The 57,671-nt window shown below is 37.4% G+C and carries 51 protein-coding genes and 7 pseudogenes (1 of these 58 running past the window's edge); 35 read left to right on the top strand and 23 right to left on the bottom strand.

Annotation, left to right across the window (positions count from 1 at the left end; all coding sequences use genetic code 11):
- From AAHB15_RS16450 to AAHB15_RS16470, 5 genes and pseudogenes are all read right to left on the bottom strand, one after another.
- Positions 1–201 (bottom strand): annotated as a pseudogene (locus AAHB15_RS16450) (MFS transporter); the annotation flags it as partial.
- 76 nt (positions 202–277) lie between these two features.
- Positions 278–724, bottom strand: coding sequence for a PaaI family thioesterase (locus AAHB15_RS16455; protein ID WP_342042802.1), 447 nt, complete (start codon positions 722–724; stop codon positions 278–280).
- 76 nt (positions 725–800) lie between these two features.
- Positions 801–1,376 (bottom strand): TetR/AcrR family transcriptional regulator, encoded by a 576-nt coding sequence (locus tag AAHB15_RS16460; RefSeq protein ID WP_342042803.1) that lies wholly within the window; start codon positions 1,374–1,376, stop codon positions 801–803.
- Positions 1,377–2,644: 1,268 nt separating this feature from the next.
- Positions 2,645–2,935: a GNAT family N-acetyltransferase gene (locus tag AAHB15_RS16465; protein WP_166262147.1), complete on the bottom strand. Its 291-nt coding sequence runs from the start codon at positions 2,933–2,935 to the stop codon at positions 2,645–2,647.
- Positions 2,936–2,966: 31 nt separating this feature from the next.
- Positions 2,967–3,182 (bottom strand): (4Fe-4S)-binding protein, encoded by a 216-nt coding sequence (locus AAHB15_RS16470; RefSeq protein ID WP_144561785.1) that lies wholly within the window; start codon positions 3,180–3,182, stop codon positions 2,967–2,969.
- A gap of 1,745 nt (positions 3,183–4,927) precedes the next feature.
- On the opposite strand from AAHB15_RS16470, the gene ltrA reads away from it, so the two are divergent.
- Together ltrA and AAHB15_RS16480 are read left to right on the top strand one after the other, a co-directional pair.
- Entirely contained in the window at positions 4,928–6,301 is a 1,374-nt protein-coding gene (ltrA, locus tag AAHB15_RS16475; RefSeq protein WP_342042804.1) for a group II intron reverse transcriptase/maturase, read from the top strand.
- A gap of 27 nt (positions 6,302–6,328) precedes the next feature.
- Positions 6,329–6,679: an HNH endonuclease gene (locus AAHB15_RS16480; protein ID WP_342042805.1), complete on the top strand. Its 351-nt coding sequence runs from the start codon at positions 6,329–6,331 to the stop codon at positions 6,677–6,679.
- Between the two features lie 523 nt (positions 6,680–7,202).
- On the opposite strand, the gene AAHB15_RS16485 is transcribed toward AAHB15_RS16480, so the two are convergent.
- Positions 7,203–8,873, bottom strand: coding sequence for a GMC family oxidoreductase (locus AAHB15_RS16485; protein WP_342042806.1), 1,671 nt, complete (start codon positions 8,871–8,873; stop codon positions 7,203–7,205).
- A gap of 335 nt (positions 8,874–9,208) precedes the next feature.
- Between AAHB15_RS16485 and AAHB15_RS16490 the strand changes: the two genes are divergently transcribed.
- Entirely contained in the window at positions 9,209–9,388 is a 180-nt protein-coding gene (locus AAHB15_RS16490; protein WP_335575120.1) for a hypothetical protein, read from the top strand.
- A 196-nt stretch (positions 9,389–9,584) separates the two neighbouring features.
- Positions 9,585–10,097, top strand: a complete 513-nt coding sequence (locus AAHB15_RS16495) for a CBO0543 family protein (protein WP_335575119.1) — start codon at positions 9,585–9,587, stop codon at positions 10,095–10,097.
- Positions 10,098–10,632: 535 nt separating this feature from the next.
- Here AAHB15_RS16495 and AAHB15_RS16500 read toward each other — a convergent pair.
- Positions 10,633–11,703 carry an LLM class flavin-dependent oxidoreductase gene (locus AAHB15_RS16500; protein ID WP_342042807.1) on the bottom strand — a complete coding sequence of 357 codons (1,071 nt, stop codon included), beginning with the start codon at positions 11,701–11,703 and terminating at the stop codon, positions 10,633–10,635.
- Between the two features lie 302 nt (positions 11,704–12,005).
- Here AAHB15_RS16500 and AAHB15_RS16505 point away from each other — a divergent pair.
- Positions 12,006–13,289, top strand: a pseudogene (locus tag AAHB15_RS16505) (IS110 family transposase).
- Between the two features lie 539 nt (positions 13,290–13,828).
- Here the strand turns inward: AAHB15_RS16505 and AAHB15_RS16510 are convergent.
- The 4 genes from AAHB15_RS16510 to AAHB15_RS16525 form a co-directional block, all read right to left on the bottom strand.
- Positions 13,829–13,933 carry a YjcZ family sporulation protein gene (locus AAHB15_RS16510; RefSeq protein ID WP_251573320.1) on the bottom strand — a complete coding sequence of 35 codons (105 nt, stop codon included), beginning with the start codon at positions 13,931–13,933 and terminating at the stop codon, positions 13,829–13,831.
- Positions 13,934–14,291: 358 nt separating this feature from the next.
- A complete protein-coding gene (locus tag AAHB15_RS16515; RefSeq protein ID WP_342042808.1) occupies positions 14,292–15,092 on the bottom strand; it encodes a COG4705 family protein in 801 nt (266 codons plus the stop codon).
- A gap of 156 nt (positions 15,093–15,248) precedes the next feature.
- Positions 15,249–16,481: a COG4705 family protein gene (locus AAHB15_RS30210; RefSeq protein ID WP_446715873.1), complete on the bottom strand. Its 1,233-nt coding sequence runs from the start codon at positions 16,479–16,481 to the stop codon at positions 15,249–15,251.
- A 704-nt stretch (positions 16,482–17,185) separates the two neighbouring features.
- Positions 17,186–17,716: a transposase gene (locus AAHB15_RS16525; protein WP_342042809.1), complete on the bottom strand. Its 531-nt coding sequence runs from the start codon at positions 17,714–17,716 to the stop codon at positions 17,186–17,188.
- A gap of 67 nt (positions 17,717–17,783) precedes the next feature.
- Between AAHB15_RS16525 and AAHB15_RS30215 the strand changes: the two are divergent.
- Positions 17,784–18,068: pseudogene (locus tag AAHB15_RS30215) on the top strand (DUF3916 domain-containing protein); the annotation flags it as partial.
- A gap of 270 nt (positions 18,069–18,338) precedes the next feature.
- On the opposite strand, the gene AAHB15_RS16530 reads toward AAHB15_RS30215, so the two are convergent.
- Both AAHB15_RS16530 and AAHB15_RS16535 read right to left on the bottom strand, forming a co-directional pair.
- The gene (locus tag AAHB15_RS16530; protein WP_342042810.1) at positions 18,339–18,533 is read right to left on the bottom strand and encodes a hypothetical protein; all 195 of its coding nucleotides are present in this window, start codon (positions 18,531–18,533) and stop codon (positions 18,339–18,341) included.
- Between the two features lie 384 nt (positions 18,534–18,917).
- Positions 18,918–20,139: pseudogene (locus AAHB15_RS16535) on the bottom strand (IS110 family transposase).
- A gap of 427 nt (positions 20,140–20,566) precedes the next feature.
- Between AAHB15_RS16535 and lepB the strand changes: the two are divergent.
- From lepB to AAHB15_RS16580, 9 genes are all read left to right on the top strand, one after another.
- On the top strand, positions 20,567–21,112 hold the full coding sequence (gene lepB / locus AAHB15_RS16540; protein ID WP_342042811.1) for a signal peptidase I: 546 nt from the start codon (positions 20,567–20,569) through the stop codon (positions 21,110–21,112).
- 135 nt (positions 21,113–21,247) lie between these two features.
- Positions 21,248–21,901, top strand: coding sequence for an SMI1/KNR4 family protein (locus AAHB15_RS16545; RefSeq protein WP_342042812.1), 654 nt, complete (start codon positions 21,248–21,250; stop codon positions 21,899–21,901).
- Between the two features lie 154 nt (positions 21,902–22,055).
- On the top strand, positions 22,056–22,892 hold the full coding sequence (locus AAHB15_RS16550) for a hypothetical protein (RefSeq protein ID WP_342042813.1): 837 nt from the start codon (positions 22,056–22,058) through the stop codon (positions 22,890–22,892).
- 254 nt (positions 22,893–23,146) lie between these two features.
- Entirely contained in the window at positions 23,147–23,323 is a 177-nt protein-coding gene (locus AAHB15_RS16555; protein ID WP_335571783.1) for a hypothetical protein, read from the top strand.
- 79 nt (positions 23,324–23,402) lie between these two features.
- Complete coding sequence (locus AAHB15_RS16560) at positions 23,403–23,960, top strand: GNAT family N-acetyltransferase (RefSeq protein WP_342042814.1); 558 nt, start codon at positions 23,403–23,405, stop codon at positions 23,958–23,960.
- Between the two features lie 424 nt (positions 23,961–24,384).
- The gene (locus AAHB15_RS16565; protein ID WP_144568121.1) at positions 24,385–24,720 is read left to right on the top strand and encodes an ArsR/SmtB family transcription factor; all 336 of its coding nucleotides are present in this window, start codon (positions 24,385–24,387) and stop codon (positions 24,718–24,720) included.
- A gap of 12 nt (positions 24,721–24,732) precedes the next feature.
- On the top strand, positions 24,733–25,224 hold the full coding sequence (locus AAHB15_RS16570) for an SRPBCC family protein (protein WP_335571785.1): 492 nt from the start codon (positions 24,733–24,735) through the stop codon (positions 25,222–25,224).
- 147 nt (positions 25,225–25,371) lie between these two features.
- Positions 25,372–25,881: an SRPBCC domain-containing protein gene (locus AAHB15_RS16575; RefSeq protein WP_335571786.1), complete on the top strand. Its 510-nt coding sequence runs from the start codon at positions 25,372–25,374 to the stop codon at positions 25,879–25,881.
- 436 nt (positions 25,882–26,317) lie between these two features.
- Complete coding sequence (locus AAHB15_RS16580; RefSeq protein ID WP_342042815.1) at positions 26,318–27,334, top strand: SDR family oxidoreductase; 1,017 nt, start codon at positions 26,318–26,320, stop codon at positions 27,332–27,334.
- Between the two features lie 288 nt (positions 27,335–27,622).
- On the opposite strand, the gene AAHB15_RS16585 is transcribed toward AAHB15_RS16580, so the two are convergent.
- Together AAHB15_RS16585 and AAHB15_RS16590 are read right to left on the bottom strand one after the other, a co-directional pair.
- A complete protein-coding gene (locus AAHB15_RS16585; RefSeq protein WP_144568114.1) occupies positions 27,623–27,892 on the bottom strand; it encodes a hypothetical protein in 270 nt (89 codons plus the stop codon).
- Positions 27,893–28,205: 313 nt separating this feature from the next.
- On the bottom strand, positions 28,206–29,705 hold the full coding sequence (locus AAHB15_RS16590) for an MFS transporter (RefSeq protein WP_446715874.1): 1,500 nt from the start codon (positions 29,703–29,705) through the stop codon (positions 28,206–28,208).
- A 616-nt stretch (positions 29,706–30,321) separates the two neighbouring features.
- Between AAHB15_RS16590 and AAHB15_RS16595 the strand changes: the two genes are divergently transcribed.
- Positions 30,322–31,491: an ROK family protein gene (locus tag AAHB15_RS16595; RefSeq protein ID WP_342042816.1), complete on the top strand. Its 1,170-nt coding sequence runs from the start codon at positions 30,322–30,324 to the stop codon at positions 31,489–31,491.
- Between the two features lie 205 nt (positions 31,492–31,696).
- Here AAHB15_RS16595 and AAHB15_RS16600 read toward each other — a convergent pair whose 3' ends face one another.
- Positions 31,697–32,680, bottom strand: a complete 984-nt coding sequence (locus AAHB15_RS16600; RefSeq protein ID WP_342042817.1) for a glycoside hydrolase family 43 protein — start codon at positions 32,678–32,680, stop codon at positions 31,697–31,699.
- Positions 32,681–32,828: 148 nt separating this feature from the next.
- Between AAHB15_RS16600 and AAHB15_RS16605 the strand changes: the two are divergent.
- Positions 32,829–33,017: pseudogene (locus AAHB15_RS16605) on the top strand (xylulokinase); the annotation flags it as partial.
- A 137-nt stretch (positions 33,018–33,154) separates the two neighbouring features.
- The gene (locus AAHB15_RS16610) at positions 33,155–34,540 is read left to right on the top strand and encodes an MFS transporter (protein WP_342042818.1); all 1,386 of its coding nucleotides are present in this window, start codon (positions 33,155–33,157) and stop codon (positions 34,538–34,540) included.
- Positions 34,541–34,642: 102 nt separating this feature from the next.
- Here the strand turns inward: AAHB15_RS16610 and AAHB15_RS16615 are convergent, their stop codons facing one another.
- Positions 34,643–35,020 carry an endo-1,4-beta-xylanase gene (locus AAHB15_RS16615; protein WP_342042924.1) on the bottom strand — a complete coding sequence of 126 codons (378 nt, stop codon included), beginning with the start codon at positions 35,018–35,020 and terminating at the stop codon, positions 34,643–34,645.
- Positions 35,006–35,172 (bottom strand): annotated as a pseudogene (locus tag AAHB15_RS16620) (AAA family ATPase); the annotation flags it as partial. The gene AAHB15_RS16615 and the pseudogene AAHB15_RS16620, both read right to left, overlap by 15 nt.
- A 485-nt stretch (positions 35,173–35,657) precedes the next feature.
- Here AAHB15_RS16620 and AAHB15_RS16625 point away from each other — a divergent pair.
- Positions 35,658–36,506, top strand: coding sequence for a glycoside hydrolase family 43 protein (locus AAHB15_RS16625; protein ID WP_342042819.1), 849 nt, complete (start codon positions 35,658–35,660; stop codon positions 36,504–36,506).
- 119 nt (positions 36,507–36,625) lie between these two features.
- Here the strand turns inward: AAHB15_RS16625 and AAHB15_RS16630 are convergent, their stop codons facing one another.
- The gene (locus tag AAHB15_RS16630) at positions 36,626–37,900 is read right to left on the bottom strand and encodes an FAD-binding protein (protein ID WP_342042820.1); all 1,275 of its coding nucleotides are present in this window, start codon (positions 37,898–37,900) and stop codon (positions 36,626–36,628) included.
- 364 nt (positions 37,901–38,264) lie between these two features.
- Here AAHB15_RS16630 and AAHB15_RS16635 point away from each other — a divergent pair, with 364 nt between their 5' ends.
- The 3 genes from AAHB15_RS16635 (at position 38,265) to poxB (ending at position 41,583) form a co-directional block, all read left to right on the top strand.
- Positions 38,265–39,251, top strand: a complete 987-nt coding sequence (locus tag AAHB15_RS16635; protein WP_342042925.1) for a tRNA dihydrouridine synthase — start codon at positions 38,265–38,267, stop codon at positions 39,249–39,251.
- A gap of 186 nt (positions 39,252–39,437) precedes the next feature.
- The gene (locus tag AAHB15_RS16640; RefSeq protein WP_342042821.1) at positions 39,438–39,689 is read left to right on the top strand and encodes a hypothetical protein; all 252 of its coding nucleotides are present in this window, start codon (positions 39,438–39,440) and stop codon (positions 39,687–39,689) included.
- A 166-nt stretch (positions 39,690–39,855) separates the two neighbouring features.
- On the top strand, positions 39,856–41,583 hold the full coding sequence (gene poxB, locus AAHB15_RS16645; protein ID WP_342042822.1) for a ubiquinone-dependent pyruvate dehydrogenase: 1,728 nt from the start codon (positions 39,856–39,858) through the stop codon (positions 41,581–41,583).
- Positions 41,584–41,880: 297 nt separating this feature from the next.
- Here poxB and AAHB15_RS16650 read toward each other — a convergent pair whose 3' ends face one another.
- On the bottom strand, positions 41,881–42,732 hold the full coding sequence (locus tag AAHB15_RS16650) for a hypothetical protein (RefSeq protein ID WP_335571794.1): 852 nt from the start codon (positions 42,730–42,732) through the stop codon (positions 41,881–41,883).
- A gap of 467 nt (positions 42,733–43,199) precedes the next feature.
- Between AAHB15_RS16650 and AAHB15_RS16655 the strand changes: the two genes are divergently transcribed.
- Entirely contained in the window at positions 43,200–44,774 is a 1,575-nt protein-coding gene (locus AAHB15_RS16655) for an FMN-binding glutamate synthase family protein (protein ID WP_342042823.1), read from the top strand.
- Between the two features lie 329 nt (positions 44,775–45,103).
- The gene (locus AAHB15_RS16660) at positions 45,104–46,372 is read left to right on the top strand and encodes an efflux RND transporter periplasmic adaptor subunit (protein ID WP_342042824.1); all 1,269 of its coding nucleotides are present in this window, start codon (positions 45,104–45,106) and stop codon (positions 46,370–46,372) included.
- Between the two features lie 170 nt (positions 46,373–46,542).
- Here AAHB15_RS16660 and AAHB15_RS16665 read toward each other — a convergent pair whose 3' ends face one another.
- Positions 46,543–46,929 (bottom strand): tyrosine-type recombinase/integrase, encoded by a 387-nt coding sequence (locus tag AAHB15_RS16665; RefSeq protein ID WP_342042825.1) that lies wholly within the window; start codon positions 46,927–46,929, stop codon positions 46,543–46,545.
- Between AAHB15_RS16665 and AAHB15_RS16670 the strand changes: the two genes are divergently transcribed.
- Positions 46,879–47,070, top strand: a complete 192-nt coding sequence (locus AAHB15_RS16670) for a hypothetical protein (protein WP_342042928.1) — start codon at positions 46,879–46,881, stop codon at positions 47,068–47,070. The two genes, AAHB15_RS16665 and AAHB15_RS16670, sit on opposite strands and share 51 nt — an antisense overlap.
- Before the next feature lie 22 nt (positions 47,071–47,092).
- Here AAHB15_RS16670 and AAHB15_RS16675 read toward each other — a convergent pair whose 3' ends face one another.
- Together AAHB15_RS16675 and AAHB15_RS16680 are read right to left on the bottom strand one after the other, a co-directional pair.
- Positions 47,093–47,275 (bottom strand): hypothetical protein, encoded by a 183-nt coding sequence (locus tag AAHB15_RS16675; protein WP_144568094.1) that lies wholly within the window; start codon positions 47,273–47,275, stop codon positions 47,093–47,095.
- Between the two features lie 114 nt (positions 47,276–47,389).
- A pseudogene (locus tag AAHB15_RS16680) lies at positions 47,390–47,545 on the bottom strand (helix-turn-helix domain-containing protein); the annotation flags it as partial.
- Positions 47,546–48,549: 1,004 nt separating this feature from the next.
- Between AAHB15_RS16680 and AAHB15_RS16685 the strand changes: the two are divergent.
- The 10 genes from AAHB15_RS16685 to AAHB15_RS16730 all read left to right on the top strand — a co-directional run.
- Entirely contained in the window at positions 48,550–49,380 is an 831-nt protein-coding gene (locus tag AAHB15_RS16685; protein ID WP_335571799.1) for an ABC transporter substrate-binding protein, read from the top strand.
- 77 nt (positions 49,381–49,457) lie between these two features.
- On the top strand, positions 49,458–50,120 hold the full coding sequence (locus AAHB15_RS16690) for an amino acid ABC transporter permease (RefSeq protein ID WP_335571800.1): 663 nt from the start codon (positions 49,458–49,460) through the stop codon (positions 50,118–50,120).
- Positions 50,117–50,839: an amino acid ABC transporter ATP-binding protein gene (locus AAHB15_RS16695; protein WP_342042826.1), complete on the top strand. Its 723-nt coding sequence runs from the start codon at positions 50,117–50,119 to the stop codon at positions 50,837–50,839. The genes AAHB15_RS16690 and AAHB15_RS16695 overlap by 4 nt, the downstream gene beginning before the upstream one ends.
- An 11-nt stretch (positions 50,840–50,850) precedes the next feature.
- Positions 50,851–52,047, top strand: a complete 1,197-nt coding sequence (locus tag AAHB15_RS16700; RefSeq protein WP_335571802.1) for a M20 metallopeptidase family protein — start codon at positions 50,851–50,853, stop codon at positions 52,045–52,047.
- A 136-nt stretch (positions 52,048–52,183) separates the two neighbouring features.
- The gene (locus tag AAHB15_RS16705; protein ID WP_342042827.1) at positions 52,184–53,473 is read left to right on the top strand and encodes a M20 family metallo-hydrolase; all 1,290 of its coding nucleotides are present in this window, start codon (positions 52,184–52,186) and stop codon (positions 53,471–53,473) included.
- Between the two features lie 257 nt (positions 53,474–53,730).
- Positions 53,731–54,735: an aldo/keto reductase gene (locus AAHB15_RS16710; protein WP_342042828.1), complete on the top strand. Its 1,005-nt coding sequence runs from the start codon at positions 53,731–53,733 to the stop codon at positions 54,733–54,735.
- Positions 54,736–55,155: 420 nt separating this feature from the next.
- Positions 55,156–55,503: a VOC family protein gene (locus tag AAHB15_RS16715; protein WP_144568057.1), complete on the top strand. Its 348-nt coding sequence runs from the start codon at positions 55,156–55,158 to the stop codon at positions 55,501–55,503.
- Positions 55,504–55,847: 344 nt separating this feature from the next.
- Positions 55,848–56,651 carry a glutamate racemase gene (gene murI / locus AAHB15_RS16720; RefSeq protein ID WP_335571805.1) on the top strand — a complete coding sequence of 268 codons (804 nt, stop codon included), beginning with the start codon at positions 55,848–55,850 and terminating at the stop codon, positions 56,649–56,651.
- A gap of 209 nt (positions 56,652–56,860) precedes the next feature.
- Positions 56,861–57,238, top strand: coding sequence for a RidA family protein (locus AAHB15_RS16725; RefSeq protein WP_144568053.1), 378 nt, complete (start codon positions 56,861–56,863; stop codon positions 57,236–57,238).
- Between the two features lie 197 nt (positions 57,239–57,435).
- On the top strand, positions 57,436–57,671 hold the 5' portion of the coding sequence (locus AAHB15_RS16730) for a CoxG family protein (protein ID WP_144568051.1). Its footprint extends 205 nt past the window's final position; only the first 236 of its 441 coding nucleotides appear in the window; the start codon lies at positions 57,436–57,438; its stop codon lies beyond the right edge, outside the window.

Here is a 57,671-nt window from a genome sequence, read left to right on the forward strand (position 1 = left end):
AATGGAATAACCTGATACCAGCCATGAGCCCATGGATGAGTTTAAGGACAAGTCTTTAAGTATAAAGGGTAATGCAACATTAAACATGGTTGTATTCATTACCACCAGCAATGTGGTAACACTCCATATTAAAATGAGTTTATTCTCTTGTAAATGCACCGCGCTTTTCGTTTTGGAAGGAACCGTTAGAATAGAGGGCATTAGATCCCACCTTACCTTTTTAATATTGATAAACCTCACTTTGAATGGATTTTCTTTTAACAAGAGATTAGTTATATTATTCTATTTTATATCTTTTTCCAGCGGAATTTCCCTTCAAAATCATACATGTACTTGTAGAATGTGCCACGAGTCTTTGTTTTTCATCATATACATGACACTCAAGCAATCCGACTGATGAACCTTTTTTTATTAATTTTCCCTCAGCTCGAAGTCTAGAATTAAAAATAGGTTTTAGGAAATTTAATTTAATTTCGATTGTCGTAAAAATTTCGTCCTCAGCTAATGTAGTTACAAATGCATAACCCATAGCAGCATCTGATATGTCACATAAAATCCCACCATGAAGTGTCCCCATCGGATTGTGTAATCTTTCCGTAGCATCCATTTCGACCACAACCTTCCCTTCCTCAACATCTGTTATGTGAAAACCGATTACTTCTGCAGCGGGCGAACCTGGTATTTTACCCTTTGCCATTTTCTTTAAGAACTCTAAATGGTTCATTCTTTTCACCCTCCATATTAAAAATAAAAAAGATTAGCAAAATCATAGCCTTTTTAGAACGTTCATTCTAAAAAAGTTAATCTAACACTGCTAAAGTGGAATCAATGATGTTTTGAAGTTTCTCTTTATCTTTCGTTGTTTTGGCTAATAGTCTTACCCCAATAAGTGAATTATGAATAAATTGAGCTGATTTTTCTATATCAAGTTGATCGGATATTTCCTTACTTATTTGCCCCTGCAATAGTAGTTCGTATATAAATGATTCGGTCTTTCCAAAGCTTTTACTAATCCTGTCAGCAACTTCTTGGTCATGTAAGGTTAATTCTACAGCTGTATTTACAATTAAACATCCTGGGGGTTTTTCTTCATCTGAAAAAACCACCATTTCAAATAATCTTCTTGTCGCTAACTTGACTGAATTAATAGGTTTAATTTGTTGTTCCATTCTTTTTTCGATTATTTCTTCGAAGAGTTGTAGTGCTCGTAGAAACAACGTCTGTTTATCACCAAATGTGTCATAAATACTTCGACGGTGTATGTGCATATAGTCTACTAAATCTTGCATAGACGTTTTTTCATATCCATTTCGCCAAAAAAGTACCATTGCTTTTCGTAAAACCTCGGCTTCATCAAATTCTTTGTGTCTAGCCATTTTCCCCCCTTTTTTAAAATTTTATCATTTTTAGAATGATCAGTAAAGAATATTCTAACTATTCAAACAGTAAGGGGTAATGAGCGACGCTAACATCGATATTTTCTTGTTCCTTTCAAAGAGATTGTGAAGAAATGTACTTAAAGTAACTGGGTGCATTAGTGAAATAAGAATTAAGTGATTATAGGATTGAGGCCATATTTTAGTTATTCCATTAAAGGGCGTTTATATGTAGTATGATTTTTGACCGTATTCTTCGTAAATAACGAAACCCAAACAGCCACTTTTCTAACTTTGTTTACTTATTATCTTTAGTAAGTAATTATAGTTTCTAACGTAAACAACGATAGGACTTTACTTGGAGAGGTGGGTATGATAGGCTCGTTTGCCTGATGAAACCTTAGCTTCAGCCTTTCAAGACAAATCGTACCAACAGAGGCTCCAAGCCAAGTCCTTAAACGCATATTCTGTGGTTACATATAAACAATGATAAAGGGTGCACCATATCAATGTTTTGTTGATGATACTATATATAATAGCCCGATTGTGAAATAAAACTTAGATTTTTAAACGACTTTATTGTTAAAGCATCCTTTATAAAAAAATTAACCACTTCAAACACGTATACCCCTATCTAAAACAGGATGGGGGTATACGTGTTTGAAGTATTAAAATTAATAACTTATTGTTGACATTTTCTTATTGCGGGTGGTGACAGCTTCCCTGGTACTACCCCATTTTACTTTGATATACATCTTTATGACCCATCATATGAATTCCCCCAATAAAAAACCTGTATAGAATAAATTCTACACAGGTTTTTGAAATTCCTATTAGTTTGTCAACAGCCCCAGTAATGTACTCCCTTTTTTAATTACATATCAAAAAAATTTTCCAGTAAAGTGGAGGGGTCTACTTATAGTTTGACCATTTGAGCTTTAAATTTAGGGGTAAATGTTCTTCTAGTCCTTGTCATATTGGCGTTCCTCCATAACCGAATAAGATATAATAGACTTCCGAATTTAGTAGGTAACAACCGCAACTTGACAAGGAGCCTCCAGGGTCATGCTTTGCCAGCCAGGAAACCAGATGGCAAAGACATCTGGCTTGCTAGCTAGGCTAGCATACCCGCCTCTCCTAGTGATGTTGCTAGTATGGATTTCTTATACTAATTAGCAGTATTCCTTGATTTAGTGATTAGTCTACTTGACCTTATTTTTTTGTCCAGTTAAGTGTAGCGGATTCAACGCATATATAATAAAATGGCATCAATTTGCTAGTACACCTTGATACTCTTCCTTACTTTCAAGAACACTTTTTGCATAAGGACATACAGGAATAATATATAAGTTTTCATCTCTTGCATATTCAGCTATCTTGTTTACTAATTCTTTGCCTAATCCACGACCATTATGACCCTCGTATACAACTGTATGGTTTACAATAATTAAATTTCTTCCATTTACATCTTTTCCGCTTGGGATAAATTGAATTCTTGCAATAATTTCATTAGATTCCTCAATATAGAATTCATTCTTGCCCATTTTAATTTCAGTCATTTCCTCATTCTCCTAACTTTTTTAGTTCTGTTTATTTTTGCCCATAAGTAAGTGCTCTGCTTGGACAACGATCAATCACTTCCATGATTTTTTCAGCTGTTGCATTCTGTGGTGATACCCAAGGACTTTTCTGGGTATTGAATACACTAGGCAATCCCTTTACACATTCTGCTGCGTGTTTGCAAATATTGGGTTTCCAATATATTTTGATACCTTCAGCTTCATAAGTTTTAATATTCTCGCTCATAATATCCTCCTTCTAATAGCTCTGTGGGAATAATAATTTTAAATTACTCTTAATTCTTCCTCTAATCTAAATTTCACAAAACTGTATGATGGGTTTTTACCAACAATCGAGCCACTTGGTAGCAGCATGATAAATTTTTGAAAAACAATATTAATTTAATAGTACTTTATGTTATGAGGAATCTCCAATTTGAGACTTGTTATTTAAAAATAAAATAATGTAGTCGTAGTGAAGTGCTAACTGGCAGGTGTGCGGCCGAGCCTAGGTCGTATCATATAGCGGGTGGGATTCATGTCGAGTAAGAACTAGCCATTCGCTCGTAGCGAGTCTTGGAGGGCTAAAGGTAACTTTAGTCTTTAAGCGTAGACAGCTAGGTGGCGGGCCGAAAGCCAAATGGTTGAAGGGATTGAGCTCCATAATGTTAGTAAATCGAGAGGGCTGATGCTTTACCTGCAGCAGAAAGCAACATTTTATCCTACGTTAGGGGCAAGATGGATAAAACCTCTCTGGAGTCAGAGACCTTGGCACGTTACACATCGATATGATACGGCAACTCGGGAGACCCTACCGGTCTTTTCTTGTTAGAAGAGTATGGTGTACAAGCAATAAAAAGCAAGGAGACCAAATGCTGTGTAGGGAGTCGGATAGCAGCGTAGTACCAATGAAGTTGGGTAATGCCGATGGAGGAAAGGCTAGCTACCAGTTATCGCCCTTACTAGGGAAACATTTACTACACTCAGAGGTAGGGATAAATGGAAACAAAACTACTAAGGATAGCAGAAGTACCAAAATCTCAATCTAAGAGATTAGCTACATTTTGTGAATGGTAACTAGGAGGAGCCGTGTGCATTAATAGTGCAAGCACGGTTCTGTGAGGGGCGCGACTTGTTGTTGCGCATAATCTGGCGCGAAAGCGTCAATAAAAGCAACGAATGTACTATACATATAACTACTCTTTCGATTATTAATGGGGGATGTTCCCATTACTCATGGTGGTGCATGAGAAAAAGTCTAATACTCCGACGTGCATGGAATGGCACTACATGAAATGTACGAAGCTCGGTGAAGTCGGCGAAAAGCAGACCTGAAAAGTGGTTAGCAAAGTAGTCGGGGTGCTATAAATTAGCTATGTCTAGAATGTACAAATGTACTGACGAAAATCCGAATGTACGGGTCGTTACGAACGATTCATCGAATAACAAGATGTCTACCTCCCAAGAGAGGTCCTTTTATGGAAACCATATTCCCTCATATGGAATCTATTTTATACCTTAAGAAATGGTCTAAAGACGAATCCGTTAGACACTAAAGAGAACAAGCGGTAAGTTGGAAGGCGGTTCACAGGATTAGGCTAAGGCTAAATATGAAAAGCTAGGATGAGTGGAACAAGTGAAGTGAAGAAGGTTAGAAGTCTCTTAGTGTAGGAGAAACCTAAGTAATAGGAAATGATTACTGAACCTTCATGGCAGCAGGGCTATAGTAGCAATGAATCCATGATAATAAATGGTGGAGCCAAGAGCCTAAGTCTATCAAAAAAGTAATTCGATTATTTATCAGCGAAATTAGGAAGCAGGTAAGCAGAAATGACGCAGATGCCGAGATGGGACTCCTATTAGGAGAGGAAATCATTGGCTATTCAGCAACTAAATTCACTCGGAATCGTTGAAATAGAAAGACAATTAAATTCCATACAAGATTACCTTTATGAACAAGCAAAGAACACGAGCATCGGTTTTAAAGGATTAATGGAAATCATTTCATCCAAACCGACTATTATTTCGGCTATTCATAAAATCAAAAGTAATGAAGGTGCAATGACAGCAGGTATTGATGAAATAACTATTAGAATATACCTTGAGCAAAGTTATGACAAAACGATAACCGATATTCAAAACTCTTTATCACAGTATAAAGCTAACAAAGTCTGTAGGGTATGGATTCCAAAGCCAGGGAAGCAGGAATTGAGACCCTTAGGTATCCCCACCATCATAGACCGGATTATTCAAGAATGTATAAGGATAGTAATTGAGCCAATTTGTGAAGGTCGATTTTTCCAACATTCATATGGCTTTCGGCCAATGAGAAGTACTCATCATGCACTCGAGCGCCTTACAAATATCGTACACTCAACGGGGTACATTTGGGTAGTAGAAGGAGATATAAAAAAGTTTTTTGACGAGGTTAACCACCGAATTATGTTAAAAAGTCTGTGGGGAATCGGGATCCGTGATAAAAGACTTTTAATGGTCATAAAGCAAATGCTTAAAGCAGGAATTATGAATGAGATACACATAAATGAAATAGGAACACCGCAAGGTGGAATACTTTCCCCCATTCTTGCGAATGTGTACTTAAATAGATTTGACCAATGGATATATCAACAATGGCACGGATTTGAAACCGAATATAATTATAAAGCCTTAGACTTTAAAATAGCGAAACTAAGAAAAACTAGTTTAAATCCAGCTTACCTAGTAAGATACGCAGATGATTGGTGTTTAGTTACAAAAACTAAGGATAATGCTGAAAAATGGAAACATGCAATCTCAAAATATCTAGATACGGAACTAAAGCTTGAACTGTCAAAAGAGAAAACATTAATTACAAATGTTAAACGACAAAAGGTAAAATTTTTAGGATTTGAATATAAGGTTATTAAAAGGAAGAATGCAAGAAAAGGGCATGTCACCAAAACGGAACCAAATAGGAAAAGACTAATAGATAAGCGAAAAGTATTAAAAGAAAAGGCAAGAAACTTAAGGCGAGCAAAAGATAAAAATGACCTTTTGCGACTAATTAGTCTATATAATAGTTCCATTCGAGGTATTGTTAATTATTACGCTCCTGCAACTCATGTCTCTGTCAGCTTGGGAAAAATTGATGAAAGTCTAACATACACCATGTATAAATCCTTAAAAAGATTTGGTGCGAAATGGTATCCGGCTAACCAAACCTCTAACTTACCTTCGGTACATTCAAATTATAAAACTCAAGTACCAGCGGTACATTTAGGAGATATGAAAGTTGGGGCAACCCGATTATCTTTCGTGAAATGGACAAAAACAAATCAAAAGAACCAAAGCGAAACTCACTACAGTCCGAAGGGAAGAGCAATCTAAAAAAGAAATACAGGCAAGAAAACTATCATGGCAAGAGCTGATGAATTGTTAAGCGACAGTTTAATTAATCTAATTGGAAAAGGAACTACTGACAAAAAGTATAACTTTGAATACGCCATGAATAGAGCCTATGTTTTTAACATAGATAAGGGCAATTGCAGAATATGTAAAGCAAAGGTGGATAAAGGAACTGTACATATCCATCATGTCCGTCCATATCTGCCAATTAGTGAAACAAATAATACAAATAATTTAGCTACGGTTTGTATTGAATGTCATAAAAAGATACATAATCAAAAGGATTATAGCGGTGTTTTAAAAAAATCAATTAATAAAAAGCTAAACGAATACCGAGACAAACTAATAAATAATGTTTGAACATGATAGATGGAGCGCCGTGTGAAGGGAAACTTTCACGCACGGTGCGAAGGAGGGGAAAAGAGGGGCTGACTGCTTTTAAAAGTAAATGACCCCTCTTACCTATTCCTATGGGTGGAGTACAATCTACCGCAAGGTAGAAAGGCTCCCTTCTATTCGACTTGTTGAAGAACATAATTTAACTTAATTTACTATAATACCAAATAAAAACACCAACTACCTTCACCAGGTTGTAATTTCGATTGTTATTGAATTATGTCGCCAAGATAAAAGCTGAGCTTCCTCCTTTGTGTAAAAATCACCTGTTTATGATATTGCTGCGAATTAAGGCGGCATTTTGGAGGTGATTAGAAGAAATTGAACCCAAAGATTGTTGAACACAGGATATTACGAATTTTTTATAAAATAAAAAACGTTGATCAATTTCTAACCAACGTTCTTTTTCATTTTTAATAACAGATGGACTACTTGTTATATAGCTTTGTCTTAAATTAAACCCAATTTTTTCTATTTATTTTTGGTCCTAAATAAAATTAACGGCATTTAAACCAATCATTTGGGAAGGCATAGAAGTGTTGCCATCTGGTAAAATGGGGGAGATGGAAAGATCGGCGACTTTCAGGTTCCAAGTGCCAAAGACATTCAGATATCCATCTACAACTCCGTCATGAATACTCCTGGCCATCTTGCATTGACCTCCAAAGTGGAAGATATTGCGATAAGAAGCCCTTACGTAACTTTCTAATTTTTTACGCTGTACATCCTTATTGCTTATCTCAAAGATTTTTTCAGGTGGATATACCACCTTATAAATGCCTTCAGGGTCAAGTTCACGTGCCTTCGTCATAATGTGGAAGGTCTCAATATACTGATCAACCATGAAATCGAGGTCATCAGGATTTCCAAGCGGATTTAGGTCGATGGAAGGATAGGCCTCAGGATCGCTGTGTGCGGCCAATATAGTACCCCTGCTTTTTGGGTTTAGGTCAAAAAGGCCAATGCTCATAATATTGCTCTGCTTTTTAGGATCAAACCCCCAATTATTAACCAGTACATCTTGAGTGGGGAGAAACGTTGGTGTTGGGGATCCATATATTTGAAGGCGTCGGCCTCCACTTCTGCCGTCTCCTTTAAAAGCTCCCAGTGGAAATGGATTGTCTGGGTCTGCAGACATGAGATCTAAAATCCGCTTGGTTTTAACTTCTACTCCCATTCCCGTCGTAAAATGGGCTTGAAAGTTATGCCCCACATTGGGGCTGTTTATAAGTGTTTCAATTCCTGCTCTAGCCAGATCATCCGGGTTCCCTATTCCAGAACGTTGTAATATAACAGAGGAAAAATTGCCTGCACTAACAATAATCCCCTTTTTAGCGTATACTCTATTTGATTTACCGTTTCGGACAAATTCAACGCCCACGGCAATTTGAACTTCTCCATTATCTTCAAATAGAATTTTATTCACGGTTGTTTTAGCCAATATAACTAAATTTCTGCGGCCAACTCCATCTTCATCAGGATGGAACTCATTTCCTTGTGTTACAATTTTTCTATTTAAATATCCAGTGGCAGTAGATGAACGAACGAAGTGTCCATTCACTTCCTTATTTAAAAATTGCGATTTAAAAAATGTACAATCCCTTATACCAGTATTGTAATCCTCGACAATGGGAATATTTAATACATCTGATGCTGCTTTTGCTAACGTATAGGTAAGCCCATCCTTTGGAATAGTTTGCTGTCTGACAAAAATGGGGCCGTTTCTTCCGCGTTCTTCGGGTTCTTGCGTCTTTCCTGTATAAGTTTCATTTTTTATGAATAAAGAACTGACATTGTTATAACTCCATTGAGATCCAACTATTTGTGCCCACTCATCATAAAGTTCACTGCTTCCCCGTACAGCATACATGGCATTATGCTCGGAGCTTCCCCCGATTGTTCTGCCGCTTGATATTCTAAGCTGCTGATTCCCAATACTTGGCTCTGCATTTGTAAGCATATTAAAGGAATGCCTATTATCAGAAGCCAAAATCCCTGATACTGCCCCAGAAGGACTGCTTAGTTCTTTAACCATATTTGTTCCTGGTTCCAGGACAATTACAGAGTTTGTTATGTCATCCGATAATTTCTTTGCAATTACCCCACCAGCAGTTCCCGCACCTATTACAATATAATCGAAGGTATTATTTGCGGACATTTTATCATTCCTCTCCAAAGGGTATTAAGTCTGACTAAGAGCCTTATTTTATTTATATGACGAATATCCACCAATGTGTGAGTGTCCATATTACCTTCGTACCGCTGAGTCTTTGGTAGCCGATTTACTTTTTAAGGGGCAAATGTAATTAATAGTGGTTTGCTTCTCTTAAAGGAAATAGTATGTATTTGTATATGTGCGGCATGTTATTTTTTATTTATTAACGGGACATTTTTATGCAATTTCACCTCAAATGTTTAACAGTCATAAAGCCCAATAGGAAATATTGATATGTTAAAATTCTGAAAATCATTTTATAAACAGGAGAAATTAAAATGAGAGTCAGAGAAAAAATTGACACTTATATGTTAGTAACGGGTATGATTCTTGCAATTTTAGTGATTTACCTGACTCAACACGGAAAAGATGGATATTGCTTAATTCCTATGGTGATTTATTGGGTGGTAGGTATTTTTAGAGAAACAGTAAAAAGGAGAAAAAACAAATCAGAGTAAGATTGTGAAAGTTTGTACTTAAGCTATCTGGCAGTTTAGTAGAACAATCGTCATTAGCTTTTTTAACAATCGGGACAGTTTGTTGAAGAGTTAACGTATCTGTTGGCGGATAATTAGCAATAGGAAGCAACGCATATTTTAAATAAAATTAGTCATAATATAATAGCTGAAAATTTATTGTAATAGGATGTTGTAAATGTACATTATTGTACGCATGTTGTTATGGATTCTTGCGGCATGGCGTTGGGGAGATTGGCGGAACTGGAAGAATTATCAGTCCACCTTTCTCTTTGTCATTCTGCTGGACCTTTTATATAACTTTCTTACATATAATTATCCGTTGTGGGTATATGACCCAACCGATATTATTCCAAATCATACTTTGAACAATCTGCTTGTATCGTTTATCTCTTATCCATCCGTTGTGTTTATATATTTAGGACGGTATCCAACTGGATGGGTAAAACAGGTTGCCTGGATCATCTTCTGGGTGACTCTTTTTTCTATCGTCGAGTTAGTAAACAACATAAATGGTTTAATGAGTTACCATAATGGTTGGAATTTCGGGTGGTCTGTGATTTTTTATCTTGTTCAATTGCCTTTTATACGGCTCCATTACAAAAAGCCATTATTAGCCTATGGGCTGTCTGTACTGATCATTGTAGGACTGTTATTGCTCTTTAAAGTCCCTGTTAGCAAAATGAAATAAAACTACCTAAATTGGTACCAACACTAGAATTAATCTAAAAAACTAAAGAGTTTCTGTGATAAAGACATTGGGGAGCAGCTTTAAACTCTATTCTTGAATACCACAAGGTATTCCCAGCTATGGGAGAAACTCCAAATGACATTCAACTTAGAAGCGTCAAGAGATATATCAAGGGCAAGAAACTATCAGGACTAATCTAACCAAAGCTTGGACAAAGGCATGCTTGAGCCGTATGTTGGGAAACTAACACGTACGGTTCTTAGGGGGGACGGTGACTGAGAGGTTGCCCTTCTACCCGACAAAAGGTGGCGATAACTTCAAAGCCTTACCTATCTGTATTAACAAAAAATGGGCTGCTTTAGCAGTCCATTTTCGATTTTCCGTTATTTAATTAAAAGGTAGGATAGTTTAATATCTGTGTTAAATAGGTTGGATTAGGCGATATGCGGATTATATCCTGCCTTTACTTTTTGTGTTTACGATAAATCTTTAAAAGCTTCACCATTTACTTTTTCTTTAAAATTAGAAGGAAATTCTAGGATGAGTTTTTTTTGGTTTCTTTACGTAAAACTGGTGCTACTTCTGTTGCCAATCGTTCTATGTTTTCGGCAACTTTTTTAAATGGCATACCACCTATATCTATTTGCGCAATAAATCGCTGGTGACCAAACAGCTCGTATTGGCGCATAATTTTTTCGATGATCTGCTGAGAGCTTCCAACAAAAAGGGCGGTTTCTTTACTAGACGCCCTTTCAAAATCTGCTCTTGTTAAAGGCACAGGATTCCCACGGTGACGATTGATGTGATACCAATAATTTGAATGATACGGATAAAATTCTTCTATTGCCTGCTGATTAGTTTTTGAAATATATGCGTGTCCGGTAACCGCAACCTTCAAATTTTCCAGAGAATGACCGGTTTGAGAAGCCGATTCTCGGTATCGGTCAACAAGCGGCTTATAAAAGTTAGGATCACCGCCAAGTATGGCTAATACTAAGCCAGTCCCTAAGTTGCCGGCTCGTTCTGCACTTTTCGCAGTCCCTGAAACACCTAACCATACTGGAATTTTTTGTTGAACAGGACGGGGAGAAATTTCTGCATCCTTCAATGATGGGCGATAACGTCCATTCCAGGTAAGCAATTCCTTGGTATTTAGCTTTAGAAAGAGCTCGATGTGTTCTTCAAACAATTCTTCGTAATCATTCACATTATATCCAAATAGTGGGAATGAGTCTAAAAAAGCCCCACGTCCCGCAATGATTTCAGCCCGCCCATTTGATATAAGATCAAGTGTTGCAAAATCCTCGAATAAGCGAACAGGGTCTACGGTGGATAATACTGTCGTAGCACTTGTCAGCTTAATTTTTTTTGTGATTTGTGAAATAGCCGATAAGATAACCGGCGGTGAGGACACAGCGTAATCTAAACGGTGATGCTCACCTACACCAAATACATTGAGACCTCCTTCATCAGCCATTTTTGCAACCTTGATAATTTCTTCTATCCGCTGCTTTGCACTGATTGTTTTCCCTGTTAGTGGATCTGGGTATAAATCCGCTAATGAATAAATTCCAATTTCCATACTATTATGATTTTCAGCCCTCAAGTTTTTCTCCCCCGGCAATAATGTAAAAAAGCTTTTGTTTAATACTATTCAACCCTTCGAAAAAAGGAATTTATCCTTCAATTATTCATAACTTTCCGAGAACAAGTAAATAAGGCTATTAGGTGGGCAAAAATCTCTTTTATTACAAGATGACAATAGATTGTGAAGATTTCCACTGAAATTAACGGGCAGCATTCGTAGAAATATGAGGTTTGAACATAAAAAAGCCCCTTGGTAAAATGCGAGTGTCCAAAGCTTGGCGGCAAAAAGGACACAAACATAAATACCAGGAGGCTATTTAAATGAATTCTAACCAAAATGAAAAGATTGCTCAAATTACTTCTCAAACATTAATTATATGCGTTGATATTACTAAATACAAGCATGTGGCAAGAGCACAAGACTTTAGAGGTTTAGAATTTTCGGCACCCTTTTATTTTGAAAATACAAATTCTAGCTTTAACAATTTCATAGAGTGGCTTAAAAAGTTGATGGATCAAAACAAAATGGAAAAAGAGATCGTAGGAATGAAGCCGACAGGTCATTATTGGCTTAATTTAGCCCACTTCCTTAAGGAACAAAAGATTAAGTTTGTAGTCGTAAATCCTATGCTTGTAAAGAAAAGTAAAGAGTTAGATGATAATTCTCCTACTGAAAATGACGTAAAGGATGTTAGAGTTATTGCACAGTTGGTCAAAGACGGGAGATTTGCCGAACCTAATATTCCACAAGGAGTCTATGCAGAACTTCGAGTGGCTCGAAAAATACGTGATCTCTTATCTGTTGACCTTCAAGCAGTTCAAGGACAAGTCCATAATTGGATAGATCGCTACTTTCCAGAATTCCTTACCGTCTTTAAAGATTGGGAAGGTAAGGCTGCAATACAATTATTAAAACTTAATTTATTGCCAAATGAATTAATCAATCTTACAGAACAAGAGATACTTGAACACCTTCGAAAAGCTGTTAAACGTGTGGTGGGACTCAGTAAAATAAAAGAACTAAAGCAGGTTGCAATGGTTTCAATTGGCATTCGTGCAGGTTCGGATATGGCTAAATTAGAGCTTCGCACATTAATAGAGTAGTATGAACTCATTATTGAAAAGTTCGAAGAACTGGAATCTAACAAACTTCTTGAACAAATTCCTGGTGTTGAACAAATGTTGGCAATTAAGGGAATAGGGAAAGACACAATTGCTGGCTTTTTTTCAGAGGTAGGAGACCTAAGTTACTACACTCACCCAAGGCAGATTATCATATTAGCTGGGCTTAGTCTAAAGGAAAATACATCTGGAAAGCATAAAGGGCAAACCAAAATTACTAAGAGAGGAAGGAAGACCTTAAGAGCTCTCCTCTTTCGAGTAGCAATGCCTTTGGTGGCTAAAAATACTAAGTATAAAGCTTTACATGAGTATTTTACAAAACGCCCAAATTATCCTTTGAAGAAGATGCAATCTCTAATCGCAATATGTAATAAGCTCATACGTATACTGTTTACCTTCGGTAAAAAGAAGTGTGAATTTAGTGAAGAACGTATGTTAAGGGATATTCCTCATATGACAGCATTACAGATTACAGCAGCTTAATTCTCTTTTCATTGATATTAATTAGTAGGTTAATTGTTATAAACATTTGAAGCAAGGATTAGTCAGTAAAACAACTAAAGTACGGGCAATGACCCTGTCGGGCAGCATGACTGACATCCACCTCATGGAAAGGTTGGACGAAGGAATTTTGGAGCAAAGACTCTGTGAGAAATGGGAGGATTGACCTCCATGAGAAATGTGGAGATCCACCAGTGCGACCATACTTCACCTAAATATCCATATTTTGGATAAAGTTGGTTTGGTAGCTATTAATTGTTTTTTCACTTTGCTCCCAAAATTATCCTTTAGTACACAACTCTTCCAATATTCAAATGAATTTAAAAACAGACTACTGCGTAATTCAGAGAAAACAAGAGAAATCGAGAGATTTTCCTTTCTATATAGAGGGAGGATAGTTGAACAAGGGATTTATTTTTTTAGAACGTAATTGACCCAAATTGCAAAGTTTGCATTACAAAGAGGGTTCTAATTAAATTCCTAGACACCCTCTTAATGACATTATTTTACCTAGACAATCATTAGTATCCTACACGCATGAAGGATGTCCCAACAATGATTAAAAGGATGAATAGAACAACAATCAAAGCAAAACTTGTGCCCATTCCACCGCCGTCATAGCTCATTGAAACTCACCTCCTTATCTAAGAGGTAATACATTTTATGCTGTAGGAGATAACTTGAAATGGACAAGTATGGAATTATTCTTAAAAAGTTGTTTAATCGCACGTCGAGGAAGGGAATCATAGCCACCTTCCACTCCTTACTTTCCGCCAATAAAAAATCCTTTTATCAATTATCATATTTCTTCACAAAGTTAAAGAAAAGTCGATCTTCCAACTGTGAAAATCGACTTTTCTTCCGTACTAGACAAACTATTTCATAAAAGCAAAAGGTTCCCGACGTACCAAATAGCATTTAAGGCACAATCAGTATTTTATCTTTTACAAATTGGCAGTCTTCGTATCATATGGGATCAATTTACTAAGATGCTATTTCCTTTTTGTCCTTAAATTCCAAGCTTTTTGCGGGTGAGCCTCCTCTAAAGACGACAAGGAGAATAATAAAAATTAGTAAAACAAGGCTAACCATACCTTTGTCTATTCCCAGTCCACCGTGGCTATGAGACGCTGCTAACCAATCCGAGAACGATGCACCTACTGGACGTGTCATGATATAGGCAAACCAGAAAGCAAAAATTTCATTAAGACCAAATAATCGGTAACCCAAAGCTGGAATAACGAGCAAGACAGTAAATAATAAACCTGAAGATAAGTAGCCCAAGTGCATGCTTGATGCGGTCATATCCCCTGCGGCGGTACCGAGTGCGAATGTTACCAGTACGGTGAGCCAGTAAAAGATCTCGCGGCGACGGGTGAAGATGCTGTGTACGGACAGAGTTTTTTCTTTGGAATACCAAGTTATGAGAACGACAGCGAGTGCCACCATAAAGAAGATGGTTGAAACGATGTAGGGAATGCCTAGTCCGACACGAACTACATCTGCAGCCATTGTGCCAAATATACTAACCATGACGACAACTAACCAGTAGACATTTGGTATATATCGGCGTACTTTGAACTGTAATATCATTGCGGCTACAAAAATGAGAACACTTAGGGGTGCTGAAATGAGTGGATTTAGATTCTCGAATAAATAATCGGATGCCACCTCACCCATTCCAGTTGTCAGCAGCTTAGTAATCCAAAAGTAGAGTGTAATTTCTGGAACTTTAGCAAGCATTTCTTTTGACTGATTCATGGTGACCGATAAAGACTTGTTCATATTACGACCTTCTTCCAATAATCTTTAATGAAAATTGATCAATTTTTTAGTAGCTTTTTCCTCTTTGATTAGCACTTTTCTTTCCTCTTAAAATAAAATTAAATAGTTTGCATGTAAATTTTAAAAGGGAACCGCTATTTGCGATTCCTAAGATTTTTATTTATTTGCTCCGTTTAGTACGCTAATTGAATTTTTAAGTGCAGATTTGGACTTGCTCACATCAGGGCTTGATGAACGTACTGCCGCTAACACAACGTCAATAGTGCCATCAATTTTTGTCCATGTTGTACCATCTATTTTCCTAAGTTTAGGCTCTGATGTATCCCATTGATGTTCCAAATCGTCCGCACTTTTCTTCGCTAAGGTAAAATTATTGGAGGTTACATCCTTTAGCATATTATTTTCAATTGTAGCGAAATTTGTTAATTGTCCACCTAATGTAGCTTGTGAAGAAGTGGTTTGCGATCCTATATTATTACTTCTCCATATATAACCGCCTATACCACCAAGTAAGAAAATACATAGTACCACAATGGTTTGTGTCAAAACATTTTTCTTGCTTCCGTTCGGTTGGTTCGTTTCTGCTACTTCACTTTTTGAGTTTATATCAATTCTTGTAACAGCAAGGAGAATTATGATTGCTAGAATAGCTACAAGAAAAATTACACTAGTAACGGTTGTCCCCAAACCTAACCCGCCATTAACTTTTGGCTGAGATAAGTAATCACCTAGCGATGCTCCGAGTGGACGAGTAAGAATATAGGCAACCCAAAATGCTAATATCCCATCAAGTTTTGATTTATATGCCAAAAATACACAAGCTATGATAATAATAACGGTTATTCCTGTTTTAAGATAACCAAAACCGAGTTGCTCGGAATATAAATCTCCGACTGCTGTTCCAAGTGCAAAAGTGAAAAGAATGGTAAGCCAATAAAAAACTTCTCTTTTTCTTGTGAAAATCGAGTGTATCGAGAGAGTTTTTTCACTTAAATACCAAAAGAGAAAAGTTAAAACTAGAAGCAGGGAGAAAACGGCTGTACTAAGTTCAAGCGGTACACCCATACCATCTGTTAAATTATCAGTTACCAACGTTCCAAAAACGCTTATAAGAACAACCGTTGTCCAATAAATGCCTGGAACGTATTTAGTTGCTCTGAATTGAAGAAACAGTACAATGAAAAACGCTATTCCCATAATTATAGTAGTCAGAGTTAAACCGAATCCAAGGTTAAAATTTATGAAATCAGCAAACGTTTCACCCACAGTTGTACATAATACTTTTATTATCCAGAAGAAAATAGTAACTTTCGGTACCTTGCTTAACAATTGGTTAACGACTGGTTCTACCAGCACCGTTTTTTCAGCGGCTGATAATTTTTTTGACAAAAAACTCATCTCCTTTTTGTAAGCATCATTTTTTTACAGGTTTAATCAACAAATTCAACTATAATATATTGGTTTGGTGTTTTTATTAAAAATCAATTAAACATATGTTAAGTGTCAATTAAGTTCCATAATTTTTTTATTAGTGGCAACTGTGTTATATACTGCTAATAAAATTTTAGTCATTGAGCAAAATAAAAATATGGGTATTTCCCCTTAACCGAACTACAATGTTGCCCCTTATGCGAAACCTCAATTTTTTCTATTTAAAGGTAATAAATGAAAAAAAATTAATAAATACAAGTGTTAATTTTGGAACATCATTTGCAGACTCTTGGTTAATTAGTCGTGGTGGGGCAGATACAGGTATTTACCAGATTTTCTTAAAGGCTATATAAATAACTTTTTAGTAGCTGGAGGTATTTTATTTGGGTTTGACTGATGTTAGTTATCTTAATCTTTTATAAGTTTCAAAATATGAAGAAAAAATATACATAAAATGTAAAGGGTTATTCATTTTTTTTGAGCTAATTGGTACTAGGGTTTAGATCAAGTGCTGCCATTGTTGGTGGCTTTTTTCTTATTGAGCTACCATGGAAATAAACTTCTGTAGTTCAGAAAAATAGACAATACTAAAGAAGACGCAGCTCATTCGTTTTTAAAAAAGGGGAGAGCGCCTAATTCATTGATCTTAGAAATTGCATAGATTAAGATGCTTCTGATTCTTGTAAAGTAACTGTGTATCCTAAACTTTCAAGTCTTCTTAGTGAATGCCGAACAATGGATTGCTGTCTCTGTTTATCAAAGTAGTCTTCGCCTAAGTCTACATACATTTCTTTCCGTGTTAAGAGATAATAAGAGATACGTAACATGGCATGTGCGACCACTATTCCGGCTCTCGTTTTGCCTTTTCGTGATGCTGTACGTCGATACAGTGCTCCGAGATAGTTCTTCGAACCTTTAACTAAATGAGCTGCTTCAGTTAATGCTGATCTCAAATACTTATTTCCTTTTTTGGTTTTAGCTGATTTCCTTTTCCCGGCACTTTCGTTTTGTCCAGGAACCAAACCTGCCCAGGAACACCTATGGGCTGCACTTGGGAATTGTTTGTTGATATCACTTCCAATTTCAGCTAAAATTTGCTCAGCCATCCTGGTGGCTATACCAGGAATAGAATCTAATCGTTCCACATCTTCTTGGTTGGTACGTACTCTATTCGCTACTTCTTGATCGAGCATCTCAATCTCTTCAGTCAAAAAGTCGATTGCAAATCTTAATTAATCGAGTAAACTACTTAAAAAATATAAGAAGCAAGTACAAGAAGAAAATAGATTTTACGCATTAATTAGTCTCCCAGATTTATTTGACTCCCAAATTGTAGTATTACCCAATAAAAGTTGGTTTGGTGGATTTTTTTAAAGAGACAGTAAAGAACAAAAGTGGAAACCTTTAGATGCATCTAGAAATCTTATTCAAGAGTGGGAACTTAATTGCCCCTCTGACTTACAAATAAAAGGTTTTAAAGAAATAATCTCTGAAGAGGATCACTATTCAGAAGGAGAAAAGTGGTTTATAGGTGAATTAAATTAATCTTAATACTAATAAGTTTGTGAAAAATTCCACTTAAACAAACGCGGTGCGATAGATTAATTTATTAATAAGATTTTGGGAAATAGTATTATTATGCTACAATGCATTCTAAGAATGCTTTCGTAGCACCACTTGGTTAGGGGGCGTTCCTCAATAGGAACGCCTTTTTCAAAAGTATAACAAACAGTAAATTCCTTCAAAATAACTACCCTTTCAATTTCTTATTGCCGTAATGCGTTAGATAATAATTTCCTTTGTAACAGTACAATCCTACGAATCCGACTTTGACTTATTTATCCCTTTTAATGACTTTGCACATGAAATACAGATCCATAATGATAAAATATATGATAATATTCCAGCAAATTCATTACTAACCCGATGATTATCATCTATAAAGATTCGATATGTACCAAAGCTCAGACCTAAACAAATTAATATAAAATCATAGATAGGAATCTTCATTTTCTTAACTCCTTTATCTCTACCTGGAAAATAATTCGAATATCATTGTATTTTTTTTAGGGTAATTCATGACATTTTCTTTAAAGGTATCTAACCATAAGGTATTAAGTGTTCGCCCATTAACTCGTAGTCACAACTAATTATGCGGGGTAAGTCGAAAGTGCACTTAAAGCGACGGATGCAAGAGTACCAGCTTCCATTTTGGAGCCATTTTCCTTAAATTTAATCTTTACAGCAGTTTGTAAAGAAATGTACTTAAACTACCATGAAAATAAACTTCTGTAATTCAGGAAAAAAGGCAATACTAAAGAAAACGCAGCTCATTCATTTTTAAAAAAGGGGAGAGCGCCTAATTCATTGATCTTTCCAATCGAGTTGAATAGATTAAGATGATTCTGGTTCTTGTAAAGTAACTGTGTATCCTAAACTTTCAAGTCTTCGTAGTGAATGCCGAACAATGGATTGCTGTCTCTGTTTATCAAAGTAGTCTTCGCCTAAGTCTACATACATTTCGTTCCGTGTTAAGAGATAATAAGAGATACGTAACATAGCATGAGCGACCACTATTCCGGCTCGCTTTTTGCTTTTTCGTGATGCTGTTCGTCGATACAGTGCTCCTAGATAGTTCTTCGAACCTTTTACTGAATGAGCTGCTTCAGTTTATGCTGATCTCAAATACTTATTTCCTTTTTTGGTTTTAGCTGATTTCCTTTTGCCTGCACTTTCGTTTTGTCCAGGAACCAAACCTGCCCAGGAACACATATGGGCTGTACTTGGGAATTGTTTCTTAATATCAGTTCCGATTTCAGCTAAAAGTTGCTCAGCCATCCTGGTGGCTATACCAGGAATAGAATCTAATCGTTCCACATCTTCTTGGTTGGGACGTACTCTTTTCGCTACTTCTTGATCGAACATCTCAATCTCTTTAGTCAAAAAGTCAATATGTCTTAAAATCGTTTTAACATTAGACGTTGATGGATTGAATATAACCTTTAAGTGCGAGTTCCAGTTCGTCTTTCTTCTTTTTCATTGAGCGACATGCAAAGTTTGCTAGTTTTTCAGGATCCTCTTCCCCTTTGGCAATAGCGTCAAGCATATCTCGAGCTGAAACACCCAAAACGTCTGAAACAACTGAACCCAATTTAATGTTCGCTCCTTCTAATACCTTTTGGACTCGATTGATTTGTCTTGCACGTTCCTCAATGATACTCCGACGATATCGAACGAGTTCACGTAGTTCCCGTTGATTGCGATCTGGAATGTAACTAGCTTTCAACAGTCCATGACGAAGAAGTTTAGCAATCCATTCTGCATCCTTAACATCTGTTTTACGTCCGGGGACAGCCTTCATGTGTTGTGCATTCACCACTAAAAACTCAATATCCTCAGTTTCTAGTAAATTCACAATAGGCTTCCAATAAACACTCGTGCTCTCCATGGCGACATTGGTACAATTATGTTGTTTAATCCAGTCAACCAACTGTAATGAAAATACAGTTTTAGTAGAGAACGTTTGAATCTCCTTTCCTTCAGGTGTCAAAATACAGGCAGTAATATTGTCCTTATGGACATCCATACTGCATGCTCTTTCAATGACTACTTCCATTGAAAACATCCTTTCTACGACTCACAATAATATTGTAGGCTGGTGCAGCAACCAGAATAGGATTAATCTACCATGTGTGCTTGCCGTAAGGGAGCGACAGTCAGTGGTGCACCGTGGTCGTTGGAGTCAGACTAACGGATGGGCTTTAACGCACCATAGTTCATCGACCTTCCTCTCCAGTTGTAGAATCAGTATTGACGGTTTAAAAACATTTTCATTCTCTGTGGTGAAGAGCTGGTTTTTAGCGATTCATGGATGGCTAATGGGGCAGTTTAGTAAAAAAAGGAATTTACACCAACTTTGTGGTAATATATTCCTCGAAGCAGCTTTCCTTAGTATTCTAATTACAAGAGGAAAAAAGTTATAGGACCACAATATGAGGTTGAAGATGCTGAAGTAAATTACCTTTTTGAGAGGATGAAAGTAAATGGCAAAAGATAGAAATGAAATTTGGGAATGGATTAAGGCACTTCTTATTGCACTATTATTTGCTTTTATTATCCGAACCTTCCTCCTTACACCAATTGTAGTAGAGGGTGCATCTATGATGCCTACAATACAAGACCAAGACCGAATAGTTGTATCAAAAATAGGAGAACCCAAAAGATTTGATATTGTTGTTTTTCACGCTTCAGAAAATACAGATTATATCAAACGTGTAATCGGTTTGCCTGGAGACCGTATTGAGTATAAAGATGATACTTTATTTGTAAATGGTAAGGCTTATAAAGAGCCTTATCTGGACGAATACAAACGAGAAATAGAGAATGGTCCACTTACAGAGTCTTTTAAACTGGAGGAAACGGCAGTCGGTAGTGCAACTGTTCCTAAAGGGCATTTGTTTGTGATGGGTGATAATAGAAGAAAAAGCAAGGACAGCCGCCATATAGGGGCTATTCCATTGGATAAGGTAATAGGAACAACGAAAATTGTTTTTTATCCTATTAAAGAGATAAAAATTATTGGTAAATAAATATTCTCGATGACAGATTAGCATACTCATTGTTCAACTGACTGGGTGCGTTTCTCCAAGAAGGAGAAATGCTTTTTTTTGTTGAAGTAAAGGACAAACTATTATATTAAAAACAAAGTCAGGAGGCTTACCTGAGTGGAATTAATAAAAGTGATTAATTCGGTGTACCAAAAATTATCCTCTCTTCAATCCGTAAAAATTTCGGAAATTAAATACGAGGACCCTATTAGCGAAGAATCTTTGTTTAATATTGAAACAAAATTATCTTTTAGATTTCCTGAAACTCTCCGCCAATTTTATTTAAATCAATCATCTTCCCTTTTGTTCTACTGGGAAAAACATAATGATACAAAGTTTCCTCTTGGCGAAGAATGCAAATACGGTGGTATAAATTTAATTTCTCCTTTTCAAATATTGGAGTTATATATTGATATGAAAGAAATGGTTGATGATGGCAGAACACGATTAAACGATGATTTTGACGAGGGTTGGGAAGCTTTAGTGGATGATTGGAGTTTTTGGATACCTATTATAATCTTTCGTAATGGAGATGCTTTTTGTATCGATAAGAGAAATGAAACCATCGTTTGTCTTGAACACGATGTAATGGATGGGGGTCCAAATGTTCACGGTATATTACTGGCTTTAAATTTTGATGATTTAATAAAAAAGTGGTCAAATATTGGCTTTGTAGAGATTTTTGATTGGACAAATGGTGTTAATGAAGAAGGGATTGATGTTAAAAGTATTATTTATAATCGATTATTCCATTTAATTATTAACTCTTAACCCTGTTTTAATTATTTTTGTGAAGTAATGTACTTACACTAACGGGTTGCTGAGTTAAGGATCAGCTGCCAATCTTGGCAGCTTTTCCTATTGAAGTAACGGAGCTGGATAGATCAAGAAGGATAACGGTGAAACTAAATTGGAGGCGGATTGTGTGTTTCAAATGAACCTAATAAAGAATTTAAAAACTTCTTATGAAATAGTGCTATCAAATGACAAAAGGTTATTGTGTCATACAATGGGTGGAAAAACTGTCATTTTTGAAACAGAGACTTGGGAAAAAGTTATAGAACTTACAAAGCCAAATAATCCAGACACTCTACACTTTTCAAAAAATGACGAACTTCTTTACATAAAAAACACAGTTGGCACAATTTGTGTTTACGAGACTAAAAAATTCCAACTTATTAAGACCATTAAATCTAGAAAGTCATTTCAGATAGAAGAAGGGAATTTTGCACTGTTAAATAAACCATTTACTATTCTAGATGTCCTTAAAATTAACGATCGAAAACAGGTTTGTGCTCTTAACATAGAAACAGGGATTTATGAGATTTTAACAGAACTTGAGGGAACACATATTGAATTTAATCAGTTTATACCATATGATAATTCCTATTTATTTACCTTAAGTTATTTGGAAGGGGTAAAAGGTTATTTAAAATATAAGTTAGTTAAGGTTGTAGACCCTTCGGTAGAACGATCTTATTCTATTGTGGAAAATTTAGGATTAACAAATTGGGATTTGGTTTATTATGAGCCAATTCATCAAGTTTATATTTTTGTTCATAAGGACTATGAATTAACAATTATGGACGCTGAATTAAAAACCGTCTTAAAAAAAGTAAATTTAACCGAAAATGGAGTTCAAAGTACCGATGAGTATTTTGTCCATATAGCTGCTTCTTACGATGGCAGTTACATTGTTCTCACTTCAAGTGATAGGGTCTTTATATTAGGATTTGAAGACTTAATCCCTATCCAAATTTAAGAATTGGAATACGCCTGTTTTGCAGAATTTAGCAAAGATGATACTTATTTTCTTGTTGGTACTTGGTCAAAAGGCTTTGTATTTGAGAATAATCTTAAGGGATTAAAACTTTAAAACATCCTTATTAACTAAAGAGGCTATAGTTGAACAAAGGGTTCGCTGCGGCAGCCTTTTTTTGTTGAACTTTTTGGGTAGTTTAGTTGAGGCAGTGCTAAAATAGGATTAAATATCCCTTGTAGGAGGTCCTAAAAATAGTGAAACCAGTTGGAGTTGGAATAGAGGGTTCTATATATACGTACGATGGTAAAGATTTAGGCAATAATCAGTTTTTGGATGCGTTTATTGAGTTCATTGAAAGTAAGGGTTGGAGTTTCGGCGGAGATAGTTGCCAGATAGACCAAGATGGCAAAGAGACAGATGATATTGATTAGGTACTTCTGCAAGTAACGGGGCAGGATTCTTGAAGAAGGATAACCTAAGTATGGTGTTGAAGTCAATAGAAGTTTTGGGGTGCTTAAAGTGGAGATAAGAAGGCCAAAAATCGAGGACATAAAAGAGTTAAAATCATTTTTTAGAATAGTGATTACAGATACTTTCATTAAAGAAGGTTTAGGGAAGAAGTTGAATGATATTAATGATGAAGTCGAACTCAAGGAAAAATACTTACAAAGTGATTTTGAAAGCAATGGTGAGAATCGATATTTTTTGATTGCTTTAGATGGTAATAAAATTATTGGTTCAATTGAACATGGACCAGCAAGTGATCTCATATGTATTTGTACAAAAAACGCTTTCAAAGAGCTAATTGAGGTAGGTACAGTATTTGTTCATCCAGACTATCAGAGAATGGGGGTAGGGAATTTGCTATTGAAAACAATGTATTTTACTTTACAGAATAAAGGCATAGAAGAATTTTGTTTAGATAGTGGATATATTAATGCACAAAAAATCTGGAAAAAGAAATTTGGAGACCCTAGTTATTTGTTAAAGGATTATTGGGACAAAGGATATCATCATATGATCTGGAGGATCAAGGTCAGCGATTGGGGGTATTCGGTTGAGAAGTAAGACAAGGCAGTTTTTCTTCAACGAAAAGGTACGTTACGTTCAAGAATGGGGTAATGCCATTTTCTTATTCAATCGATTTGTGAGTTTGTGAAGCATTGTACTGTGCGAAACGTTTCCTTATAAGTGCCAAAGCACGAAGTAGGAGAATTATTACACATTTCCTTATAAAAGGAATAAAAAAGCCTTAATGATTTTAAACTAACAGGAAAATAATCCAAATATTCCTTTACATGAATATTGCTTATGTGGTATATTCCTATTAGAGGATATTAAACGAATGTTAGAATTCCAAAGTATAAGTTCATTTCCCGAGGAGTGTGAAGTTGGGAGGGGGTATTGAGACTGAATACATGTTGCAGTTGATTACAAAGAGCATAGTTATTATTATATTTAGCTGTTTTATGGATAGGGGTAGGTTTTATATATGGATACGACAACATTGAGCGCACTTGCCGAACCCAATCGTTTACAGATTGTTGAACTTTTACGAGATGGACCCCTTACTGTGGGGGAAATTGCAGATCGTTTACAAATTCGTCAACCACAAGCATCTAAACACCTACGTGTTCTTAGTGAAGCCGGAATTGTTACAGCAAAAGCGGATGCGAATCGTCGCATTTACCAATTACGATCTGAGCCATTTATCCAATTAAATACATGGCTAGCATCTTATCGTCGCATTTGGGAAGAAAGATTTGATAACTTGGACGATTATTTAAAGGTAATGCAAAAAAAGATGGAAAATAAAAATAGTGAATGATGGAGGTTTCATATGGTAGAAATGAATACGAGTAAACAGACAACTGTTAAAGTTGAGGGTCCAGAACTCATTGTCAATCGAGTTTTTAATGCACCGAGAGAACTTGTCTGGAAAGCGTGGACGGAACCAGATCACGTAGTAAACTGGTGGGGGCCAAAAGGTTTTTCAATTAGGACTTCTGAAATTGATTTAAGGCCTGGTGGTATCTGGAGATTTATAATGAAAGGACCGGATGGTGTTGAATATCCAAACAAGATCTCCTTTCATGAAATGGTAAAACCAGAGCGCCTCGTTTACACATCTAGCGATGATATAGAGGGTGATCCAGAACAATTCCAGACAATAGTCACTTTTGTAGAGCAGGACAATAAAACAATTCTTACCATGCGATTGATCTTCCCGTCTGAAGAAATTCGAGAAAAAGTGGTTAAAGAGTATGGAGCCATTGAGGGAGCAAACCAGACCCTTGATCGCCTTGAAGAACAGTTGAGAATTATGGGTTAAATAATTTAAAAGTTTGGCAGGTAAATGTCAGGGTAAAAAGGATATTATCGTACTTTTAAATTTGCTTTAATCCAGACACTTCAACAAATAAAGGAAATGGGCATACCGAAAAAGGTATTATTGAAAATAATCTATGGAGGAATTTATATGTCAACCAAAATGATCTCAAAAGTAGAGAATAACGTACTTGTTCTTGAACGTGTGTTTAATGCACCTAAGGAGTTATTATTCAAAGCATTTTCGGAGCCGGAACATCTTAAGCAATGGTGGGGACCGCGTGGTTGGGTTCTTACCGTATGTAACGTTGATTTTAGAGTAGGCGGAATCTGGCATTATTGTATGAAGTGTATGGATGAGAATCAAGGAGATTTTTTTGGATTCGAATCTTGGGGAAAAGGGGTTTATCAAGAGATCATTCAGGATGAAAAGATAGTTTATATTGACTATTTTTCAGATGCTGAAGGTAATGAAAACGAAGAGATGCCTTCAACTCACATCACCTTATCATTTGAAGAATATGAAGGAAAGACAAGGCTTATTAATCGTGCAGTATATTCTTCTGCAGAAGCACTAAAAACCGTCTTGGATATGGGAATGGAACAAGGAATTACTGAAACTTGGGATCGTCTAGAAGAGCATATTACCTCTATTAAATAATGGTTCATTCAACTAAACCTACTCGGAAAAAGGCGATCTACTAATGGATTGCTTTTTTTCTGTTTAATTCCTCTAAATTAAACAAAATATTTAAAAGTTAGCTTTAGAGATTTTTTTTTGTTCAAGTTTGTGAAGAATTGCACTTAATCAAACGGGTGCTATAACACAATAAGGAATAAAATTAAAGAGCCTAAAATATGCAAGTTTTTATGCACTACTATAATAACATTCATGTGCGATACTAATACTTTTGAAGAGTTCCTCACAAAGAGGGATAGCATAAATAAATCGAGATATTTATGAATTAACTACGGATCGAATCAGTTGATTGGAAGCTTTATAGATTTGAAAAAAGGAATTGTAAATCAATATAGAATATTTTAGTTGCTAACGTAGTAATAGAATGGATTGCTTTAAAATTAGCGGAGGTGGAAAAATGAAGGCGTTATTTATCGGCGGGACGGGAACGATTAGTTCTGCCATTACGAAGCAATTGGTAACAATGGGATGTGAGCTTTACCTTCTTAATCGGGGGACTCGCAAGGATCGCTTGCCAGATGGGGTAAACCTACTTCAAGCTGATATTAATGATGAAGACCAGGTTTCCAGACTGATTGAAGATTTAGAGTTTGATGTTGTTGCTGATTTCATTGCGTTTGAACCTGCACAACTGGAAAGAGATTATCGCTTATTTAAGGGGAAAACGAAACAATTTATCTTTATTAGCTCTGCTTCTGCCTACCAAACTCCTTTGTCCGACTATCGAATTACAGAAGGAACACCATTATCAAATCCATATTGGCAATATTCGAGAAATAAGATTGCCTGTGAAGAGTATTTGCTGAAACTTTATCGAGAGGAAGGCTTTCCGATTACGATTGTAAGACCAAGTCACACCTATGATGAACGTTCGATTCCACTTGGAGTACATGGTAGCAAAGGTTCCTGGCAGGTAGCCAAACGAATGCTGGAGAATAAACCCGTGATTATTCATGGTGATGGAACATCCTTGTGGACGATGACACACAATCGTGATTTTGCTAAAGGCTTTATTGGCTTAATGGGCAATATCCATGCAATCGGTGAGTCTGTTCATATCACTTCAGATGAAAGTCTTACCTGGAATCAAATTTACCAGACCATCGCGGACGTACTCGGAGTTAAACTCAATGCGATCCATGTGTCATCTGAATTTTTGGACGCATGTAGTAAAGAGGATTACAGGGGTGGATTATTGGGGGATAAGGCCAATTCCGTCGTTTTTGATAATTCTAAACTAAAAAGACTTGTTCCCGATTTTGTGGCTTCGACCCGATTTGACCAAGGGATTAAGCAAACGGTTGAATACATAGTAGCTCATCCTGAACTGCAAACACCGGATGAGGAATTTGACGATTGGTGTGACAGGGTGGTTGATGCATTAAATATGGCCTTAAAGATGTTGAACGAATAGATCCAAGGTCGGCCAGTAATGGCCGATTTCTCTTTTATAATCTGTGCCATGATGGTATCTAAAACAAGGGAGTGACGAACATGCAAGTTTCTCAAAGAATTAAATTTAAAGCCGCCATATGGCAGCTTTAAGATTAGTATTATACTTGCTTTGGTGATTTCAAAGAGGGGAAATCTGGAAAAAATACAAAACCAGTTTTTACCCTAACCTTTTTGTCGTTGAAATTTTTTCCCTTTTTATAAATCCTTCTTCTGAAATCAATAACCCCTTTCAATCCAGCAGCAGGTGTTAAAACTCCCCTTCAAACGGGGTAAATGGTATGTGTAATCTGTTTTCCACTGCACGAAGCCTCTGATTTACTCTTCGTAAACGACGGTTAAGTTGGTCAAATTCACTTTCTAGCATATTAACTCTGCGTTCAAGCCGCTGCCATTGTGGCTGTTGAAATAATTGCGAGATTTGCGATAGTTGTCTGTCAGGTCCATATAGATCCTGCTGTACATATGGATAATACTCAACTTGAGTTTGTGGAACTTGATAATTTCCATACGGATACATTTGGGCTTCTCTCCTTTTGGTTAGATCACTATAAATTATGTAGGTATTTTCAGTATGAAACGGCGAATACCCATAGATTCTCTTTTTAAAAGCGCCTGAGGCTATTGGCTTATCTTTTACACCAACGGCTTGTTGAGTTTTTATAATTAAACTCTTTAATCTAACTTGTTAAAGGAACAATAAAACCTACTGCTGTACCAATTATAGTTGTTTTTCATCAATCAAAAGGCCAGGTATCTTTACCTGGCCTTTTTTTGATACATAAATTTCTTTCGTAGAAAGTTGTTGTGTAGGAATATTGTTAATAACTTACTCATCTGACTTTTGCTTTGGCACGAGAAGCATCGAGTTGCTTATTGATGTCTACAACGTCTTTATCTGAAAGTGGGTAAAGTGCCATGACAATCATTGAAACGATAGCAAGCGCTGCTGGAATCCAAATAGCTGTTATATTGATACCGGAAAGAGCACTTGCTGTTTGTTTCGCCGCATTTCCATCGAAGCCGAAAGCCGCAAGGAACCAAAGCGGAATGGCACCACCAAGAGTGAAACCAATCTTGAAGAAGAGACCCATGATAGCGTTGATGATAGCAGCATTACGTTTGCCAGACTTCATTTCACCATAAGAGACAACCTCAGGAACGAGTGCCCACATGAAACCAGTTGCAGAAGTGAGACCCCATTGTTTGATGAAGGTTGAAACATAAGCAAGGAAGAGTGAATCGTGCATGCCATCTAACGACCATACCCAAGTAAGGATTTCACCAACAACAAACATACCAAGGAAGAAATGGAAGAATCCCTTTTTACCAAAGATTTTCTTCAATTTTGGCCAGAAGACTGGGAAAGCGATACCAGGGATGGAGGCGATGAGACCTACTGCACCCATCCAGTCTGAGTGGTTGACCGTGTACTGATTAAAGAATCCATTCACTGTGTTCATGAAGAACATGAAGGTGAAAGCAAGCATAAAGAAGAAACCAAGAATAACGAGTGGTTTGTTGTTCTTCAATTCAACGAACAGGTCTAAAGCTTTCACTTCTGCAGATTGTTCAGCAGTTGCGACAACGCGTTCTTTTGTGAGACGGTAGCAGAAGAACAAAGCCAAAGCGCCAAGTATCATGTAAACCATATAAACCCCAAACCAAGCGTGACTTGCAGATGCATCTGTATAAGTACCCATGTTGATCTTGAGACCAAAGAAACCTGTGTCTTTCATTGAGCGGTCTTTTGGTGCTGCCATTTGGACAAACATTGGAAACAGTGTGTAAACCAAGAGATTAGCAATGTTAGCCAGCATCATACGAGTGGTTGTGATTTTATCTACGGATTCAGGGTCACGTGTGAGTGAAGCATTCAATGAACCGTAGGGAATGTTAACGACAGAATAAACCAAGTCGAGCAAAAAGTACGTGATAAAGGCGATTGGCACTGAACCACGAATGGCTGGAATTGGAACAAAGAGCATCGCTGCTAAGATAACAAGTGGAACACCTGCAATCAGAAGCCAAGGACGATATTTACCGTTCTTGAATGTATGTTTATCGACGTAAGTACCAACCATCGGATCCCAGAATACGTTGACAATTCGGACAAACAAGAAGATGAACCCAGCTGCTGCTGTACCAATAGCATTTACGGTAGTCAGATAGAGAGCCAGGAATCCTCCGACTGTACCAAATACTAGGTTTTGGGCAAAGTCCCCAAGACCGTAACCGATCCGTTCAGAAAGGCTGAGCTTATGGTACTCGTTTTGTTGAATGTTTTGTGTGTTTTTGTTCATTTGTTTAACGGTTGATTCCATTAAAGCCATGTCATAAATCTCCTTTACAGTTAAATTTTCAATCGATTTATCCGCTTACATAATAGACATTTAAAAAAATCTATTTAAAAAAATGAGCTAATCGATTTTTTATAGACCCATAATGAGGGTTAACCGCTTTCAGCAATGGTGAAAAATTTTAAGCAACTCCCATAAGAATAGGTGAATACTTTATTAAGTGAACCATTACATTCAGTAACTAACTAGAAGTCTTTCAATATAAGGAATGAAAAAACAATCATTTACCTGCTTAGTTTGTTTGTCTGAATAAACAAAGAAGATATTTTATTCAATCATCCTAAACAAAACTTAAAATCATCTAAAAGGTAAATATGTTGCATTTCCCCTTCCTTTAAAGCCGTATTTCACCTCTTTAACTAGTAATTTAACTCTGAAACCGTCTACACTTTAGTAAAAAAAAACAAAATCACTTTCAACTTAGTTTGTCTATTGGATAAACTAATATGTGTGTTTATACTAACACATCTTTTTTAATTGAACAATATACAAATTTATAAATTTTTACGATATAATAAAATAATAATTAAAATAAAGGAATCGGCAGTTAGTTTGATAGGATAAACAAATAAAGAGATGAGGAGAATAAGTGAAACTAGCAGATCAAAATGAAAGTAAAATACATAGTCAAAAAGTTATTTTGAGTAATATTATGAAACATTACCCAATCTCCAGGGCAAAACTCTCGGAATTAACGAATCTGAACAAAGCAACCGTTTCTTTGCAAACGAATACATTAATTGAAAAACATCTCGTTTCCGAAATTGGGGTGGGAGTGTCGAACGGAGGCCGAAAACCTATATTGCTAGTTTTTAATAAAAATGCCGGCTATTCGATCGGAGTTGAACTTGCTGCCAATTATATTCAAACGATTTTAATTGATTTAGAGGGGAATATGCTTTTCTCTGATTACTTTGAATTTGTAAACGAGTCAATGGAAGCGCTTCAATTGATTTTAATTGATAGAATTAGGCTAGTGACTAATCGATCACCGGAATCTCCATATGGCATTATTGGTATCGGGGTAGGGGTTCATGGATTTGTTAATGAGAATCAAACGGTAGTATATACGCCCCATTCAAATTGGGACAAAGTTAACATAAAGAGTTTGCTAGAAGATCATTTTAACTTTCCTGTTTTTATGGATAATGAAGCAAATGCCGGAGCATTTGGGGAGAAATTGTATGGTGTCATTAAGAATTCCGATAACAGCATTTATATAAGCGTAGGAACTGGTATTGGACTCGCGATCATGGTAAATAACCAGCTTTACCGCGGATCGGATGGAGTTTCTGGAGAAATGGGGCATATGACCATTGAATTCAATGGAAAAAAATGCGGCTGCGGAAACCAAGGATGTTGGGAGCTGTATGCATCTGAATGTGCATTTTTCACTAATCTTTCCAGAATAAAAAATGGAAGGGAACTGACACTTGAAAAGGCCAATAAGATGATTCAGGAAAATGATGGGGATATATTGATGGAAATAGAAAAATTTGGGTATTATTTTGGAATTGGTTTAACGAACTTGATTAATACTTTTAACCCTGACTCGATTATCTTGAGAAGTAACTTGATTGAGGCTAATCCAATCATATTAAAGTCGATAAAAAAGGCGGTTTCAAATAGGATATCAAGGTATATACCGCTAAAAAGTGAGATTTTCATCTCCCAGCTCAACAGAAATGCCGCCGTCCTCGGAGCTGCTTCGTTTATGATAAAAAAATTCCTTGAGGAATCCAAGATTGTGAATGAATAAAGGATAAAGATTTGAGACCTGTTGCAAAACCAACTATAAAATGTATTCGGAATGAAAACATAGTTTGGGAGCGAAATAGTGGGGAACGGTTGGAAAAAATGAAGTTTGTTTTATGAAAGGGGCTACCCACTTTCAGGCAGCAGTCTTAGTAAAAAAGACCTTGGAAGCTAATAAGCCTTTTCAAGGTCTTTTTTAGCATCTATGCTCAGTTTGGGTAAGGATCGATCGTTTGAATCGTTCCGTCTTCATTGTATTTTAGTTCGGTATATTTTACACAGCGTTTGTGGTCAACCCCATCGGACAGGGAACAGTCATGATAAAATAAATACCATTTATTCTCGAATTGCACAATCGAATGATGGGTGGTCCAGCCGATAACAGGGGTCAGGATTTTCCCTCTGAAAACGTATGGACCTTGAGGATTTTCGCTGATTCCATAAACAATACTATGGGTTGTACCAGTTGAATAAGAAAGATAATATTCTCCACTGTATTTATGTACCCATGGGCCCTCAAAATATCTTCTTTCCTCATCTCCAGCAAGAATGGGCTTGCCATTCTCGTCTACAATTAATATTTCTTGAGGTTTGTCCTTAAAACTAAGCATGTCCTCAGTTAATTCTGCTGCCATTGGTCCTAACGCCGGTTGTGACGGATCAGGACCCTCTTCATCAGGAAAAAATGTACCTGTCTGCCATTTTTCTAATTGTCCGCCCCAAAGTCCGCCAAAATACATATATGCTCGGTTGTCGTCATTCACAAAAACAGCGGGATCAATGCTAAAGCTACCTGGAATGTAATTTTCTTCAGCTTTGAATGGTCCGGCAGGATTCGAGCTAGTCGCAACTCCGATTCGAAAGATACCATCCTTATCTCTTGCTGGGAAATATAAATAATACTGGTTATTTTTAAAAGCAACATCGGGTGCCCACATCTGCTTACTAGCCCAAGGTACATCTCGAACGTGAAGTGCTTCGCCATGGTCTACGCATGGAGAATTGAAATTATCTATCGACAAAATATGATAATCTTCCATTGCATATTGATCACCATTATCATTTGTAGGTCCATCATGATCAATATCATGGGAAGGATAAATATAAAGCTTCCCTTCAAATACATGTGCAGAAGGATCTGCAGTATAAATATGTTCAACCAAAGGTTCATTTGGTTTTACGATTTTTGCCATTTTCTATTCTCCTTTGAATTATGTATTTTGAATCGACTCATAAAGACCAATATTATCATGTCCTGGGATTAACATATGCATGTATACCACATGCACTAGGGGTAACTGAAATTAAAGACTAACCTGGTAAAACAGAGCGACTAAGAGTGGTGCGGATAATGCCAGCGGTGCAATTTGTGCTGAAATATTACAAGTCGGAAAAACATAATGCAGTATCGGTACTTCCGGAGTCATTCTTTCTTATGAAGAGAGAAATGAACTTGATAATGAAGGAAAAGTACATTATTTCAGCCATAGCGAGGAAAACTCCTACTATACCATGGGTGGGACATTAGCGGGGGATATAGTCTTAGCTGATTTAAAGAAAAAACTATTTGCTATTTATCAATATATTTATACGGAAACTAAAGCGTTGGATATCAGTTAAAAGACTTTAGAATGTAAAATTTGATTCTACCACAAGGATTGGTGAAGATGGCTCTGAAGGAAAAGGAAGTCTATAACAGCAATAATTCAAGCGAGAAAATTTACTTTAAAGAGAAAATTGGATATGCTTCCGGTGACCTTGCATGTAATTTAATTTACCAAACTGTTTCGACCTATCTTCTGTTCTTTTATACAGATGTGTTCGGCATTTCCGCAGCTGCAGCAGGGACAATGTTTTTAATTGTTCGGGGAATCGATGCGATTAGTGATCCATTTATCGGTACGCTTGTTGATAAAACCATTTCAAGGTTCGGTAAATTTAGACCCTACCTATTATATGGTGCATTTCCATTTGCGTTATTAGCCATACTTTGTTTTACGACTCCTCAATTTTCAGGTGGAGGTAAACTCATTTATGCCTATATTACCTATATTGGCTTATCGATCACCTATACTTTTATTAACGTTCCGTATGGTGCACTTACATCCGCTATTACACGGGATAGTAAAGAAGTTGTTGATTTAACTTCCGTACGGATGTTTTTTGCGAATCTTGGCGGTGTAATCGTTTCGTTCGGTGTTCCACTATTAGCGGGTGCCATTGGCAGGACAGTCGATTCAACAAAAATAGGCTGGCAAATCACAATGACCATTATGGGTGTAGCAGGTGCCCTGCTATTAATTTTCTGCTTTAAGAATACAAAGGAACGTGTAAAAGTAAAAGAAGTCCACGGCAATATTAAGTTTGCAGACATCTTTGAACAATTTAGAGTAAATCGTCCATTTGTTGTTCTATGTGTCTTTTTTATTCTCATCTTTGGGATTAACTCCATTAGTAATTCAGTTGGGATATATTATGTTACCTATAATGTAGGACGTCCTGATTTGGTGAAATGGTACGGATTGTTAGGCAGTCTGCCTGCATTAATCCTCATGCCGTTTCTTCCTGTTCTGAATAAAAAACTGGGGAAAAAGAATTTAATGAGAGTATCATTAACGATAACGATCGCTGCAACTCTGGCATTACTAGTCATTCCGGCTACAGCGATTTCCCTCATTTTAATTGCGCGATTATTAGCTGCAGTAGGCAGCCTCGTTGCCGGTGGTTTTATGTGGGCGCTTATTCCTGAAACAATTGAGTATGGTGATTACAAAACAGGTAAGCGTTTGGGGGGATTAATATACGCCATGATTGGTTTCTTCTTTAAATTCGGAATGGCGTTGGGTGGAATTGTACCGGGATTGGTTCTTCAACAATTTGGATATGTGGCCGGTCATTCTCAAACACCGCATGCTTTAACAGGGATATTAATTACAACAGCAGTCATCCCTGCTATATTATTAGCCGTATCCTTATTAGTAATTAATCTCTATGAACTGGATGAAAAGAGATATGCTGAAGTGATTAAAGCTTTAGAAATGAGAGACAGGTAGCTACCGGACTTATTAATATGAAAGAGAGTTGACCATGGATAAAGAGCTTAAGAAACTGACGATTGATGCTGAAAAATTTGCCCACACAGTTGTATCTTCTCATCATGTTGAAAATGTACAGATTCTAGTAATGCCGTTGTCATACTTATCATAGATGGGCATGATCACCACTTCATTGATGACATCCCGCATATCGATTAATCCTTTGAAGTCTGATACTTCACGTTCAATTCTTGCCAACTGTGCTTTCAGGATTTGCTCATTGCTCATATCCAGAAGCCATGGAGCCGTTGCTGTGTGCCAGACAAGAGGATGCCCTTTAACAGTTACGCTTCTATCTTTTAACCATTGTGCAGCAGCCTTTAATTCTTTTGTCCGTGGTTTTCCTTTTTCAGGCTCAAATCCACCCCAATAGTCAGGAAATACTCCCCAATAGAAAGGCAGTGTGGCAAAGTTAAAAACATCAGTAGATTTTCCCATCCCGTTCTCACCAATAAGGTAAAAGTAACCTTGGGATGAAATGTAAGCTGATTAAGAGTCCTTATACTTGGGAGATGAAATGGATATTCTGAAAATGCAGGTACATCTTCTCGGTTTAAAATGACACATCTAACAAATGGGGAATCTATCACATTTGTATTAGCTGCCTTATTTTTTTAATTTTATTTTATCACACGTTTTAAACCAGAGGAGAATGATCTAAGCTTTAATATTGAAAGAAGGACTTCACCGTTTTACGTGGAACTTTTTTAGAAGAGGGGAATGTAATCTAGAAAGATTTTTGTAGTGTGTTATTTTAAAATGATAAGAGAATTGTAAGAATCTGAACCTTTAAGTTGTTACTTGGTGGGTAAAAGTCGTCTCATTTACATAGAAAGGTTCACGCATTTAACATTTTGAAGCTCTCAGTTCTTTTAAAAGATCTTCTTGAAACCCTCTGTCATTGATTCTTTTTTTATCTGTAAATTTTAAGTAAAAAGGGAACTTATAAAAGTTATCTTTGAAGGGATGAGAAATCATGCAGGCTTACCTATTTGTACACTTTAAGGAAAAGTGAACACCGGATGGAGAACAGGTTTATTTTGGAGTTAGTAAGGATGGCTTCCTATGGGAAGAAGTGAATGACGGAAATCCTGTTTTATGGAGTTACTATGGTGATAAGGGCGTTAGAGATTTTACGATTACTAGGACAATAGAAGGCAGATTTATTATTCTAGCAACAGACCTAAGTTTGGCTTACGGTATGTTGAATCAATATCAACATTCATGGGATGAAATCAGCAGAAACGGAAGCAAATGTCTGGTTCTTTGGGAGTCTGATGATTTGATTCATTGGTCAGAGCAGAGAATGATCCAATTGGGCGATGAGGATTTCGGCTGTTTGTGGGCACCGGATATTATTTATGATCGGAAAAATGATGATTACGTCATTCACTGGTCATCCTCCCATAGCTCCAATAACTATGGAGAAAAAGGAATTTATTATTCAAGAACTAAAGATTTTGTCCGTTTTACAAAGGCGGAAGTTTTGTATCAAAAAGAAGACAGTGGAGTTATTGATTCTGCCATGTATGAAGAAGATGGAAAGTATTATTTATTCTTAAAGAGTGAAAAGAATCCAGCTAGAATCATTCTTATGGAGTCAGAGAGTATCACTGGACCGTTTAAGAAGATAGAAGACTTTGATCAAAGCATGGAATCACTGCAAGAAGGACAATATGAAGCTCCAACAGCCTTTAAATTGGAAGATGGCAGATGGTGCTTATTCCTGGATTTTTATGGAGTTTCCGCAGAAGAACAAGGTTATGTTCCATTCATCGCGGAACAATTATCAAAAGGAACATTCATTCGTTCGGATCAATCCTTTAAGTTCCCATATGGCTATAAACATGGTACCATTTTGCCGATTACCATGGAAGAATATGAAAGATTAAAATCTTATAAAAAGAAACCATCGGAGTATTAGGTAGATAGATAATTATTGAATGATAAAAAATACGTTAATAATTTCTCTAATATGAGATAGTAACAGGCCTCTTGCATCCATTCGCAAGAAGCCCTTATATTCAAACTGTTATTTCGCTTTCACTCAACCTCATTAAAAAATATATATTGATTCAAAAAGGTATTGTGAAACTTACCATTCGGATCATACTTCAAAAGCAGCTGCTGAAAGGCAGGCATCTTTTCATAAAGTGACTGTATTTTTGCAGGTGAAGTAGTAAACAATTTTCCCCAATGTGGCTTGGCTTGAAAAGGTTCAAGCTGGGCTTCGATAAGTGGCAGCACCTTCTGAACATCGTCCCATTTATCCTGCCACGTGAAGTGAATGGCAACCGAATCCTGCTTATAGGATGGGCTTAACCAAAGCTCGTCCTGCGCAATGGTCCGCACTTCGGATATAAATAGATGCGGCGCGATGTGTTCACGGATTTCACTAATCGCACAAAGAGCGTCATAGGCATACTCGCGTGCCATAATATATTCACTTTGCAGCTCTTGCCCTTTACTTGGGGTAAAATCCATTCGGAAGTGTGGCATGCGATCAAGCCAATCCCCTGGCACCCCTAACTGGGCTGTACAATTCTCACATCCAACCCCCGGTACCGGATGGAGATTCTCTTTGGCCGCTTTTGCTCCATAAAAATCCTCTCCCAACGAAAAGGCCTGATCATCCGTTACTTTGCTCTTCAGCCAAGCCTGGTTAAACGTTTCATCCTGCCAATCCGTAAACAAACTTACGCTATAGGCTCTAGAAAAAACGGTTTCAAAATTGTGTTCTAGTTGTGCTAACGGAAGGTTCTCGTAAACATTCTGCCTCATTTGATGACTTGGATGGACATCTAGTGTAAGCTTTGTGACGACACCTAATCCACCTAGTCCAACAACTGCGCCATGTAATTCTTCTTCCGATTTTTCTTTTGAAAAAGTGACAATACTACCATCAGCAATGACAACTTCCATCGCACGTATCGCTCCAGCTAAATTTTGATTGCCATTCCCTGAACCATGTGTGGCTGTGGCAATAGCCCCAGCCACCGATATGTGCGGAAGGGATGCAAGGTTATGTAAGGCAAAGCTATTTTGCTGAAGTACAGGACAAAGATCCCCATACTTGATCCCTGCTTCCACGGTTACCGTTTGCTTTTCATGATCAATAGATAATACCTTGTTGAGCTTCTTTAATGAAACCATATTTTCAGTAGAATCTGCGATACTATTAAACGAGTGCCGCGATCCGACCACACGAAGTTTTTTTAAACTGGAAACCAATTGTTGAACTTCTTCAACCGATTCAGGTTCATGCCAGTTATTCGTACTATATTGATAATTACCTGCCCAATTTCTTTTCTTCTCCATGAGTCCCACTCCATTTTTACTTTTTACTTATCTTCACTATATTCATAAAAGAAAGAATTTTCAATCATTATATCTTTCTGCACAGCAGCATGAGACATAGATGGGTGTAGAAGTTTGCTTGCCTACTTTTATCCGTCTGCAACAAAGATACCCATATTCATGGTTGAATGCGGTTTGATGGGGTGGATATTAAGAGGGGATATTTTGGTTGTACAGAGATTGTGAAGTTAAAATAAACATTTCCGATTTGATAAAAAGTGATGAAGCATGGTATAAGTGTAAAAGAAGCAGGGACAGTTTGCTTTTTAAGTTTGGGATAAGGGGTTGGCTTGATATCCCATAATGAGAGGATTGGAATTTGAATATGAAAGATAATTTTTGGCGTGATTTACCACGACCTTTTTTTATACTGGCACCAATGGAAGAAGTGACGGATGTTGTTTTTCGCCATGTAGTAAGCGCGGCAGCCAGACCCGATGTGTTTTTTACAGAGTTTACAAACACGGAGAGTTATTGTCACCCAGAGGGGCACAAAAGTGTGCGAGGGCGTTTGACTTTTACAGAGGATGAACAACCAATTGTAGCCCATATTTGGGGAGATAAACCTGAATACTTTCGGCAAATGAGTATCGGTATGGCGAAACTTGGGTTTAGGGGTGTGGATATCAATATGGGCTGTCCTGTACCTAATGTGACACAGCATGGGAAGGGAAGCGGCCTGATCCGTCGTCCAGAAGTGGCGGCAGATTTAATACAAGCAGCAAAAGCAGGAGGATTGCCTGTAAGTGTAAAGACAAGGCTTGGTTTCACAGATATAGACGAATGGCACGACTGGCTGACACACATATTGAAACAAGACATAGTTAATCTTTCCATCCATCTGCGTACAAGAAATGAAATGAGCAAAGTAGATGCTCATTGGGAACTAATCCCGGAGATTAAGAAACTTCGTGACAAGACGGCACCAGATACACTCTTGACGATCAATGGGGATATTCCTGATCGTCAAACTGGCTTAAAGCTCGCTCATCAATACGGTGTTGATGGGGTTATGATTGGGCGTGGTATTTTCAGCAATCCATTTGCCTTTGAAAAAGAACCGAAAGATCATAGTAGTAAGGAATTGCTTGATCTCTTAAGGTTGCATCTGGATCTCCATGATAAATATTCAAATTTAGAGCTACGTCCGTTCAAAGCTCTTCATCGCTTTTTTAAGATCTATGTCCGTGGGTTTCGAGGGGCAAGTGAATTAAGAAATCAATTAATGGGCACAGAGTCAACAGATGAAGTGCGTGCATTGCTTGATCAATTTGGGTCAAAGAATCTTGATGGGGTGACGGTGGAACAGTAACAGTGTCCCCATTTTAAATGAAATATTGCGAACGGAATCAGGTGATACTGGTTCCGTTCGTTTTTTTTAGATTCTTAACCATAATAGTAGTGTCAGGATTGGAGTATACTTCAGTCCTTTTTTTATACATATATAGGAACGAATGTTCTATAATAAAAATAGAAATGAAAAGGAGGGTGATCAATCATGCAGTTTAACCTTGAAGTGCACCTCAGGATTGAAGATGTAGGATTATCCGCTAGAGGAAGATTTTCAGCGAGGAATAAAAAAGAAGTTCCAAACGTTGCCCATCGTTACATACAAAGCATTAAACGCGAAACAGGATATCGTAAAACGGTAATTGAAGAGGTAATGGTGAATGGAACAGTAGACATAACGGAGGCAGTAAAAGAAATCGAAAATCAACCGATTCCACCTATGGACGATATCTTTTGGTAAGGGTGTTTGTTGTCAAGTAGAATAGCCTAATTTTTTCAGTCTACAGATTCAACTTTGTAGAGGTAACAATAGAACAATCACGACATTCCTTTGATTCAGAATAAAACCCAATAACAAAGGGGAAAATACAAAAAATACCAAGGGGAAATAACGAAGGAGAAATAGAATGAAGAGAACCATTGCGGATTCACTCGTTGAAGCCTTGTTAAATGCAGGTGTGAAAAGGGTTTATGGTATCATAGGAGACTCACTGAATGCCGTCATTGATTCCATCCGACGTTCAGAGAAAATTGAATGGATTCATGTCCGCCATGAAGAGGTGGCAGCATTTGCAGCCGGTGCCGATGCGGATATGACCGGAAGTATCGCTGTGTGCGCCGGAAGCAGTGGTCCCGGTAATATGCACCTCATCAATGGCTTGTACGACTGTCATCGCAACCGGGTCCCTGTGCTTGCCATTGCAGCCCACATTCCAAGCTACGAAATCGGCACCAACTTTTTTCAAGAAACACGCCCCGATCATCTATTTAAGGACTGCAGCTACTACTGCGAGGTAGTGACGACCGCTCACCAAATGCCTCGCTCTGTACTGGTTGCCATGCAGAATGCAGTTTCGCGTAAAGGTGTGTCCGTTCTTGTTCTGCCTGGGGACGTGGCTGGCTATGAAGCAGACGAGACCCCTGTACCTGAACATGTCCTTCATGTGACACAGCCTGTAATCCGTCCTTCGGAAACTGAGTTAAAGCAGCTGGCGGACTACTTGAACCGCGGCAAGCGCATCACCTTGCTATGCGGAGCCGGCTGTGCGGGGGCTCATACGCAGCTCATGCAGCTTTGCGAAAAACTGCAATCACCTATGGTCATTGCGTTGCGAGGTAAAGAACACCTGGAGTATGATAATCCGTACTATGTCGGACTAACAGGCCTTATCGGGTATTCATCAGGCTATCATGCGGTTAAGGAATGCGATGTACTGCTGATGCTTGGTACCGATTTTCCATATAGGCAATTCTATCCAAAAGATGCCACCATTTTGCAGGTCGATATTGACCCAGGACATCTCGGACGCCGAACCAACCTCTCCTACGGGCTCTGCGGTGATGTGAAGGCAACGATTGAGGCACTGCTGCCTTTTCTGACAGAGCCTCATGATGGAAGCCACCTGAAGACATTTACCGACCACTATCGCAAAATCCGCGATGATCTGGACGATCTTGCAACCGGAAAACCAGGCCACAAACCCATTCATCCTCAATATCTCACAAAAGCCGTCAGTGATCTGGCAAGTGAGAACGCCGTTTTTACATGCGATGTAGGAACCCCAACACTTTGGGCCGCTCGTTATCTGCAAATGAATGGACAAAGGCGGTTGTTAGGTTCTTTTAATCACGGAACGATGGCAAACGCCCTGCCACAGGCCATTGGAGCACAGCTTGCCCAGCCAGGCCGCCAGGTCATCTCCCTTTCTGGCGACGGAGGGCTTGCCATGCTGATGGGCGATCTTCTAACACTAAGGCAGCATAAGTTACCCGTAAAGGTAGTCGTATTCAACAACGGTGCGCTTAGTTTCGTCGAGCTTGAAATGAAAGCACAGGGCTTCCTGGAAACAGGTACCGCTCTTGATAACCCTAACTTTGCCGATGTCGCCAAAGCGGTAGGCATGGAAGGAATTCGGGTGGAGGACCCAGCTGAACTGGAGGAAGCGATTCAGCGTGCTCTTCAACATGACGGACCCGTGTTGCTTGATGTTGTTGTGAACCGCCAGGAATTGGCCTTTCCACCAAAAATCACATTTGAACAGGCTCATGGTTTTAGCCTTTGGATGATGAAAGCCGTTTTGAACGGTCACGGCAACGAGCTCATTGACCTTGCCAAAACGAACTTTTTCCGCTAATAAACCAAAATTACTGAAAGTATTGAAGAGAAAAATACTGTTATGACAAACATGCTCCAAACAGATGCTTTAAATAAGCAGTGGATGAAATGTGTGCATCTTTTCATAAAGTTACTGTATTTTTGCAGGGGGAGATCGTAATTAAATTTCCCCAAATGTGGCTTTGCTTGAGAAGGTGCACTATAATCCCTGCATAGTTTGCCTCAGACGCCTGCTGCTTTGATCAATTATAATCATTTGAACCTGTTATTAGTTGTCAGTGTGGATTTATTTGCCACCTTTTCCCCCATATGAAGTTTAAGGATTCAACCAATCCCATTCCATTTTTTCACCATTAAACTCAAAACAAATTGGTTTAGGTTGAATAAGTCCTGTTTCGTGCATTTCATTTAGCCCCTCCTCGTAATACTGAAAAAATTTCTCTTTTAAGATTCCATAGAAGTAAGCAATCGGGTTTTTTATAGCATTTGTAAACTTTAGCTTTCTAATTAACTGCCTAAAGGATTGGATGGCAAGGTTTACAATTAGTTCAATTTCATGCCCTAGTTCATAGCCATAGGCAATGATTTGGGCCATATGCCAATATTCTTCAATCACCTTTGCATCTGGAAAGAAGCATTTAACGATTTCCACGAAAGGCTGTGGAACACGGTTGCTCACATACGTGTAATCCAATTTGGACGGTTCCTCTTTACGTTTATTTATCTTTTGATCTTTTTCAGTTTTTAAAAGATTAATAGTTTCTTTAGGGCGGCTCATGCTTTCTTGTTTGGGTGGTTCACAAGCAGGGAAACGATTAAATACATAGAGATTGCTGGACTGAGAACCATTGCTTCTTTCGGTTTCAAAGACAGTGAAAATTCCAATTTTCTTCCCTTTAAGAATCATCCGTTTAAAAGTCGACCGTGAAAGGATGTTATCTTTATGTGGTTGATTAATCGCTTTTAATATGGTTCCAATTTTAGCATTACAAACACCAGGGATCTTTGCAGAGAACCGCACTAATCTTTTTAATCCAATTAATTCACCCTTTGTAAAATCCTTCTTATAATCGAGCAGCCACATTTCCATATGGTGGTTAAACTCCACTAAATTTTTAAATTGAGAATACTGCTCAAATCCCTCGATATTGCCAGATTTTAAATTCATATTACCTGAGCCACCTTATCCCATTGATCTTGGCCAGATAACGGGGTAATCCACATTTCTGACATTTCTAAGATATCTTTTATGGCTAAGGAATTCGAATCACAAAAAATCGAATTTGAGGCCATTTTTTAGGCTTAAAGTCCATTTTTAGCTATCAAATTAATAATTTGAAGCCGTTTTTTGCAATTTGGCTTATTTTTTTATCTATTTTATTTTGCTAGGTTCGACTCCTAGGAGGTCCCGCCAACTGAATACATGCTGAAGTCCTTATATACAAAAATCAAGCAATGCCTGGTCTTTTTTTCATATTAAGAAGAGACAGTTTTAATGAAATCCAATTTGGAGATAAATATCAGGCAATATAAATAAAAGTTCTAAATAAACATAATAGTAATGAAAAAATAGCCGCCCAGCATCAGAACTGCAGATCTTGTCACCATATTAGTTAGAAAAGGTGGGATAGTTAGATGGTTTGGACTATTTTTATTTTTCTATTGATTGTGTTTATTGTAGGACCCATTGCCTTGCTTTTATGGTTACATATTTTGGCAAAGAAACCACAGCATTCAATTATTAGAGCACACCCTTATTTGGGATGGATGCGCTACTTATTAGAAAAGATTGGCCCGGAATTCAGACAATATTGGTTTGATGATGACAATAGTGGCAAACCATTTTCACGAACAGATTTTTTAGGGATTGTTTTTTCGGCCAAATATCGAAGTGATCTTTTAAGCTTTGGTTCCAAACGTGACTTTGAGAAGCAAGGGTATTATATTGCGAATGGTTTGTTTCCCCTATTAAATGAAGAATTAAGCGTCGACAATCAAGAAAAAGTCCACTCCATGAAATATAAAATTGATCATGAAGGATTGTTTACGCGTCACGAACAGCTGGAAAAGGACCAAACAACACGTTGGCTATACCATGAAGAAGAAACGATAATCGTTGGCAGTGATCGGAAAATCCCATGGAGACTTCGAGGTCCATTTGGTGCCTCTGCCACATCCTATGGAGCAGTTGGCGAAAACTATATCCTTTCAACAGGTCAAGGGAGCCGTATGGCAGGCGGTTCATGGATTAATACAGGGGAGGGCGGAGTTGCACTAGAGCATTTAGAAAGTGGCGTAGATGTGGTCGCTCAAATTGGCCCTGGTTTATTTGGTTTTCGTGATGATGAGGGGAATTTTTCTATTGACGAATTTAATAGAAAAGCCCAGGAACCGAATATAAAAGCATTTGAGCTTAAATTCGGTCAAGGGGCAAAGATTCGTGGCGGACATCTGGAGGGGTCGAAGGTTACAACGAAGGTAGCAAATATTCGTAAGGTTCCATTGGGGCAGACCATTAATTCACCCAATCGCTTTCCATTTTTGCATAATGCGCTTGAAACGTTGCAGTTTATCAAAATGCTGCAAGATGAAGGTGGAAAACCTGTCGGAATCAAAATGGTCGTTGGATATCCATCCAGCTTGGATGAATTTTTCGAGGCAATGAATCATCTTAGGATTTATCCGGACTTTATTACGGTTGATGGCGGAGAAGGTGGAACAGGCGCCACTTACAAATCAATGGCAGATACAATGGGGCTTCCTTTATATCCTGCTTTAATTGCCGTTATTGATAAGGCCTATCAGTTTGGTATAAGAAATAAGCTGAAAATCTTTGCTTCAGGAAAGTTAATTTCAGCCGATAAAATTGCCATTGCCCTTGCGATTGGTGCAGATGCCGTGAACTCTGCACGAGGATTTATGATTGCTAACGGCTGTATTATGGCTCTTCAATGCCATACTGGTAAATGTCCTACGGGCGTAACGACCACTGACCCAAAATATCAAGAAGCACTTGTGCCAGAGGAGAAGAAATGGCGAGTCATGAACTATATCATTAATGTACGTCATGGTTTGTTTGCCTTAGCTGCAGCTTGTGGCATTGATAGCCCCCGTAAATTCACACGTGATCACATTGTATTTAAAGATGTTAATGGAAAAGTAATAAGGTTATCAGAACTATTTCCAATTCCTGACTCTTCGGCGGAATGATTCAAAAGAACTTTATAGTTTAATAGAAAATGAACGGGATAACGTTGATGATTTGAAAATGTCTGGTGGGTTCGATTCCCACGCAATCCGGCCAATTCAGTTATATCAAGGATTCTAACGAATTCCTATTGTACAAAGACCAGAGTGCACTCGGTCTTTTTTTTTGGCCAGTGCCTTAAAAGTGCCATTTACGAATTTTTGCCTAAATCTTATTTAATTTTCTAAAATATCCCTTGAAACTTACTTGTAAAAAATAGACAATATAGGAGTAATTAGTTTTACAGTTTAATGCAAAAATCGCTATTAATCTAGTTAGAAAGGGTAGGGTTATGGAAACAGCAAAGAGAATTGGTACAGAAAATGAACAAGCACGTACCCCGCGTCAGAAGAAATTGATTTTACTTGGAATCCTTGTTCTTATACTCATTTTTGTTATGTTAAGTTTAGCCATAATGGAATGGAATAAAAGGGATTTAAAGAAGTTAGTATTTATTCATCCAACAGAAAAAACCTTCATTAAAACAAAAACAGTGTCGGCTCGTGTTGTACAAAGTCATACTGAAGCGATTTATGTAAATGCATCAAAAGGATCGATAAAAGAGATTTTTGTAAAAGAAGGGGAAACTGTTGCTAAAGGACAACAGCTCTTTTCTTATGAAGGCTCAGCATTAAAGGCAGAACTAGGACAAGCAGAAATAAATAAACAATTAGCAGAAACGAGTGCGAAACAACTGAAAGAGCAAATCACTTCGTTAGAACAGGATTTACTGGAAGCTGAGTCTACTACTACACCTGGTACAAGTGACACAACCAATACCACCCTTACAACCAATCTAACTGATGTAGTTGAACCAGATAATATAGCTGATAATACGATACTGTCACTTAATGCTGAACTAAATACAGCAAAAGCTGACTCCCGTGCGGCAGAATTAAAGGTAGAAAAATATACGTTGGAGGCTGAAAAGCTCAAAGCCGAGCTCGATTCATTAATTGTCTCTAGCAACACTGCAGGTGTGATTGTTAACTTGAACCAAAATGTAGGGCAAGGTTTCCAAGCAAAAGAAAATCAGCAAATAGCCATCATGGAAATCGCCTCTAATGATCCGTTTAGAATTGAAGGAAAACTAACAGAAGCAGAAAAAGCTAAAATTACACCAGGCCAACCTATAACAGTAACTTCTAATGTAGTTGCCAATAAGAATTGGAACGGGAAAATAACGGAGGTAAGTGATTATCCTACATATAAAGCACCGGTTAATAAGGATAAAGATTCACAACATGACCCTATTCCATACTATTCTTTTAAAGCAAGTCTTGATACACAAAAAGGACTATATCCTGGCTACTCTACCTCACTGGACGTAGTTGTGCAGTCAAAACAATTGCTAGCAGTTCCTGAAACGAGTATCATAGGGATTGGAAAATCGACTTATGTAATGGTACAAAAGAAAGGAATTCTACATAAACAAAAGGTAGAAACTGGTCAAAAAACAGGTCAATGGGTTGCGATTCTTAAGGGGTTAAAAGATGAAGACAAAGTAGGAGTAAATCCATCCTGGATTGTTCACCTTGGTACATTAATTAACCTAAATTAAGCAATAATCTGGACCATTACGAAATAAATATAATACCGGGAATTTTTTATGAGGTAATACGTGTCTTGATTTTAAATAATAAATTACAAGATAACACTCTAAATCAAGAAATCTTGTTAATCAATACTTCAGAGCACATCAAGATATTTAAAAAACTAGGCCAGCTGTCTTCAAATCTGCTTGAGACCTGCGTACCAGGTCTGGTGGGTTCGATTCCCACGCAGTCCCGCCAACCCTTGGAATATAAGGGATTTAATGAAGTTAATAAGGGGAATGTTAGTACAGTATAAAGTGAAAAAAACGCCTTTGGTCACAAATTGGTCACGACAATTATAAATTAATATATATTCTTTACTTAGTTGCTCAAGTAGTTGGGCAGCTTCTTTTTGTATATTCGGTAAAACATGAGGGTATGTGTCCATTGTGATTCCAGATGTTGAATGCCCCAATCTCTCGGATACCACTTTAGGATGTACACCCTGTTGTAACAACAAGGTGGGATGTGTATGCCTCAAATCATGGAAGCTTATATAAGGCACTCCACTTTTGTTGACCATATTACTATATTTTTCCTTGCCATTTCGGTTGGTGATGACAATTTATCTTTCTGTGAAAATATTATTCGACAAAATTCAACGGAAATGACCAGACCCCCAGGCCCGGTCATTTTTCATTTGGGTATTGACGTTTCAAATTAGCGCAATTTTTAACATCGGGGTGTTACAATTTGATATCTTTAGTCTTAACGTCGCTATTCTCAATAAACTCCACGACTTCGAGCAGTCGTTTAATTGCATCCCCCCTTTCCGCAGATTCATTCGCCAGCAGCTCCCCAGCTAAATTCAGGACCTCCGACTTAATTCGTGATATCGACAATTTCGCATCCAGCAACTCATTCAGCATAGCGCAATACCTCCATTTTTAGGACTTCAATATATATATGTAATTACGCTACATTGAGTTCATTCTTCCTCTACATTTTGAATATAAATCGTATGCTTGCATTCACTCTTTTTCTTACAGATTCTTGTTTTGTTCCTTGTAGTAAGCCCGTGGGCTAATGCCATATACGTTTTTAAAGCGGCGAAAAAAATTAGTGTAATCGGAAAAACCACACTGAATAGCTGCCTGTTGTGCAGGTACTCCAATATTAAGCAAGCGCTGTGCATGTTGTAATCTTTTTTGAAGAGGTTAGCGATAAGGGGGACATCCCACAAGACGTGTAAAATCCCGTGTAATCTGATAGCAGCTTACATAAAAATCTTTTTCCAATAATTCTAAGGTGATAGACTCCTCATAGTATACAGGACCAAAAACAAAAGGATATATTGGAACTGTTGCTACACTGGTATTATTGGCTCTAAACATTGGCTTAAAATCAAAGAAAATCACTGAGTTAGAGTATGAGAGCTATGTTTCCGATTTGCTTGACACAACAGATAATATCCCTACTATTGCTGGAAAAAGTGTTGATTGGTATAACCATAATAAAGAGGAATTAATGAAATCTAGAAGAATGATCATTGTGGGTTATGAGCAGTGCAAGTCTGCTTTATAAAAAAATGGGGAGTTATACTTATTAAAACATAATGTAATGAGCTACGTTTTGTAAGCCTAATTATTAAATGCGGCGAAATGAAAAAACTAGAAACCATATTCAACCATATAGAAAAGTAGTGAATAGGAACCCAGAAGCCTATGCCTTTCAATTTTAGAAAGAGTTACTCTTTCACGCGAAAAAAACTACAAAATGACCTCAAATTGCAAAAACGCCTTCAAAATAACGAATTTGAAGGCGTTTTTTGCCGTTTTGCTAAAAAATGCCCTCAAATTCAAAAAAAGGAAGTCCGCTTTACCCCGGAAAACACGATAGTGTTGAAGTGCTAAGTTATAGTATTTTATATAAAGCCTTGTAAAGGACAAGGTGAAGTATTTGAAGGAATCTCTTGATCTCTAAAAAAGATGACGAAGGATTTTAATTGCACCGTCATTTGTTTAGCGACCGCTTTGAAGGCAGTGGATTTTATATTCATAACAATTGAAAAAATTTTATTATTTGAACATTTCCCGAAGGTATTGTATTTATTTGTGAATAAAATTACAATGGATTACATAAATAAACACTTTACTGTGATAAACTAGTAAAGAAATAAAGTGGGATATGGGGGAATAACATCATGAAGAAAGTCATCCAGATTTTAATGATTTTAGCAGTGGCTCTAATGGCAACTGCATGTGGTACTCAGCCTAAATTACCTGCACAATCAAAGAGTGACCAGAGTCAAAAAGGATCTGAAGGAAATACATTTGAAAATATAAAAAAGCAAGGCGTTCTTAAAATTGCGGTGGATGATACATTTCCACCAATGGAATACCGTAATGATCAAAACAAGTTAGTAGGTTTTGACATTGATCTTGCAAACGCCATGTCAAAAGAGCTTGGTGTGAAAGTAGAATTTATACCAACTGCATGGGATGGAATTTTACCAGGATTAGACGCTAAACGATATGACATCATTATGTCATCAATGAATATTACAGACGAAAGAAAGCAAAAGGTTGATTTTGTAGAGTACATGAAATTAGGACAAGTGGTTGCAGTAAAATCAGGAAATCCTCAAAAGATTCAATCGAAAGAAAATCTTTCTGGAAAAATAGTCGGTGTACAACTAGGTTCAACTAGTGAAAGTGCAGCGAAAGAGATTAAGGGAATAAAAGAATTAAAGACATACAATGGTTATACGGATGTATTTAATGACTTAGGTCTTGGCCGTTTACAGGGAGTTATTGTGGCAGAAGCGGTTGGCCGTTACTACAAAACTTCCAAACCTGATGCTTTCGATGTAGTAGGTAGTTCATTCCAAAGTCTTCCAGTAGGGATTGCTGTACGTAAAGGTGATAACGATCTTGAAGCAGCATTACAAAAAGCAATCGCAACCGTGAAGGATAATGGAACCTACGCAGAAGTTAGTAAGAAATGGTTCGGTACAGACAAATCTAAAGAATAAATAGGATACGGATAAATCGGAATGCTGATTTATTCGTCTTGTTTTTGCTTTATGTTTTTTCAAAAGGAGAGAGGGAAATGAAGGACTTTCTATCATTTGCATTAACTTATCTTCCCTACTTATTACAGGGGGCATTGGTAACCGTTGAAATAGCTGTTATTGGGATAGTAGCCGGAAGTATAATAGGATTACTAATCGGTCTCGGCCGTGTTTCTAGTAATAAACTATTTTCACAAATTAGTAGATTTTATATTTGGGTGATTCGAGGAACTCCTCTTTTAGTGCAATTATTTATCATCCATTTCGCGATCCCATCCGTTTTCCCCGTATTAACGATGCCGCCTTTTGTTTCCGCCTGCATCGCATTGTCACTTAATGCAGCTGCCTATATTGCGGAAATTGCCAGGGGCGCCATTCAGTCGATTGATAAGGGACAAATGGAAGCAGCAAGGTCTCTTGGATTAAGTTATGGACAAGCGATGAGACGAGTTATTATACCACAAGCGTTTCGCCGTATGCTGCCCCCACTAGGAAATGAATTTATTGCCTTAATTAAAGAATCCTCCCTCGTATCAACTATAGCTTTATACGATTTACTCAGAACGGGTCAGCAAATAATAAGTAGTACGTACCGTTATATGGAGATCTTTTTACTAGTTGGTTTAATCTATTTAGTACTTACTACGATCATGACATTTATCGTTGGGAAAGTGGAGAAAAAGGTAGGTGCTTATGAATGATAACATGCAATAATGTGATTAAAACATTTGGTGATTTAGAAGTTTTAAAAGGTGTCGATTTACATGTCTCGCAAGGTGAAGTGGTGGTCATAATCGGACCTAGCGGATCAGGGAAAAGTACCTTTCTTCGTTGTATGAATCATTTAGAGTCTATTGATGGCGGAATTATTACGATTAATGGGAAAATGGTTGAAAACAAAGAGGCTGCGTTGAATAAACTTCGTCAAGATATTGGAATGGTTTTTCAGCAGTTTAATCTTTTTCCACATATGACCGTTTTGCAAAACATTTTAGAAGCTCCTATTTTATTAAAAAAAATGACCAAAGCGGAAGCAAAGAAAAAAGGAATCCAGCTTCTTAAAAAAGTAGGGCTTGAAGCAAAATCGGACGAATATCCAAACCGTTTATCCGGAGGGCAAAAGCAGCGCGTAGCGATCGCTCGGGCATTAGCCATGGAACCGACGGTGATGCTGTTCGATGAACCTACTTCTGCACTTGATCCGGAACTTGTCGGTGAAGTACTTTCGGTCATGAAGCAGCTGGCAAAGGAAGGTATGACCATGGTCGTCGTTACTCATGAAATGGGTTTTGCAAAAGAAGTAGCAGACCGGGTGATCTTCATGGATGGCGGAAATATTATTGAACAAGGAATTCCTGAAGAGATTTTTGTAAATCCAAAGCATGATCGGACGAAGGAATTTTTAGGGCATATTAGATAGGAGGAGCCCACATGTTGAAAGATTCAAAATTAGAAATAACCTCAATTATTGATGATAAAGTAGAACAATGGTTTCCTAAATTAGTTGAAATAAGAAGAAATCTTCATATGTATCCCGAGATTAGTAATCAAGAATTTAAAACTACCGAAAAAATAAACGGATGGTTACATGAATTTGGGATTCAACAAATACCACTTAGCTTAGCTACTGGGACCGCTGCAGAAGTAAAGGGAATCAAACAGGGACCAACGGTTGCCATACGAGCCGATATTGATGCTCTTCCCATTCAAGAAGAAGCAGATGTCCCATTTCGTTCAAAAATTGATGGTGTAAGTCATATGTGCGGCCATGATGTTCATACAACGATTGCACTTGGGGCAGCGATTATTTTAGAAGAAATAAAGGATCTAGTTCCTGGGAATGTTCGGATCTTGTTCCAGCCAGCTGAAGAATTTGAAGGTGGAGCAGAATCGATGATCCAGCAAGGATTATTGGAAGGGATCAGTTCCATTATCGGGCTTCATAATGTTCCCGAACTTCCAGTTGGTCAGATAGGTGTGAAGGAAGGATTTTTAATGGCAAGTGTAGATGATTTTACCCTTACCATTAAAGGTAAAGGCGGACATGCTGCGCTTCCAGAGAAAACCATTGATCCGATCGTCATTGGCAGTGCAGTTGTGAGTCAGCTGCAAACATTGGTCAGCCGTACGATATCATCTAAGGAATCGGCAGTTGTTACCATTGGTTCCTTTCAAGCAGGGATGACAAATAATGTCATTCCAGATAAGGCTATTCTCAAAGGAACGGTCAGAACTTCCAACGAACAAGTGAGAAAGAAAATATATGAGGTATTTACACAACTTGTTACCAATACCGTGGCAGCACATGGTGGGGAAGTAGAGATTCAGTATGAGTTTCTGCTGCCTGCTGTCTATAATGATGCCCAGGTGGCAGAAATTGTTCAGTCAGCAGCTGAGACAATAGTTGGTAAAGAAAATACGGTACGGGCAGAACCAACCATGGGTGGAGAGGACTTTTCTTTTTACCAAAAAGAAGTACCTGGCTGCTATGTGTGGCTTGGTTCAGGGAATCAAGAAAAAGGGATTAAATATGGGTGGCATCACCCAAAATTTATGGTAGATGAAGATGCCATTAAAATTGGAGTCAAATTAATGGTTCAATCGGTGCTTAAATTATTAGAGAGATAAGCCTTTAACCTTGGCCAAAATATCTCATTTTCGTCGCCAATAAAAACATACAGAGTAGGAATCCTGCTTTTTTTCGGAAGGAAACAGCAGGATTTTCTCTATACTGGACATTCAAATGAAGGGAGAATTGAATACTATGGAAGCAAATTTCATGGAGAATTTAAATTTAACGATAGATGGAAACCGTCTTTGGAACCGATTAATGGCATTTGGAAAAATAGGGGAAGGAGACAATGGCGGGGTCACTCGAACATCATTTGATCAAAAGGATATCGAAGCACGAAAATTCTTTCTGAAACTACTGGAACAAGCTGATTTATCCCCTTATATGGACGCAGCTGGGAATATCTTTGGGCAAATAATTGGTAAAAATCCCGAATTACCTGCCATTCTTATTGGTTCTCACCTTGATACAGTAAATTCTGGCGGGCGTTTCGATGGCGCCATGGGCGTTCTAATGGGTGTTGAGGTGCTTTGTACGTTGAAAGAAAAGGGAATTCAACCTGAAAGAACAATAAAGGTTGTATCCTTAACAGATGAAGAAGGCGCTCGTTTTGATTATGCATTTGTAGGTAGTACCGCTTTGGTTGGGACAGAAGGTTCGAAATTAAAGGGAAATTTAGCTGCAGCAACAGATAAAGATGGAATCTCCTATCTGGAGGCCATGAAGAAAGCCAGTCTAGAAGGCGAATATTTTAATCAGATTAATCCAGACCTCTTAGAACAAGCCCAGTTGGGTAAAAATGACGTAAAAGCTTATATTGAAGTACATATTGAGCAGGGAAAAGTGTTAGAAAATAAAGATTTAGCTGTAGGAATCGTGACGGGGATCTCTGGTGGAGAATGGGCGGAAGTAACAATCATGGGTGAAGCGGGGCATGCAGGAACGACCTGGATGAAAGAGAGAAAAGATGCTTTAACAGCTGCAGCAGAATGTATAGTAGCGATTGAGAAAATAGTACAGGACAATAGCGGAAGTGTTGCGACAGTAGGAAAATTGGAAGTAAAACCTGGAAGTAGTAATGTCATTCCTGGGAGAGTGGATTTTACACTTGATGTTCGGGATATATCTAATGAACGGCGTGAAAAGACGGTTACTAAAATCTATCAATCCATTCGGACCATTGCTGCAAACCGTGGTTTAGGCTGTGAAATTAGGCAGGTTCAATCCCTATTTTCTGTGATGAGTTCACCAATAGTGATGGAAGCAGTAAAAGATTCTCTGCAAGAATTACAGTATCCTGTTTATGAATTACCAAGCGGGGCTGCTCATGATGCGATGGTGTTGGGAGAACTCACAGATATTGCAATGATTTTTGTAAGGAGCAAGAGTGGTATAAGTCATCACCCAGATGAGTGGAGTTCTTTTGAAGATGTTGCCCTTGGGTGCGAGGTGCTATACAGGACAACGTTAAAACTTTTATAACTTACCTAGAGTGCTTCTGTAGTTCAATTTAGTGAATACTCGGCGGTAACAGGCCTCTTGCATTCATTTGCAAGTGGCCTATTCTGCTTAACGCTTTCACTCTGCCTCATTAAATATATTTTTATTCAAAAATGAACAATTTTGATAGTTTTGTTCATTAATAAACAAATTCTCCTCATTTAACAATTGTAAGATTCAAGTATATTTTTATACTTATAATGAAAGGTTAAAAACATTTGGAAAGTGAGGACTGGCAAATGGAATATACCAAACTGGGTAACACGGGATTAGATGTATCTAGACTTTGCCTTGGGTGTATGGGTTTTGGAGTAAAGGAAAGTTGGGTGCATCCCTGGGTAATTGATGAAGAAAGCAGTCGTACGGTGATTAAAAAAGCTCTTGAGTTAGGTATCAATTTTTTCGATACTGCGAATGTTTACTCAGATGGAACGAGTGAAGAATTTCTCGGACGTGCCCTTAAAGATTTTTCAAATCGAGATGAAGTGGTTATTGCAACAAAGGTTTATTTCCCATTGGGCAAAGATTTAAACAGCAAAGGTCCGAACAGCAAAGGATTATCCCGAAAATATATTATGAGCGAAATCGATAAGAGTCTTATACGCCTTGGAACGGATTTTGTGGATCTGTACCAAGTTCATCGCTGGGATTACAACACACCAATTGAAGAGACGATGGAAGCACTCCATGATCTAGTGAAGTCTGGTAAGGTAAGATACATAGGTGCATCAGCCATGTACGCCTGGCAGTTTTTGAAGGCGAACCATGTGGCTGAGAAAAATGGGTGGAATAGATTTGTTTCTATGCAAAATCACCTTAACCTCATATACCGTGAGGAGGAACGGGAGATGCTGCCATTATGTAAGGAAGAAAAGATTGGCGTCATTCCATACAGCCCTCTAGCATCAGGTAGATTAACCCGGGATTGGTCAGAAGACACTCTCCGTTCTGAAACGGATGAAACTCAAAAATCTAAGTACGGTTCAACGGAACATAACGACCGTTTGGTTGTGGAACGAGTGGCAGAATTGGCAGAAAAACACGGTGTGCCAATATCCCAAATTGCACTTGCTTGGCTACTTCAGAAAGAACCAGTAACAGCTCCTATTATTGGCGCTACGAAAATTTCTCATCTTGAAGATTCAGTCGGTGCTTTATTGGTTAAGTTAACCACTGAAGAAGTTAGATATTTGGAAGAGCCTTATGTTCCACATCCTGTGGTGGGTGCTTTAGGTTCTAAATAATATTGTTTCATAAAAGCATAATTGAAAGATAATTAACAAATTATGTTCATGTAACAATTGGAGTCTATCGGTTCTTGGTTATAATAGAGACAGAAGTTCAAAATACTGAGTGGACGCAGGCAAAACCAAATGGATTGTTAATGGTCATTCAGGCAAAACCTAAATCGCTAAATAAGAGAAACTTTTGAAGTTTCCTATTTTGTAATTTAGGTTTTTCTTTTATAAAAACTCGATATTCATGAAATCAATTGCATGATATAGACTGGGAGTCAGGAAGTATAGTATTATAATGAGCTATTTATACTGTCTAATAGTAAATATAAGATGGTCTTTGGATGGGAAAAGAAGGAATTTGTTTTTATTTCTTGAATGTCTAATTTTATTGAAAAAATAATATATAAGAGAAGGGAGTTAATTAAGATGATAAAAGGTTTCGGGGGAATATTTTGGAGAACTAAGAATCTAGATGCAATAAAAAAATGGTACAGTGAAGTATTGCAGATTAAAATAGAAAATTGGAATGGGACAATTATTAAACCACATTCAGGAAATGAAACTATCTTTTCTTTCTTCGCTGAAGATGACAGTTATTTCCCAACAGAACAGCAAGTGATGTTAAATTTTCAAGTGGATAACCTAAACGAAACGATTAAGCATCTTGAACAAATTGGTGTATCTCTTGTTAAAGAAAAAGAGATTAGTGAATTTGGAACGTTTATTTGGATTGAAGATCCTGAAGGTAGACTGATTGAGCTATGGGAGAAATAAACGGGTTGTAATTATTTCTAGGAGAATCATTTTAAATCAATCAGATTTCTGAAGGGGAAGTTTATGAACTTTAAATCTCCACAAATTAATCTATATGTTGATAAAGGTGACTCGAATTGATCGTCTTGGTCGAACTCTGTTCAGTTATTGCCGTTAGTTGGACATCTTAAGAGAAGTTTGTAATTGACGTAACGGGGGCGATTGCTGAATAACGGTAATCGCCTTTTCTTATTAAACAAGCTCTCAGTTAAAGAAGAAATAAGGAATAACTACCAATAAAATTTTAAAAAATGGTATTCTTGATAAGTGATTATTAGTATTAATACAGGAAAAGAGTGAAAGTAGTGAGAATAGGATTTTTTGATTCTGGAATAGGTGGTATGACTGTACTGCATCAAGCATTGAGGTTTTTACCGAATGAAGATTACATATTTTATGCGGATACCTTACATGTTCCATACGGTGAAAAATCAAAAGAAGAGGTAAGGGAATATATATTTAATGCAGTTGACTTTATGGCTAATCAAGGAATCAAAGCATTAGTCATTGCTTGTAATACAGCAACCAGTATTGCAGTGGATGACCTTCGCCAAAAGTATGATTTCCCTATTTTGGGAATTGAACCAGCCGTAAAACCTGCTGTTCAAAGCTGTGAGGGAAAACGAAAAAAGGTATTAGTGTTGGCAACTAATTTGACTCTCAGAGAGGAAAAGTTTCATAACCTTGTGAGAAGTATAGATCATCACGATATGGTTGAAAGTCTACCTCTTCCTGGTCTTGTCCAATTCGCGGAGAATTTTGAATTTAGAGAAGAGATAGTTGTACCCTATTTAAAAGAAAAACTATCTTCGTTTGATTTAAAGCAATACGGAACCATTGTTCTTGGATGTACCCATTTCCCATATTTTGAAAATAGTATAAAGAAAATATTTCCTGAAGAAGTGGACATTATTTCTGGGAGTATTGGGACTGCCAAGAACTTAAAAGGAATTCTCGAAGCAAAGAATCAAATTAACGATGGAACAGGGGATATTTTATTTTTTAAAGCTGGTTTTAAAGTGGAAGATAAAGAAACATTATCTAATTATAAAAAGTTGTTGATAATGTTAGACGAACTTCAGCTTTGTCACCTAAACTTTAAAAGATAATCACTCCAAAAACGGGTACTTAAACCAATTAGGGTAGGCTGTTCCGATAGTATTTTTCATATTTAGGTAAAAGTTTGTGAAATATTGTAATTAGAAATGGTCCTTTGCAGGCATTGTTTGGAAGAATGGTTGTATTGCTTATATACTCCATATTCCTTACAATTTCGTCATATATCTATTATTTTCTTTATCTAAAGGAGGAGTTTTACATGCCAAGAAAGGCTTTTAGTGCATCTGGAGCTGTTGCTGTTGGTCCTTACTCACATGCAATTGAAGCAGGAGATTTAATATTTCTATCTGGGCAAACCCCAGTTGACTCGCAGACTGGAAAGCTTATAGAAGGTGATATTGTTGAACAGACAAATCAATGTTTTAAGAATCTTTTCAATGTATTGGAAGCAGCAGGTTTAACTCCAGATAATGTTGAAAAAGTGAATGTATTCTTAACTGATATGAATAATTTCACTGCAATGAATGAAGTTTATTCTAAACAATTTTCTGAGCCATATCCTGCTCGTACAACTATAGGTGTGTCGTCCCTACCTCTTGGTGCACAGGTTGAAATCGAAATGATAGCTAGAAGATAAATTAAGGTTAAAAGGGCTCTATTCCACAAGCGGTCCAGTTTGTGGAGGATTGGTAAATTTCAGGTCTTCAAATAATAAGATTACTAGAAGAAGGAAAGCAATGTGTAATTAGTGATGTAAGTTTATGTCTGTTATGTAATAATTATTTTGAAGAAATATAAATTTACAATTCATACGTAGTGAAAGTGGGAATCATAATGGCAACAGGAATACATACAGTAGAAATTCCAGTAGATGTGCAAGCAGTTTGGGATTATGTCAGCGATCTTGAAAAATGGGCAACGACAGTACCAGCCTATAAAGAACATGAAATCATAAATGACCAGCAATCTATTTGGACATTTGAAGGTAGTGTGAAAGGTATTAAAAAAACAATACAAGCGCAGGTAGATATTACCGAATGGAATGAACCTTCAAATATTAAGTTTGAACT

It is taken from the genome of Bacillus sp. OTU2372 (assembly GCF_038440275.1).
Taxonomy (GTDB): domain Bacteria; phylum Bacillota; class Bacilli; order Bacillales; family Cytobacillaceae; genus Neobacillus; species Neobacillus bataviensis_B.

Coding starts and splice junctions, on each gene's coding strand:
- AAHB15_RS16685 (WP_335571799.1), top strand. CDS start 48,550: ATGAAGAAAGTCATCCAGATTTTAATGATTTTAGCAGTGGCTCTAATG.
- AAHB15_RS16655 (WP_342042823.1), top strand. CDS start 43,200: ATGGTTTGGACTATTTTTATTTTTCTATTGATTGTGTTTATTGTAGGA.
- AAHB15_RS16715 (WP_144568057.1), top strand. CDS start 55,156: ATGATAAAAGGTTTCGGGGGAATATTTTGGAGAACTAAGAATCTAGAT.
- AAHB15_RS16465 (WP_166262147.1), bottom strand. CDS start 2,935: ATGACTGAAATTAAAATGGGCAAGAATGAATTCTATATTGAGGAATCT.
- AAHB15_RS16600 (WP_342042817.1), bottom strand. CDS start 32,680: ATGGCAAAAATCGTAAAACCAAATGAACCTTTGGTTGAACATATTTAT.
- AAHB15_RS16615 (WP_342042924.1), bottom strand. CDS start 35,020: ATGGGAAAATCTACTGATGTTTTTAACTTTGCCACACTGCCTTTCTAT.
- AAHB15_RS16525 (WP_342042809.1), bottom strand. CDS start 17,716: ATGCTCGATCAAGAAGTAGCGAATAGAGTACGTACCAACCAAGAAGAT.
- AAHB15_RS16700 (WP_335571802.1), top strand. CDS start 50,851: ATGTTGAAAGATTCAAAATTAGAAATAACCTCAATTATTGATGATAAA.
- AAHB15_RS16530 (WP_342042810.1), bottom strand. CDS start 18,533: ATGAAGATTCCTATCTATGATTTTATATTAATTTGTTTAGGTCTGAGC.
- AAHB15_RS16590 (WP_446715874.1), bottom strand. CDS start 29,705: ATGGCTTTAATGGAATCAACCGTTAAACAAATGAACAAAAACACACAA.
- AAHB15_RS16580 (WP_342042815.1), top strand. CDS start 26,318: ATGAAGGCGTTATTTATCGGCGGGACGGGAACGATTAGTTCTGCCATT.
- AAHB15_RS16630 (WP_342042820.1), bottom strand. CDS start 37,900: ATGGAGAAGAAAAGAAATTGGGCAGGTAATTATCAATATAGTACGAAT.
- AAHB15_RS16665 (WP_342042825.1), bottom strand. CDS start 46,929: ATGGTCAACAAAAGTGGAGTGCCTTATATAAGCTTCCATGATTTGAGG.
- AAHB15_RS16690 (WP_335571800.1), top strand. CDS start 49,458: ATGAAGGACTTTCTATCATTTGCATTAACTTATCTTCCCTACTTATTA.
- lepB (WP_342042811.1), top strand. CDS start 20,567: ATGGCAAAAGATAGAAATGAAATTTGGGAATGGATTAAGGCACTTCTT.
- AAHB15_RS16575 (WP_335571786.1), top strand. CDS start 25,372: ATGTCAACCAAAATGATCTCAAAAGTAGAGAATAACGTACTTGTTCTT.
- AAHB15_RS16455 (WP_342042802.1), bottom strand. CDS start 724: ATGAACCATTTAGAGTTCTTAAAGAAAATGGCAAAGGGTAAAATACCA.
- AAHB15_RS16470 (WP_144561785.1), bottom strand. CDS start 3,182: ATGAGCGAGAATATTAAAACTTATGAAGCTGAAGGTATCAAAATATAT.
- AAHB15_RS16670 (WP_342042928.1), top strand. CDS start 46,879: ATGCCTCAAATCATGGAAGCTTATATAAGGCACTCCACTTTTGTTGAC.
- AAHB15_RS16640 (WP_342042821.1), top strand. CDS start 39,438: ATGCAGTTTAACCTTGAAGTGCACCTCAGGATTGAAGATGTAGGATTA.
- AAHB15_RS16480 (WP_342042805.1), top strand. CDS start 6,329: ATGGCAAGAGCTGATGAATTGTTAAGCGACAGTTTAATTAATCTAATT.
- AAHB15_RS16585 (WP_144568114.1), bottom strand. CDS start 27,892: ATGTATCCGTATGGAAATTATCAAGTTCCACAAACTCAAGTTGAGTAT.
- AAHB15_RS16695 (WP_342042826.1), top strand. CDS start 50,117: ATGATAACATGCAATAATGTGATTAAAACATTTGGTGATTTAGAAGTT.
- AAHB15_RS16660 (WP_342042824.1), top strand. CDS start 45,104: ATGGAAACAGCAAAGAGAATTGGTACAGAAAATGAACAAGCACGTACC.
- AAHB15_RS16610 (WP_342042818.1), top strand. CDS start 33,155: ATGGCTCTGAAGGAAAAGGAAGTCTATAACAGCAATAATTCAAGCGAG.
- AAHB15_RS16515 (WP_342042808.1), bottom strand. CDS start 15,092: ATGAACAAGTCTTTATCGGTCACCATGAATCAGTCAAAAGAAATGCTT.
- AAHB15_RS16705 (WP_342042827.1), top strand. CDS start 52,184: ATGGAAGCAAATTTCATGGAGAATTTAAATTTAACGATAGATGGAAAC.
- ltrA (WP_342042804.1), top strand. CDS start 4,928: ATGGAAATCATTTCATCCAAACCGACTATTATTTCGGCTATTCATAAA.
- AAHB15_RS16510 (WP_251573320.1), bottom strand. CDS start 13,933: ATGAGCTATGACGGCGGTGGAATGGGCACAAGTTTTGCTTTGATTGTT.
- AAHB15_RS16650 (WP_335571794.1), bottom strand. CDS start 42,732: ATGAATTTAAAATCTGGCAATATCGAGGGATTTGAGCAGTATTCTCAA.
- poxB (WP_342042822.1), top strand. CDS start 39,856: ATGAAGAGAACCATTGCGGATTCACTCGTTGAAGCCTTGTTAAATGCA.
- AAHB15_RS16570 (WP_335571785.1), top strand. CDS start 24,733: ATGGTAGAAATGAATACGAGTAAACAGACAACTGTTAAAGTTGAGGGT.
- AAHB15_RS16635 (WP_342042925.1), top strand. CDS start 38,265: ATGAAAGATAATTTTTGGCGTGATTTACCACGACCTTTTTTTATACTG.
- AAHB15_RS16710 (WP_342042828.1), top strand. CDS start 53,731: ATGGAATATACCAAACTGGGTAACACGGGATTAGATGTATCTAGACTT.
- AAHB15_RS16485 (WP_342042806.1), bottom strand. CDS start 8,873: ATGTCCGCAAATAATACCTTCGATTATATTGTAATAGGTGCGGGAACT.
- AAHB15_RS16495 (WP_335575119.1), top strand. CDS start 9,585: ATGTACATTATTGTACGCATGTTGTTATGGATTCTTGCGGCATGGCGT.
- AAHB15_RS16725 (WP_144568053.1), top strand. CDS start 56,861: ATGCCAAGAAAGGCTTTTAGTGCATCTGGAGCTGTTGCTGTTGGTCCT.
- AAHB15_RS16490 (WP_335575120.1), top strand. CDS start 9,209: ATGAGAGTCAGAGAAAAAATTGACACTTATATGTTAGTAACGGGTATG.
- AAHB15_RS16675 (WP_144568094.1), bottom strand. CDS start 47,275: ATGCTGAATGAGTTGCTGGATGCGAAATTGTCGATATCACGAATTAAG.
- AAHB15_RS16460 (WP_342042803.1), bottom strand. CDS start 1,376: ATGGCTAGACACAAAGAATTTGATGAAGCCGAGGTTTTACGAAAAGCA.
- AAHB15_RS16565 (WP_144568121.1), top strand. CDS start 24,385: ATGGATACGACAACATTGAGCGCACTTGCCGAACCCAATCGTTTACAG.